44 protein-coding genes and 2 pseudogenes are annotated in these 52,140 nt (G+C 49.8%); 30 read left to right on the top strand and 16 right to left on the bottom strand.

Annotated elements, in window-relative coordinates:
• Positions 1–55 precede the first annotated feature (55 nt).
• On the top strand, positions 56–1,696 hold the full coding sequence (locus KDK13_RS05040) for an RING finger domain-containing protein (RefSeq protein WP_257283847.1): 1,641 nt from the start codon (positions 56–58) through the stop codon (positions 1,694–1,696).
• A 78-nt stretch (positions 1,697–1,774) separates the two neighbouring features.
• Here KDK13_RS05040 and KDK13_RS05035 read toward each other — a convergent pair whose 3' ends face one another.
• The 6 genes from KDK13_RS05035 to KDK13_RS05010 form a co-directional block, all read right to left on the bottom strand.
• Positions 1,775–5,818 (bottom strand): YhdP family protein, encoded by a 4,044-nt coding sequence (locus tag KDK13_RS05035; protein WP_257283846.1) that lies wholly within the window; start codon positions 5,816–5,818, stop codon positions 1,775–1,777.
• 201 nt (positions 5,819–6,019) lie between these two features.
• Positions 6,020–7,507 (bottom strand): ribonuclease G, encoded by a 1,488-nt coding sequence (rng, locus tag KDK13_RS05030; RefSeq protein ID WP_257283845.1) that lies wholly within the window; start codon positions 7,505–7,507, stop codon positions 6,020–6,022.
• A 270-nt stretch (positions 7,508–7,777) separates the two neighbouring features.
• The gene (locus KDK13_RS05025; protein WP_306671001.1) at positions 7,778–8,365 is read right to left on the bottom strand and encodes a nucleoside triphosphate pyrophosphatase; all 588 of its coding nucleotides are present in this window, start codon (positions 8,363–8,365) and stop codon (positions 7,778–7,780) included.
• Positions 8,366–8,603: 238 nt separating this feature from the next.
• Positions 8,604–9,089: a rod shape-determining protein MreD gene (mreD, locus tag KDK13_RS05020; RefSeq protein WP_257283844.1), complete on the bottom strand. Its 486-nt coding sequence runs from the start codon at positions 9,087–9,089 to the stop codon at positions 8,604–8,606.
• Positions 9,089–9,985, bottom strand: coding sequence for a rod shape-determining protein MreC (mreC, locus tag KDK13_RS05015; RefSeq protein ID WP_257283851.1), 897 nt, complete (start codon positions 9,983–9,985; stop codon positions 9,089–9,091). Before mreC ends, mreD begins: the two co-directional genes overlap by 1 nt.
• 139 nt (positions 9,986–10,124) lie before the next feature.
• Complete coding sequence (locus tag KDK13_RS05010) at positions 10,125–11,162, bottom strand: rod shape-determining protein (RefSeq protein ID WP_020585121.1); 1,038 nt, start codon at positions 11,160–11,162, stop codon at positions 10,125–10,127.
• Between the two features lie 399 nt (positions 11,163–11,561).
• On the opposite strand from KDK13_RS05010, the gene gatC reads away from it, so the two are divergent.
• The 4 genes from gatC to KDK13_RS04990 all read left to right on the top strand — a co-directional run bounded on the left by gatC (position 11,562) and on the right by KDK13_RS04990 (position 15,763).
• Positions 11,562–11,849 carry an Asp-tRNA(Asn)/Glu-tRNA(Gln) amidotransferase subunit GatC gene (gene gatC, locus KDK13_RS05005; protein ID WP_257283842.1) on the top strand — a complete coding sequence of 96 codons (288 nt, stop codon included), beginning with the start codon at positions 11,562–11,564 and terminating at the stop codon, positions 11,847–11,849.
• Positions 11,850–11,980: 131 nt separating this feature from the next.
• Positions 11,981–13,432: an Asp-tRNA(Asn)/Glu-tRNA(Gln) amidotransferase subunit GatA gene (gatA, locus tag KDK13_RS05000; protein ID WP_257283841.1), complete on the top strand. Its 1,452-nt coding sequence runs from the start codon at positions 11,981–11,983 to the stop codon at positions 13,430–13,432.
• 11 nt (positions 13,433–13,443) lie between these two features.
• Complete coding sequence (gene gatB, locus KDK13_RS04995) at positions 13,444–14,904, top strand: Asp-tRNA(Asn)/Glu-tRNA(Gln) amidotransferase subunit GatB (RefSeq protein WP_257283840.1); 1,461 nt, start codon at positions 13,444–13,446, stop codon at positions 14,902–14,904.
• Between the two features lie 259 nt (positions 14,905–15,163).
• Positions 15,164–15,763 carry an acyloxyacyl hydrolase gene (locus KDK13_RS04990; protein WP_257283839.1) on the top strand — a complete coding sequence of 200 codons (600 nt, stop codon included), beginning with the start codon at positions 15,164–15,166 and terminating at the stop codon, positions 15,761–15,763.
• Positions 15,764–15,798: 35 nt separating this feature from the next.
• Here the strand turns inward: KDK13_RS04990 and nhaD are convergent, their stop codons facing one another.
• Entirely contained in the window at positions 15,799–17,193 is a 1,395-nt protein-coding gene (nhaD, locus tag KDK13_RS04985) for a sodium:proton antiporter NhaD (RefSeq protein WP_257283838.1), read from the bottom strand.
• Between the two features lie 326 nt (positions 17,194–17,519).
• On the opposite strand from nhaD, the gene KDK13_RS04980 reads away from it, so the two are divergent.
• Entirely contained in the window at positions 17,520–18,020 is a 501-nt protein-coding gene (locus tag KDK13_RS04980; protein WP_257283837.1) for an aminoacyl-tRNA deacylase, read from the top strand.
• A 20-nt stretch (positions 18,021–18,040) separates the two neighbouring features.
• Here the strand turns inward: KDK13_RS04980 and KDK13_RS04975 are convergent, their stop codons facing one another.
• On the bottom strand, positions 18,041–19,018 hold the full coding sequence (locus KDK13_RS04975; protein ID WP_257283836.1) for a pentapeptide repeat-containing protein: 978 nt from the start codon (positions 19,016–19,018) through the stop codon (positions 18,041–18,043).
• A gap of 206 nt (positions 19,019–19,224) precedes the next feature.
• Between KDK13_RS04975 and KDK13_RS04970 the strand changes: the two genes are divergently transcribed.
• From KDK13_RS04970 to dapD, 3 genes are read left to right on the top strand one after another with little or no spacing between them, the layout of a single operon-like run.
• Positions 19,225–19,665, top strand: coding sequence for a DUF1499 domain-containing protein (locus KDK13_RS04970; RefSeq protein ID WP_257283834.1), 441 nt, complete (start codon positions 19,225–19,227; stop codon positions 19,663–19,665).
• A 45-nt stretch (positions 19,666–19,710) separates the two neighbouring features.
• The gene (locus KDK13_RS04965; RefSeq protein ID WP_306671000.1) at positions 19,711–20,157 is read left to right on the top strand and encodes an ArsC family reductase; all 447 of its coding nucleotides are present in this window, start codon (positions 19,711–19,713) and stop codon (positions 20,155–20,157) included.
• Between the two features lie 30 nt (positions 20,158–20,187).
• The gene (dapD, locus tag KDK13_RS04960) at positions 20,188–21,225 is read left to right on the top strand and encodes a 2,3,4,5-tetrahydropyridine-2,6-dicarboxylate N-succinyltransferase (RefSeq protein WP_257283833.1); all 1,038 of its coding nucleotides are present in this window, start codon (positions 20,188–20,190) and stop codon (positions 21,223–21,225) included.
• Positions 21,226–21,407: 182 nt separating this feature from the next.
• On the opposite strand, the gene KDK13_RS04955 is transcribed toward dapD, so the two are convergent.
• On the bottom strand, positions 21,408–21,545 hold the full coding sequence (locus tag KDK13_RS04955; RefSeq protein WP_257283832.1) for a hypothetical protein: 138 nt from the start codon (positions 21,543–21,545) through the stop codon (positions 21,408–21,410).
• A 330-nt stretch (positions 21,546–21,875) separates the two neighbouring features.
• Between KDK13_RS04955 and KDK13_RS04950 the strand changes: the two genes are divergently transcribed.
• The 3 genes from KDK13_RS04950 (at position 21,876) to KDK13_RS04940 (ending at position 26,111) form a co-directional block, all read left to right on the top strand.
• Entirely contained in the window at positions 21,876–23,840 is a 1,965-nt protein-coding gene (locus KDK13_RS04950) for a hypothetical protein (protein ID WP_257283831.1), read from the top strand.
• A 206-nt stretch (positions 23,841–24,046) separates the two neighbouring features.
• Positions 24,047–25,210 (top strand): hypothetical protein, encoded by a 1,164-nt coding sequence (locus tag KDK13_RS04945; protein ID WP_257283830.1) that lies wholly within the window; start codon positions 24,047–24,049, stop codon positions 25,208–25,210.
• 154 nt (positions 25,211–25,364) lie between these two features.
• Entirely contained in the window at positions 25,365–26,111 is a 747-nt protein-coding gene (locus tag KDK13_RS04940) for an NYN domain-containing protein (RefSeq protein WP_257283829.1), read from the top strand.
• An 87-nt stretch (positions 26,112–26,198) separates the two neighbouring features.
• Here KDK13_RS04940 and KDK13_RS04935 read toward each other — a convergent pair whose 3' ends face one another.
• Positions 26,199–27,584, bottom strand: a complete 1,386-nt coding sequence (locus KDK13_RS04935; RefSeq protein WP_257283828.1) for a DEAD/DEAH box helicase — start codon at positions 27,582–27,584, stop codon at positions 26,199–26,201.
• A gap of 380 nt (positions 27,585–27,964) precedes the next feature.
• Here KDK13_RS04935 and KDK13_RS04930 point away from each other — a divergent pair, with 380 nt between their 5' ends.
• The 3 genes from KDK13_RS04930 to cutA all read left to right on the top strand — a co-directional run bounded on the left by KDK13_RS04930 (position 27,965) and on the right by cutA (position 30,358).
• Complete coding sequence (locus KDK13_RS04930; protein WP_257283827.1) at positions 27,965–28,852, top strand: MIP/aquaporin family protein; 888 nt, start codon at positions 27,965–27,967, stop codon at positions 28,850–28,852.
• Positions 28,845–29,906, top strand: coding sequence for a methyltransferase domain-containing protein (locus KDK13_RS04925; RefSeq protein ID WP_257283826.1), 1,062 nt, complete (start codon positions 28,845–28,847; stop codon positions 29,904–29,906). Before KDK13_RS04930 ends, KDK13_RS04925 begins: the two co-directional genes overlap by 8 nt.
• A 110-nt stretch (positions 29,907–30,016) precedes the next feature.
• Complete coding sequence (gene cutA, locus KDK13_RS04920; protein WP_257283825.1) at positions 30,017–30,358, top strand: divalent-cation tolerance protein CutA; 342 nt, start codon at positions 30,017–30,019, stop codon at positions 30,356–30,358.
• A gap of 63 nt (positions 30,359–30,421) precedes the next feature.
• On the opposite strand, the gene KDK13_RS04915 is transcribed toward cutA, so the two are convergent.
• Positions 30,422–31,720 carry an FAD-binding oxidoreductase gene (locus tag KDK13_RS04915; RefSeq protein WP_257283824.1) on the bottom strand — a complete coding sequence of 433 codons (1,299 nt, stop codon included), beginning with the start codon at positions 31,718–31,720 and terminating at the stop codon, positions 30,422–30,424.
• A 147-nt stretch (positions 31,721–31,867) separates the two neighbouring features.
• Between KDK13_RS04915 and KDK13_RS04910 the strand changes: the two genes are divergently transcribed.
• Entirely contained in the window at positions 31,868–33,046 is a 1,179-nt protein-coding gene (locus KDK13_RS04910) for a serine/threonine-protein kinase (RefSeq protein WP_257283823.1), read from the top strand.
• On the opposite strand, the gene KDK13_RS04905 is transcribed toward KDK13_RS04910, so the two are convergent.
• Positions 33,035–34,531: an aldehyde dehydrogenase gene (locus KDK13_RS04905; RefSeq protein ID WP_257283822.1), complete on the bottom strand. Its 1,497-nt coding sequence runs from the start codon at positions 34,529–34,531 to the stop codon at positions 33,035–33,037. The two genes, KDK13_RS04910 and KDK13_RS04905, sit on opposite strands and share 12 nt — an antisense overlap.
• Before the next feature lie 94 nt (positions 34,532–34,625).
• On the opposite strand from KDK13_RS04905, the gene KDK13_RS04900 reads away from it, so the two are divergent.
• On the top strand, positions 34,626–34,904 hold the full coding sequence (locus KDK13_RS04900) for a hypothetical protein (protein ID WP_257283821.1): 279 nt from the start codon (positions 34,626–34,628) through the stop codon (positions 34,902–34,904).
• 60 nt (positions 34,905–34,964) lie between these two features.
• Here KDK13_RS04900 and KDK13_RS04895 read toward each other — a convergent pair whose 3' ends face one another.
• Positions 34,965–35,135 (bottom strand): XapX domain-containing protein, encoded by a 171-nt coding sequence (locus KDK13_RS04895; RefSeq protein WP_257283820.1) that lies wholly within the window; start codon positions 35,133–35,135, stop codon positions 34,965–34,967.
• A gap of 120 nt (positions 35,136–35,255) precedes the next feature.
• Here KDK13_RS04895 and KDK13_RS04890 point away from each other — a divergent pair, with 120 nt between their 5' ends.
• From KDK13_RS04890 to KDK13_RS04845, 11 genes and pseudogenes are all read left to right on the top strand, one after another.
• A complete protein-coding gene (locus KDK13_RS04890) occupies positions 35,256–36,053 on the top strand; it encodes a gamma-glutamyl-gamma-aminobutyrate hydrolase family protein (RefSeq protein WP_257283819.1) in 798 nt (265 codons plus the stop codon).
• A 24-nt stretch (positions 36,054–36,077) separates the two neighbouring features.
• Positions 36,078–37,424 carry a glutamine synthetase family protein gene (locus KDK13_RS04885; protein ID WP_257283818.1) on the top strand — a complete coding sequence of 449 codons (1,347 nt, stop codon included), beginning with the start codon at positions 36,078–36,080 and terminating at the stop codon, positions 37,422–37,424.
• Positions 37,425–37,515: 91 nt separating this feature from the next.
• On the top strand, positions 37,516–38,892 hold the full coding sequence (locus KDK13_RS04880; protein WP_257283849.1) for an aspartate aminotransferase family protein: 1,377 nt from the start codon (positions 37,516–37,518) through the stop codon (positions 38,890–38,892).
• A gap of 84 nt (positions 38,893–38,976) precedes the next feature.
• Positions 38,977–39,099, top strand: coding sequence for a hypothetical protein (locus KDK13_RS19140; protein WP_257283817.1), 123 nt, complete (start codon positions 38,977–38,979; stop codon positions 39,097–39,099).
• Between the two features lie 3 nt (positions 39,100–39,102).
• Positions 39,103–39,204 (top strand): annotated as a pseudogene (locus tag KDK13_RS18970) (ATP-binding cassette domain-containing protein); the annotation flags it as partial.
• Positions 39,203–39,370: pseudogene (locus KDK13_RS18965) on the top strand (ABC transporter permease subunit); the annotation flags it as partial. The pseudogenes KDK13_RS18970 and KDK13_RS18965, both read left to right, overlap by 2 nt.
• A 312-nt stretch (positions 39,371–39,682) precedes the next feature.
• Positions 39,683–40,129 (top strand): hypothetical protein, encoded by a 447-nt coding sequence (locus KDK13_RS04865; protein WP_257283816.1) that lies wholly within the window; start codon positions 39,683–39,685, stop codon positions 40,127–40,129.
• Positions 40,075–40,470, top strand: a complete 396-nt coding sequence (locus tag KDK13_RS04860; protein ID WP_257283815.1) for a hypothetical protein — start codon at positions 40,075–40,077, stop codon at positions 40,468–40,470. The genes KDK13_RS04865 and KDK13_RS04860 overlap by 55 nt, the downstream gene beginning before the upstream one ends.
• Before the next feature lie 73 nt (positions 40,471–40,543).
• Positions 40,544–41,911 carry an LDL receptor domain-containing protein gene (locus KDK13_RS04855; RefSeq protein WP_257283814.1) on the top strand — a complete coding sequence of 456 codons (1,368 nt, stop codon included), beginning with the start codon at positions 40,544–40,546 and terminating at the stop codon, positions 41,909–41,911.
• Positions 41,912–42,145: 234 nt separating this feature from the next.
• Positions 42,146–44,200 carry a hypothetical protein gene (locus tag KDK13_RS04850; RefSeq protein ID WP_257283812.1) on the top strand — a complete coding sequence of 685 codons (2,055 nt, stop codon included), beginning with the start codon at positions 42,146–42,148 and terminating at the stop codon, positions 44,198–44,200.
• 93 nt (positions 44,201–44,293) lie between these two features.
• On the top strand, positions 44,294–46,600 hold the full coding sequence (locus KDK13_RS04845) for a heavy metal translocating P-type ATPase (protein ID WP_257283811.1): 2,307 nt from the start codon (positions 44,294–44,296) through the stop codon (positions 46,598–46,600).
• A gap of 164 nt (positions 46,601–46,764) precedes the next feature.
• On the opposite strand, the gene KDK13_RS04840 is transcribed toward KDK13_RS04845, so the two are convergent.
• The 3 genes from KDK13_RS04840 to KDK13_RS04830 all read right to left on the bottom strand — a co-directional run bounded on the left by KDK13_RS04840 (position 46,765) and on the right by KDK13_RS04830 (position 49,703).
• Entirely contained in the window at positions 46,765–47,535 is a 771-nt protein-coding gene (locus tag KDK13_RS04840) for a sporulation protein (RefSeq protein ID WP_257283810.1), read from the bottom strand.
• A 71-nt stretch (positions 47,536–47,606) separates the two neighbouring features.
• Complete coding sequence (locus KDK13_RS04835) at positions 47,607–48,200, bottom strand: HAD family phosphatase (protein ID WP_257283809.1); 594 nt, start codon at positions 48,198–48,200, stop codon at positions 47,607–47,609.
• A gap of 144 nt (positions 48,201–48,344) precedes the next feature.
• Positions 48,345–49,703 carry a glutamine synthetase family protein gene (locus KDK13_RS04830; RefSeq protein WP_257283808.1) on the bottom strand — a complete coding sequence of 453 codons (1,359 nt, stop codon included), beginning with the start codon at positions 49,701–49,703 and terminating at the stop codon, positions 48,345–48,347.
• A gap of 359 nt (positions 49,704–50,062) precedes the next feature.
• Here KDK13_RS04830 and ald point away from each other — a divergent pair, with 359 nt between their 5' ends.
• A complete protein-coding gene (gene ald / locus KDK13_RS04825; RefSeq protein WP_257283848.1) occupies positions 50,063–51,184 on the top strand; it encodes an alanine dehydrogenase in 1,122 nt (373 codons plus the stop codon).
• A gap of 408 nt (positions 51,185–51,592) precedes the next feature.
• The gene (locus KDK13_RS04820) at positions 51,593–52,012 is read left to right on the top strand and encodes an OmpA family protein (protein ID WP_257283807.1); all 420 of its coding nucleotides are present in this window, start codon (positions 51,593–51,595) and stop codon (positions 52,010–52,012) included.
• Positions 52,013–52,140: the final 128 nt, after the last annotated feature.

Below are 52,140 nucleotides of genomic sequence, written 5' to 3'. Positions count from 1 at the left end.
GGTACAAGGGAAAACGCCTGTTGCTCAGGGCGGCTGAGTTGAGGAGAGACCTGGCATGAACAGCATTCCCTCCAGTGCCGCAGTTGCCGTACCCGCCGAGTCCCCAATCTGCCCGATCTGCCATGATGACCTCTACCCATCTGAACGTACGAAATTTGCGGGCAGGCACGTCGCTATTGCCAGGCCCTGCAGGCATAAGTTCCACTATAAGTGCCTTGTCCGCTGGACAAAAAACGATCTGAAGTGCCCCTACGGGCGGAGAGTCATTAAAGATATAGTGGTGAAAAACATGCCCCTGCCCCGGGGCTGGCGGCGTCAGATGGTCAACGCGGCAAAGGAGGGTGATATCCAGATCATCCGCGCCCTGCTGCAACGGGGGGCGATCGTGGATGCGGGCCGGACTGCAGGAAAAACCCCCCTGGCCTGGGCCTCTATCAATAAGCACCTCGATGTTGCCCTGCTGCTGGCCAGAAGGGGAGGATCTGACCCGATCGGTCTGAACAACCTGGGGGCGATCTTCGATCACGGTGACGGGGGCATCCCGGTAAATCTGCGCAAAGCAAAGTACTGGTACCTGAAGGCGGCTGAGCTGGGGTATGTTACAGCCATGCGGAACCTGGGCCACCTGTATCAGCATGGTGGCAAGGGCTTTGGGATAGATCTGCGCAAAGCGGAGCGATGGTACCTTAAGGCAGCTGAGCTGGGGGATGCTTCCGCCATGTGCGGCCTGGGCATCATGTATGAAGACGGTGGTGAGGGCTTTCCAGCAGATCTGCACAAAGCCGAAAGCTGGTACCTGAAGGCGGCTGAACTGGGGGATACCTGCGCCATGAATAACCTGGGCCACCTGTATGGTCAAGGTGGCAAGGACTTTACGGTAGATCTGCGCAAAGAGGAGCGATGGTACCTGGAGGCGGCTGGGCTGGGGGATGCCGCCGCCATGGGCAACCTGGGCCTGCTGTATCTGGATGGTGGCGAGGGCTTACCGGCAGATCCGGATCAGGGGAAGTTCCTGTTGTTCAAAGCGGCTGGGCTGGGGGATGCAGCAGCCATGTTCAACCTGGGTTGCCTGTATTTCGAAGGTAACAAGGCCTTTCCGGAAGATCTGCACCAGTCGAAATACTGGTGGCTCAAGGCGATTGAGCTGGAATATGCTCCAGCCATGCTCCACCTGGGCCACCTGTATTTGCATGGTGGCGAGAGCTTTCCGGCAGATCTGCACCAGGCGAAAATCTGGCTGCTCAAGGCGGTCGAGCTGGGGGAAGATTCAGCCAGTATAGCTTCAGCCATGTACCACCTGGGCTACCTTTATCACTATGCTGGCGAGGGCTTTGGTGTAGATCTGCATGAAGCAGAGCGATGGTACCTGAAGGCGGCTGAGCTGGGGAATGATTCAGCCATGAACAACCTGGGTTGCCTTTATCTGTATGGCGACGAGGGCTTTCCGATAGATCTTCCCCAGGCGAAGCCCTGGTTGCTCAAGGCTGCTGAACTGGGTAATGCTTCAGCCATGAACGAACTGGGCACCCTGTATGAACTTGGTGGCGAGGACTTTGAGGCAGATCTGCGTGAAGCGGAGCGCTGGTACCGTAAGGCGGCCAGGCTGGGGAATGCCAGGGCTATGAAAAATCTGGAGAACCTCAGTAAACGTTTAGTAGAGAAGGCTTCCCGTGTGACGGAGGAAGCTTACCGATAGATCCGCTAAAAGCTTTTATCGCAAAGGTTCAGAGTACATTCAGGCCGAGAATGAACCAGGAGGATGATTTCAGTCAGGTTATTTTTTCGGCTTATTCGAGAACAGCCTGTCCAGGGTCATTTCAGGATCATCAAAGGAGCCATGAATCCGGTAACGAATGCTGGCCAGCTGATCCACCTGTTTGCCCACCAGCTTATCCGCAATATAAATGATACCTGCCACCTGGGGAGCCGTTCCCAGCAGCACGCTGAGAATCGGCAGATTGGATGACACTGGCAGGGTAACCACCAGACTCAGGTCCAGCTGTTCGGTGTTGGTATCGATAGAGCCATCCAGTTTAAAGTCAGAAGACGGCCCTTCGATCTCCATGGGTGAATTGAACGTAATCAGTCCACTGTTAAAATTCAGGCTGCCCTTGATTTGATCGAAGCTGATACCGGATGAGTACAGATCTGAAAAGTCCAGTTTCATCCTTCTCGCCAGCGCCTCAGTATTAAAAACACCAAATAACCTGAGCGCTTCCGACGAACCATTATCGACTTTATGCAACCGCCCATTTTTCAACAGCAAATCAACCCGGCCTTTCATGATTGCCATCGAGCCTGCGACAGGGGATCCATCCCAGTTGAGGCTGGCATTGATATGGCTTTCCTCGGCGCCAAGAAAACCGGAAAAACCCAGGGCTTTCTGCAACTCCCGGATACCGGTCCCCTTAAGTCCTCCCTGAACCCAGCTACGCTGTTCTCCTTCCATCTGCACCCAGTCTGCCAGGCCATTCAACGACATACCCGACAGTTCACCGGTAATATTATCGATTTTGACGCCGTTGGGCGCATGACGAAGTGTAAAGCCTATACTCGCTGGTGTTCGGTTGCCAAGCTGAATATGGTTGATGTTCACATCGAGATTGGGCAACGTTGCTGGATTAATGTTTGCCAGGCTGTCTTCAGCTGCCAAGGGACTTTTTCCGGCAGACGCTTCAGAAAAAGCTTCATAAACAGGCTCTGGCAGATATACCCGGTCAATATTCAGTTTCCATGGTGTTGTTCGTTGTTCAGGAACCCACAAATTACCTTTCAGTGTCGAGCCATCAACGGCCAGCTTCATTCCTGTCCTGTCAGACTGAGCACCCTGCTTTTGAACAGCCTGCTGAAGAGAAACAGCGATATCCGGCCAGAGATAGTCCCCATACTTCAGAGAACCAAGGCGAACCTTGTCAAGCTCGATGCGTGAGGCCAGTTGCTGTTCATCAGGCTTACCGGGCTGTCCTTCAAAGCGCGCCTTCCAGAGACCAAGATCCAGCTCCGGTAAGCTACCGGTCACGATAAACTGATTCCCTGAAGGCCATGCAGGAGACAATGAACCAGGTAGGAGAGCATCGCTTCCCAGGGTAATCAGGGCAGACTCCGGGGAAAACGCTGGCGTCATTCTCATGTCCAGCCGCCCCAGTGTCGCCAGCGTGACACTCAGCAGCTGGTGACCTTCTTTTTCCGTCAGGGAAAGCGCCAGGGGGAGCGGTGTATCCGCTGTTTTGCCCACCGGCGCTGGCAGCTCAACGTCAACGCCAAGCAGTTCGCTGTCAACCCTGAGTTCAGTGTTATTGTCTGCCCCCCCCAGGGATAAACTGGCGCGATAATCCGTTTCGCCCTCCAGTAAGCTGAGCCAGTCCAGCTTCAGCCAGTCCTGAAGTGAAGACACAGAGATGCTGCCTGACCAATCAATATTGGTGGAAACGGGTTGTTGATTCTGCACCGTTGAACGTATTTGGAATTGAGCTGGCTGACCAAACAGCTGGCCAGATAACTGTTGTGCACTAAGCCCCCGGTCAGTGCTGTAGGAGAGATCACCCGCAAGCTTTTTTGCTTCAACCCCCACCCCGGGAATCGCAAACGTAAACGAGTTCACAGCCCCACGGATATCCACTTCAGAATGGTCAAGGTCATCAAGAGGAAGCGTCAAATCAAGTCCGGCATCAAGCTGTCCCTGTAACGTCCATTGCCTTGCTTCACCCTTCATCCAGTCATTAATGGGTGTCCGGGTAAGAAAATGTTTCAGAGTCTCGCCATTGGCATTCAGGTGACTACTGATCCTGAGTATCGATTCCCCTTCCAGCGGCACCCGTGCGACAATATTATCCAGCTTGCCACCCGCTGATTCACCGCGCTGGCCAAGTACTTCCACCCGGTCATCGTTGACATAAACCTGCCCGGCCAGGCCGGTAATTTCAGGCCAGTCAGGCGCATAGTCCAGCACTCCATTATCGATATCAAAAAACAGTCCCCAGCGGGAGTCCCGGGGACCGATGTCTCCCTCTTCACTACCAACAAGAGCACCGTTATAAATAAACCCACCCCCCGAGATATCCGCTTTTTGAATGGCGGTATCCAGCCAGTGAACCAGGTCGCTGTCCATCGGCATAAAGGCTGGAAGGTACTTACCCGTATAACTGGCATCACCATTACTCATCCCGACCGTCAATGCCATATCAAGGGTATCACCTTCATCCCATGTTAACGGGATATCGAGCCTCAACTTGCCTTTCAGGTCACCTTCTGGCCCAACCAGGGCAAGGTCGTCCGACTTCAAAATATAAAAGTCATCGATAACATCCCAGTAAAGGCGTGCCCTGGCCGTATCAAACGTCCAGGTCTCCCGGAACAGTTTGGGAAAACCCAACTGGAAATTACGGGTGTCCAGATCAAGATAGCCCTGCAGAAGGTTCATCCTTAACTGACCACTGACATTGCCACCTGAAGGAGCCCCCTGCCAGGCATCCACAGAAACATTGTCAAGCCGGGCACTCAAGTCGAAATCAAACGGTTTGCGCGATGGATAAAAACGGAAGGCCAGGTCATTCAACTGTCCTGTAGGGTTCAGGGTATTGACCAGATCAGCGGCGGATTCCGGGAGCGTATCCGTATCCAGTAGCCACCGTTTGAGCAGATCCAGATCCAGGTTTTCACTAGCCACCGTTACCGTATATTCTTCGGTACGGCTTTCATCACGGCCACCGGTCAGATACCAGCTGTTTTCCCATTGATAAACCGTACCGTTATGCAGGCGGTTTTCCAGCATAAGTTCATCCAGCCAGATCTGCCAGCGGGACTCACTGTTCTGTAAAGGCGCCTGGGGCAACACGCCCTGCATAAATAAACGGGTCTGCCCGGAAAGATGGTTCATTGCTCCAGAGTTATCCAGATACGTTACATCAGGAGAAGCGACCTCTCCCTGCACCTGCCAGAAACCACGGTCATAACGCCATCGGGTTTCCAGCTGTATCTGTGCTGCCAGCACATCATCATGACAGCCGGACCACAGGGCACAGAGTTGTTCCGCATTAAGATCTCTGGCGACGGCCACTCCCTGCCACCGGGAAAACTGACCATGACTGACTATTCCGGAACCACCGATTTCGAGATAACCCGTACCTGCCTCAAGGCGGGCTGACAGGTCTTTCTGGTCACCATCCGTCAATACTGTCAAATACTGGCCGGTAATATTGCTGCTTTCACCATTGGCCTTGCGCATATTCAGGCGGATGTTACTGATATCGACCATCTCCTGCAGGGCAAGCCACTCCAGTGCAGAACCCTTGCGATATTCGGGCGTTTGCAATGATGACCCGGCAACTTGCTCAATACCGGACAGCGCCCACCGGGCACCATCCCCCTGAACCAGGTCAACATTAACGCCCCTGATCTCCAGTGAAGAAAATACTGGCGTCCAGTGTAATAGTGACTCCCTCAGGCTCAGTTCCATATCCAGCCGGGCAATACTGAACCCGGTCACATCTGAATCTTTTCCCTGAAGCGTCAACCCCCGCATTGATAACCATGGCTCGCCATCATTCCATTTGGCAGACATGGACTCAATTTCCAGGTCAGCATCTAAACGGTCGCTGAGAAAACGTGAAAGTTCAGGCTGCAGAACCGGTAAAGCAGTGAACATCAGTCGTGCGAATCCCAACAGGATGACCAGAATGGTTAACCCGGCCAGCAGAAGCCGCCAGCTCCATTTCATCAAACTGCCAAACAGACAGGAAACGGCAGATGGTACTTTTTCACCACCAGCACCGTCTGCCGCCTGATCACACGGAGTACTCCGATTGAGGCCGTTTACCATCCGCTTCAAATACCGTGCTCCCAACCTGACCGACAATTGGGCTGCTGAGCCTGCCCCATGACAAAAGTGACAATTAACAAAATATCAATCCAGACCAGACAGAACGAAATGCCAAAAAGAGACTACCCGCTCCCGTTAAACACTCCCTGAGAAGCGACAGGGCTTTTCGGGCAACGGGCAACGGGCAACGGGAAGCGTTCGTTACACCAGAACCACATCAAACTGCTCCTGGGTATAGATAGGCTCTACCTGGAAACGAATAGGCTTCTGGATAAACTCTTCAAGATCGGCAACATTATTGGACTCCTCATCCAGCAGGCGATCTATCACTGACTCAGATGCCAGCACCATGTAACTGTCGCCATCATATGCCCGGACAGCCCGGAGGATTTCCCGGAAAATCTCATAACATACCGTCTCTGCCGTTTTCAGCGAGCCTCGGCCTTCACAGGTTGGGCAGGGTTCACACAGAACATTCTCCAGTGACTCACGGGTTCGCTTGCGGGTCATCTCTACCAGGCCCAGTTCACTGACACCGGTAAAATTGGTCTTGGCATGATCCTGCTCCATCGCCTTTTCAAAAGCACGCTGAACCTGCCGCTGATGCTCGGGATCTTCCATATCAATAAAGTCAATAATGATTATCCCCCCCAGGTTCCGTAAACGGAGCTGGCGGGCGATGGCAACGGCTGCTTCGAGGTTGGTTTTAAAGATAGTCTCTTCAAGATTACGATGACCAACAAATGCACCGGTGTTGACATCGATGGTCGTCATGGCTTCAGTCTGATCAATAATCAGATAGCCACCGGACTTAAGTTGAACTTTACGGCTAAGGGCCTTGTTGATCTCATCCTCAACTCCAAACAGATCAAAAATCGGGCGTTCGCCGGGGTAATATTCCACGCGGCCATCAATCTCAGGCACCAGCTTCTTGACGAACTTGGACACTTTTTCAAAAGTTTCCCGGGAGTCAATGCGGATCTTTTCAATATTGGGATTGACCAGGTCCCGCATGGTTCTCAAATGCAGCGGCAAGTCTTCATAGACATTGGCAGGCGCCTTACTCTCCTTGATATTTTCTTCAATGGTTTCCCATAGCCTGCGCAGAAACAGAATATCCGCACGCACCTCATCCTCTCCAATCCCTTCTGCAGCCGTTCTGAGAATAAACCCACCGGCTCCGGCACCTCCAGAAGAATCCCCCCCCAGGCAAGACTCAACCAATTGCCGCAGACGTTCCCGTTCCTCAACATCTTCGATACGAAGCGAAATACCGACGTGGTTGTTTTTTGGCATGTGGACCAGGTAGCGGGCCGGAATGGAGATATGGGTCGTCAGCCGGGCACCTTTGGTACCCAGTGGATCTTTCGTTACCTGGACAACCAGGGACTGGCCTTCATGCACCAGCTCATAAATGGGACGCTCCTGGGTCTCTTCGTTTTTTTCATGGCGGCTCTCCTGCCGTGGCGCAATTTCACTGGCATGAATAAACGCCGCCCGCTCAAGGCCAATATCAACAAAGGCGGCCTGCATTCCCGGCAGGACACGGACCACTTTTCCTTTATAAATATTGCCGACAATCCCGCGACTTCGAGCACGTTCTACATAGATCTCCTGGAGCACCCCATTTTCAACCAGAGCCACCCGTGATTCCATGGGCGTGATATTCATGAGAATTTCTTCACTCATCCCAGTCCCTCAATTCCTTTAATGCATTGACCTGTGATGCCTCTTATACTGCCGATGAGTTTCAGGACTCAGGCACCACAGGTCAATACACTTCCCGCCAATCCTTTAGATGCGCTAACGCACTGCTGGAAACCCGGTAAATCCTTTGATCATACCAGCAATTTGCATCCGGTTTTTGCTTCCTGACAAACTTTATACCAAAAACCGTTCCATTCCTGCTGCAATTCCATGGTGTTGGATATGGCACCTTATTCGAAGTTATGCCACAGATCAGCACGTTTTCCAGAATGGCACATTAAAATGTGACAGAAGTCGCGCAGTCTCCATAAGCGGCAACCCGACAACGCCAGAATAGCTGCCAGAGATACCCGCCACCAAAACAGCACCATAACCCTGAATTCCGTAGGCACCGGCTTTATCTACCGGCTCCCCGGATGCAATATATTCTTCAATCAACTGATCAGAAAGGTCATTAAACACCACCTCCGTGACTGACAACTCAGATTGGAGCTGCCTGCCATCGGTTACCGCGACAGCGGTCATCACCTGATGAGTCCTTGCGGACAACATGCCAAGCATACGACGGGCATCGTTTGAATCCTGTGGCTTGCCAAGAATCTGACTATTGCAGACAACTGTCGTGTCAGCAGCCAGCAAAGGCATTTTGGGAGAATCCCGGGTCAGTAATTCCTGCCAGCCTGCCGTTGCCTTTTCCCGGGCCATGCGCAGCACATACTCAGAAGGAGCCTCACCGGGAACAGGGGTTTCATCAATTTCACAGGCCAGTTTATTAAAAGAAACACCGATTTGCTGTAACAGCTCTGCCCGACGCGGGGACTGTGATGCCAGATAGATCATATTCAACCTTTTTTGAACCATAACTGCCTTTACCGATGGTAATCTGCCCGTTTGTTATTCTCAAACCACTCTTCTTTTTTCGAACTTCTGACAAAAGACAAAAAAGCGGCTCAAGCCCTTAATACCAGATGGCCAGGGCTGATGCTGAATGCAGTGCTCGCAGGCGGATAAAAAACTGCTGAAGATGAGAAAAAACACAGAGATCCTGGTGCATGGCAGTCTATTCTCGGACAGGCTCCTAGACCACCCGAAAATAGCGCCTCAGAAACCGCAGCCCGGACATAACCCAGGGCCAGACAAGCGCACTGGATATTGACGGTAGCAGATACCAGACTGAGGGAATCGAGTCCCCTGCAGCGCTGCGAACCCAGAGCAGCAACAGCTGATAAAAACCAATCATCAGGAATACCATGAAGGCCTGTTGCCAGACAGGAAATAACCGGAGCCGTCGATGAAGGCTGAGTACAATAAATGCGACCACCACCATACCCAGGGAGTTCAGACCAAACAGACTTCCCTGAAAAACATCCAGCAGCAAACCAGTGATAAAGGCGAACAACAGACCAAAGCGTTCCGGCAATGCCAGCACCCAGTAGATAACCACCAGCGGAACCCATGCCGGGCGAACCAGTGATAACCACTCAGGCAATGGCATAATACTGAACATTGCCCCCACCAGCAGGGTCATCCACACCACCCAGTGGGCATTAGCCTGCTGAACCATTACTGCTGTACCTCATTTGTTTTCTTCTCCGCCCCTGTCTCTGAAGCACCTGGCTCTAAAACATCAGTCGGCTCAATCAGGTCGGTAACTTCCCGAAAAACCAGAAGCACCACACGACTTCTGTTCACTTCAGCAAGCGGCTGAACTTCAATAGAGGCAAAGGCATCGCCAGGATTATGGATAACCCCGGTAACCACCCCCACCGGGTACCCTTCAGGATAGGTTCCCCCAAGGCCCGAACTGGTCAGCAGATCCCCCTCCTGAAAATCTTCAGTAACAGGAATATGCAGCAGCTCAAGGCGATCCGGACGACCGGTCCCTGCAGCAATAGTACGATATTTGGTTCGATGATTTTGTACAGGAATTCGTGCCGCCATATCGGTCAGCATCAACACCCGGCTGCTGACCGGACTGACTTCAATGACCTGGCCCATCACACCATGAGCATCGAGAATGGCCTGCCCCTGGTAGACCTTATCAATGGCTCCCTTATTAATGATCACCCGGTGCCGGAAAGGATCAGGATCAACGCCAGCCACCTCTGCAACCAGCACTTGCTCATCCACCAGTTCAGAAGAGTTCAGCAACTCCCGCAGGCGGATATTCTGGGCGGTTAGTGAAGCAAGCTTTTGAACTTTCTGTTCAAGAATAAGGTTTCGCGCTTTGAAACGGGCGTTTTCCTGAAGCAAGTCGTTATGGGACATCACCACCTGTGAAGCAGTTCCCCAGATACGCCCGGGCAGATCAGCAAGAAACAGAACAGGCGTAGCAGCAACGGTGAGCCACTGGCGCACCTGTGACAGGGCACGATAACTATGATCAAAATACAAAATCGCCAATGACAGGATGATCAGCAAAACAAAACGTGTGACCAATGACTGGCGCTGACTGAAAATCGGTTTAATAACCTGCTCCTTACCAGGCCTCGGAACTTAATTGCCTTGAAAACGGCAGACCAAAATAGCAAATCAGCAATACCTCCTGAGGAAATATTGCTGATCATATGCCAAAACAGCCGCTTGATTAACAGAGCCGTTAATCCGTGGATAATAGATCCATACGGTGCTTATCCATCATCTCGATTGCCCTGCCGCCGCCACGGGCCACACAGGTGAGCGGATCTTCAGCGACCAGAACCGGCAGGCCGGTTTCTTCACTGATCAGTTTATCCAGATCCCGCAGCAATGCGCCGCCGCCGGTCAGCACCAGGCCACGCTCGGCAATATCAGAAGCCAGTTCTGGCGGAGATTGTTCCAGGGCACTTTTGACAGCCTGGACAATCGCCGTCAGCGACTCCTGGAGCGCTTCCAGAATCTCACCACTGTTCAGGGTAAAGCTCCGTGGGATACCTTCCGCCAGGTTGCGCCCGCGCACATCAATTTCCAGCAGTTCATCACTGGGGTAGGCGATGGCAATTTCCTGCTTGATACGCTCAGCAGTTGCATCACCAATCAGGCTGCCGTAGTTGCGTCGCACATAAGTCACAATCGCATCATCAAAACGGTCACCGCCGATACGCACAGACTCAGAGTAGACAACACCACTGAGGGAAATAATGGCAATCTCCGTGGTACCACCACCGATATCCACCACCATGGAGCCACTGGCTTCTTCAACCGGAAGGCCGGCACCAATAGCGGCCGCCATGGGCTCTTCGATCAAATACACTTCCCGGGCACCAGCACCGAGGACCGATTCACGGATCGCCCGCTTTTCGACTTTGGTTGATTTGCAGGGCACGCAGACCAGCACACGAGGGCTGGGCTGAATAAAACTGTTCTCATGCACTTTGTTAATAAAGTGCTGCAGCATACGCTCGCAGACATCAAAGTCTGCTATCACACCATCCTTCATTGGACGGATGGCGGTGATATTGCCGGGGGTTCGGCCCAGCATCCGCTTGGCATCGGCACCAACAGCCACTACGCTCTTCTGGGTACCGAGATTGCGGATAGCAACCACAGAGGGTTCATTTAACACTATGCCCTTTTCGCGGACATAGACCAGTGTGTTGGCTGTTCCAAGGTCGATCGATAGATCGCTGGAAAACAGGCCACGTAACCTTTTCAGCATGTTATGGTGTACCTTGATTCAAGGCTTGGGTAATTCCAGAAACTCTAACAATGCTGCCTCCTGAGGGCAAGCAGCAATTGTGTACTGTGGGAACTGTGCCTGAATTATTTACCTCAGGAAAAGTATTCAAACAGCGGCTTTTTTACTGGTATTTACCGAAAACCCGGGTGACTGTCCATGTGTTTTTGAAACTTCAATACTCTACTTTTACACCAACCAGCACTCCATTTACCATTCCTGTAGAGATGTTTCAGGGAAACATCCCGTAGATCACCCTATAACCTCTTGAGAAATATGTGGCCAGCCCATACATTAGGGTCTTATTTATTTTACTGCGAAAATGTCCCCTTCCGGAATAAGTCCGTCATTTTCATTGTTATTTATGGAGAACCCCTGCCAATGGCCATCGACGCCTCTGGAGTCAAAAAGGTTGCTAAACTTGCTCGTCTGTCCATTGACGACGATGCCGTGGAAGCAACCGCTGCCACTATCAGCAGCATACTGGAACTGGTCGATCGGATGCAGGCCGTTGATACACAGGGCGTGGAACCCCTGGCACACCCTCTGGACGCCATCCAGCGCCTGCGCCCTGACGAAGTCACCGAAGAAAACCAGCGGGAGCAATTACAGAGCTGCGCACCTGCCGTTGAAGAAGGCCTGTTCCTGGTTCCCCGTGTTATCGAGTAACACGTCAGACAACAGGGCAGCCGTGATCATGACAGAAAAACCGAAGTGGCATTATTTTCACAGGAACTGCGCTGAGTCCGGTAGAAGCGGAGCCTCTTCTATACATTACAACTTCCAACCGACCGAATCCCATGTACGATAAAACCATTGCAGAACAAAGCCGGGCATTAGCCAGTGGCGAAATATCCAGTGTCGAGTTGACACAAACCTACCTTGACCGAATCAGGCAATTCGATGGCGACATTAACAGCTTTATTACGGTGACTGAAGCGTTAGCCCTGGAACAGGCAGAAGCAGCGGATAAACGTCGATCGGCAGGTAATGCCAACACCATGACCGGAATTCCCATTGCCCATAAAGACCTGTTCTGCACAGAAGGCGTGAAAACCTCCTGCGGTTCAAAAATGCTGGACAACTTTATTGCGCCCTATGAGTCCACCGTCACCGGCAAATTCAGGGATGCGGGTGCCGTCATGCTGGGCAAAACCAATATGGATGAGTTTGCCATGGGCTCTTCCAATGAAAACAGCCATTATGGCCCGGTCAAAAACCCATGGGACAAATCCGCTATCCCCGGCGGCTCCTCCGGCGGTTCAGCGGCAGCTGTAGCCGCCCAGCTGGCCTCTGGCGCTACCGGCACGGATACCGGCGGGTCCATTCGCCAGCCTGCCTCACACTGTGGCATTACCGGACTCAAGCCGACCTATGGCCGGGTCTCCCGCTGGGGCATGGTGGCCTACGCATCAAGCCTTGATCAGGCTGGCCCGATGACCCGTTCTGCTGAAGATGCCGCCATTATGCTGAACACCATGGCAGGCTTTGATAACTGCGACTCCACCTGTCTTGACCGTGAAGTACCGGACTACACGGCAACACTGAATGACTCCCTGGAAGGCCTGACCATTGGGTTGCCAAAAGAGTACTTCACCGCCGGACTGGACAGTGAAGTGGAGCAGCAGGTTCGCAATGCCATTACAGAATATGAAAAGCTCGGTGCAAACGTTAAGGAAGTCAGCCTGCCCAATGCCGAGCTGTGCATTCCTGCCTACTACGTCATTGCCCCGGCGGAAGCGTCTTCCAACCTGTCCCGCTTTGACGGTGTTCGTTTCGGCTATCGCTGCGAAGATCCAAAAGACTTGATGGATCTCTACATGCGCAGCCGCAGTGAGGGTTTTGGTGAAGAAGTCAAACGTCGTATTATTGTGGGTACCTACGCCCTCTCGGCTGGTTACTACGACGCCTATTACCGCAAGGCCCAGCAGATTCGCCGCCTGATCCGTGACGACTTCCTCAATGCCTTCAAAGAGTGTGATGTGATCATGGGTCCTAACGCCCCGACATCCGCCTTCGATATTGGCTCCATGAGCAATGATCCGGTGGCCATGTACCTCTCGGATATCTATACACTGTCGGTTAACCTGGCAGGCCTGCCCGGATTATCCATACCGGCAGGCATGGCAAACCAGCGCCCTGTTGGCCTGCAGGTCATTGGCCAGCACTTTGATGAAGCCCGTCTGCTGAATATTGGCCACCGCTTCCAGCAGGCTACCGACTGGCATAAGCAATCTCCGGCACAGGCATAGGACACAGTAATATGCAATGGGAAACCGTTATCGGACTGGAGATTCACGTCCAGCTCGCCACTAACACCAAGATATTCTCCGGGGCATCCACCGCTTTTGGTGCCGCACCCAACACCCAGGCCTGTGCGGTAGACCTTGGCCTGCCCGGCGTTCTTCCCGTGGTCAACGAAGAGGCCATCAATATGGCCATCAAGTTCGGCCTGGGCATCGATGCCGAAATAAACAAGGTGAATGTTTTCGAGCGGAAAAACTACTTCTACCCGGATCTGCCAAAAGGCTATCAAACCACCCAGCTGGAGAAGCCGATAGTAGGCGCTGGTCATGTGGATATCACATTGGCGGATGGCTCCACTAAAAGCATTCGCATCCACCACGCTCACCTTGAGGAAGATGCGGGCAAAAGTCTTCACGAAGGTTCTTTTAATGGAGAGCATGGCATGTCAGGGATTGACCTGAACCGTGCTGGCACACCGCTGATTGAGATTGTCACCGAGCCGGATATCCGCAATGCAGAGGAAGCCGTCGCCTTTGCCAAAAAGCTGCACTCCATTGTCACTACGCTGGGCATCTGCGATGGCGATATGTCCCAGGGTTCCATGCGGTTTGATGTCAACGTCTCCGTTCGCCCTAAAGGACAAAAAGAGTTCGGCACCCGCACAGAAACCAAAAACCTGAACTCCTTCAAGTTTATGGAGGCTGCCATCCTCAAAGAGGTAGAGCGCCAGATCGACCTGATTGAAGATGGCGGAACCGTTATCCAGGAGACCCGTCTCTATAACGGTGATACCGGCGAAGCCCGCTCCATGCGCAGCAAGGAAGAAGCGAACGATTACCGTTACTTCCCCTGCCCTGATCTGCTGCCGGTTATCATTGACGACAATCGTCTTGAAAAACTGAAGGCTGAAATGCCTGAAATGCCAGATGCCAAAAAAGCGCGGTTTATCGCTGACTTTGGCCTGAGCGATTACGATGCCGAAATGCTTTGTGCTGACCAGGCGACGGCGAACTACTTTGAAGCCACCGTTCGTGCCAGCGATGATGCCAAACTCTCTGCCAACTGGATTATGGGAGAACTGTCCAGATCCCTGAATCAGAACAGCATGGCCATCAGCGAAAGTCCGGTGACTGCCGAGATGCTCGGCGGCCTGATCCAGCGCATCAAAGACAACACCATCTCCGGCAAAATCGCCAAAGAGGTCTTTGAAGTACTCTGGCAGGGTGAGTGCAGTACGGCCGATGAAGTGATCGAGAAAAAAGGACTCAAGCAGGTGACCGATACCGGCGCTATTGAAGCCATGATCGATGAAGTGCTGGCCAGCAATGCCTTGCAGGTTGAGAATTACCGTGCTGCAGAAGAAGACAAGCGCGGAAAAATGATCGGCTTCTTTGTGGGTCAGTGCATGAAGGCCTCCAAAGGCAAGGCCAACCCCGGCATGGTTAACCAGATTCTGAAACAGAAACTGGACGGCTAACCGAAGCACTCTGGGTAGACATTAGCACCAGGAGAAGTCGCTAATGTCTACCCATAACAAGGCAACATCCAGCAAAACAGCCCTTCTCACCTCCGTCTGTCATTGATCACCTGCTAACCAGAATACGACAAATGACCAGCATTTTATAAAAAAAAGTAGGCATATAAGGCCACGTGAAATATATTGATGAAAAACAAAAATAACTAATTTGAGCTGTATTGCTTGATTTCAAGCCAACACAGCCAGAAAGGACTTCGGTATGAAACAGGCATTTTCTCTTGCAGTTCTTGCCCTGATGCCCACGGTCACCCATGCTGACTGGCAGCCCGATAGAATAACGCTGGCTTTTGGTCAGTTTATAGCTCCCTTTAATGATCGACAGGCTGATATCAATCAATATCGCCTGGCTCTTGCCTGGGACCTTTCAGACTCACTGTGGACATCAGAATCACTTAAGTTACAGAGTTACGCAGAACTGGCTCTGGGCAATTGGAAAAGCACTTTAAACCCAATGGAAGACAGCTATCGAATGGGGGCTGACAGTGTCAAACAGATCAGCCTTAGCCCTGTTTTTCGCATCACAGGCAATGGCCTGTTAATGGGTGAAACCTCACCGTTTCTTGATCTTGGTGTGGGCGTCAGCTATCAGAGTGAGAAAGATATTGAACAACAACACTTTTCCGGAATCAATATGGGCGGCCGCTGGCAGTTTGAAATCCGGGCCATGGTTGGCCTGACCCTGGGAGAGGGGAATCCATTTGAAGTCAGCTATGGTTGGATGCACTATTCAAATGCCAACCTGGAAGACGAAAATGAAGGACTCGATTTCCAAACCCTTCAGCTGGCCTACCACTTTTAACTGGCAGCTCTTCTTCAGGCACTGACGGCAAGTGATCAGCCGTTAACCAGGAAGTGAGCCCAGATACTGGCAGCAAACCCCAGGGCAATGGCCCAACTCCAGCGGAGATGGGTCATAAAGGTGTAGCTACCTTTTGAGGCCCCCATCAAGGCAACGCCAGCCGCCGAGCCTATGGATAACAGGCTGCCACCCACACCTGCCGTCAGCGTTATCAATAGCCACTGGAAGGTGTTCATTTCAGGATCCATCCCGAGAATGGCAAACATGACTGGGATGTTATCGACAATGGCAGAGATCAGGCCGGCGATGATATTAGTCCACGTTGCCCCAAGGTCGGCATACATCGTTTCTGAGGCAAGATCGAGGTAACCGAGATAGCGCAGGCCACCCACCGAGAAGATAACACCAAAGAAGAACAGCAGTGTATCCCATTCGGCATGGGCCACTTCCTGGAATATATCTATTTTCTCATCTTTAGCCCGTGGGCGTGCAGTCAACCTTCGGTTACTGGTCAGCCCCCGGATACCCAGGATGTAGGTACAGAACATCAACAGGGCAAGACCGGTCATCATACCCATAAATGGCGGCAAACCCAGACCCTTTTCAAAACTGACAGCCAGGACAATGGTCACCAGGAAAAGAAAGCAGATGGTAATACCTCCACGACGAATGGTGCTATCAACCTGCACACCGGCCGGACGACCTTGCTCAATAAAAAAGCTCATGATGATGGCCGGTACCAGCCAATTGACCACCGACGGTATAAAAAGGCTGAAAAAGTTAAAGAACTCCACCTTACCTGCCTGCCACACCATCAAAGTGGTGATATCACCAAAGGGGCTGAAAGCACCACCGGCATTGGCAGCAACCACCACATTGATCATGGACAGGGTAATAAACGTCGGCCTGCCTTCACCCACGGCCGTGATCACAGCGCCCATTAGCAGCGCCGTGGTAAGATTGTCGGCCACCGGGGAAATAAAAAATGCCATGGTACCCGTTATCCAGAAGAGGCCCCGGTAATTAAAACCCTTGCTGATCAGCCAGCTGCGTAACGTGGCAAACACCTGCCGGTCTTCCATGGCATTAATGTAGGTCATGGCCACCAGAAGAAAGAGGAACATCGCCGCATACTCTTCCAGATCATGCATGACGGCTTGTTTTAGTTCTTCGTGGGAAACACCCTTCTGTAGAGCAATAAAAGCAATCAGTGCCCAGATGATTCCCGCCGCCATAATAACCGGTTTGGACTTACGCAGATGAAGCTGCTCTTCGGCCATCACCAGACCATAGGCAATCACAAAAATGGCAATACAGGCCCACGCCAGCGGGCTGGATGTCGCCGCCAGCACATTATCTCCAGCCAGCGCAGTTGTTGGCAGGTAGGTTAACGCTCCCACCGACAGGAGCCTGTTCATTATTGCTTTCATGAATTCAATCCCACAGGCTTAATCTGAAGCCAGTGATAAATGGATAAATTGTAAAGTGCTGAAGAATATCTGTGCCGGGAGCAGAGTGCAAAAAAGCAGCAATCAAAGGCAGTTATTATGTAATAGCCGGTTAGACAGGTAAGTCAATACACAATACAAAATCGGTAAGCAAAAGGTGATATGAAAAAAAAGTTATTCATACTTTTTTAGCTTAAAAACCATTTTATATTGAACATTATTTCAACCCGTTTACGTATAAACTTTATAAAACAGCTGTTCAATATTTACGAGCATGTTTTTTGAATGATTTTTTGAGAGAGTGTCTGATGTCAATCGCTGCAAAACTCCAGGCTTTTTTAAATCATAACCGGGTAGATTATGAAGTGGTTAGTCACCCTTATTCAGACCGCGCACTCAACACTGCCCATATAGCCTGCGTTCCCGTTAAAAACATGGCTAAATCCATCGTTCTTCAGGATGAGGAAGGTTACGTAATGGCCATCGTTCCCTCCATGAACAAATTAATGCTGCGCTGGATAAACACAAAACTGAATCGTCACCTTCACCTGGTCAGCGAACACAGCCTTGAGGAGCTTTTCCCGGACTGCGAGATGGGAGCCGTACCGGCAATGGGCCTGGCTTATGGTATGAAAACCTGCTGGGATGATGAACTCAATGCCGTCCAGGACCTTTACTTCCAGGGAGGTAATCACCGGGAACTGGTGCACATTCAGAGAGAACAGTTTAAAAAATTATTACAGGGCCAGCCACATGCTGCCATCAGCTGTGATCCGGATGAAGCAGAAGCTTATGCAACAAACAACTAAGTACATATAATTGAGCACACTTAGCGAATCATCTTTTTCACAAACAAGACAACGAAGAGCGCCAGGGAAAAGCTACCGGTGAAGGCTTCACAGGCAGCAACAATCCGGGACAGCCCCAGCGGGGTCAAGTCACCATAGCCAAGCGTGGTAAACGTCACTACGCTGAAATAAAGACAATCAAGCCAATACCGGAAATTCTGGAACAGATCCTGATTCTGGCTGAACCGGACAACCGTATCACCACCCTGAACGCCGGTGAACAGATAGATAAAAGAGCAGAACACAATCAAGGCCATGGAAAAAAGCACCACCCGAAGTGGGGATTCTCCATAGCCACTGACCCTGTCAACCAGATAGGAAAACACACGTTGCCGTGAGTATTTTGGCATCTGCAGCCGATGGAAGACTCTTTCCTGATAATAAAAATGGCCAGCAGTCCTCATCATTCCAAGGTTTTCGCAATGACGGCGAATATTTCTGGCAGACTCTTCCGCTTCTTCAAATAAAGCCATGGCATTTTCAGGATTGGCTGCTGCTTCTCTTTCCTGGTAAAGCCTATCCCCCCACTGCACATGATCCAGCAGACTGTTCTTGAGATTCACACCCAGCAGGTTACAGCCATCAAGATTTGCCCTGTGCAGATTGGCGTTGGAAAGATTGGCCTTTAACAGTCGTGAACCCGACAAATCCACACGATAAAAATGCCCATTACAAAGGCTGGCCCTGCTCAAATCACAGTTAACCAGTTGATAGGGCTTGCCGCTGCCGTGGTTTACCAGATTAACGTTATCCAGATTAGCCTTACGCAGAATAAAACCTTCCATGGGCAGCCCTTTCCCTGCCCTCTCTTCCAGCCTCGTTTTTACATCATCGCCGGTTTTATCCGCTTCAGGATCATGCCAGAAGCAAAGCTGGCTTCCTGACTCGGCCGCCTCTTTACAACGACCATATTTTCCGAAAAAAGAGCACTGATGCCCTGACTTCTGAACCTGATTCAAACCCTGGACCCTGTATTTTTTTGACAGCTTCTGCTGAAAACCATCATCTTCCCTGCTCTGTTGACTATATCGGCTTGCTGATTATGGTATTTATATTGCCAGTGACTTTACAGAAAGCGAACTTTTCAACACACTCAACACTTCCCTGTTCAAAGAGGGACCCATCGTGAATATAGCCAACCAACACCTGCAAGGAACCAAGAACAGTGAATAAATTCGCGCACTGCATCCTGCCTTTACTTTTATTATTTTCCAGCCATTGGCTACACGCTGACGTCCCGGAACTTACCTGCCCACAAAGCCCAAACTGTGTCAGCAGCCTCGCTTCTGGCAAACAGAATATTGCTCCCCTCTCCTTTCATCAGTCGGATACCTCACAGATCAAGGAAAAACTGATGGCCACTTTGCAGAACTGGCCCAATGCAGAGATTATCAGCAGCAATGACCAGATCATTATTACCGTGTTCACCACCCCCTGGCTGAAATTCAAGGACGACCTGATACTGATTATTCGTGCGGGTGGCTCTGTCGATGTCCGCTCATCCTCTCGCGTTGGCTATTATGATTTTGGTACCAATCGCCGTCGTATCGAACGGTTAAGAACAGTACTTGCTGATGAAATCGGCAGGGATGGAGAGTCAAGGTAAGAGCCGTTATCCGACTAGGCAAACACCTCCAGAAACGTGTAAGCTTTGCTCACTTTTCGCGACTATTACTGGGCGTCTCAGCCTCATTTCGTTCAGCGCATCGTAATTGCTTATGGCATCAAGATTTATTTTACAACAGGAGGCAAGGTGGTCACCTTATACGGCATACCAAACTGCGACACAATAAAGAAAGCACGCCGCTGGCTGGAAGGTGCTGGTATTGAATACCACTTTCATGACTACAGGAAAGATGGCCTGCAGAAAAAATTGCTTGAACAGTGGGCTGATGAACTGGGCTGGGAGGCTCTGTTAAACCGTCGTGGAACCACCTGGCGGAAGCTTCCTGAAGCCGAAAAGTCAGCCATTAATGCCGAGCGGGCCATTACCCTGATGCTGGAGCAACCCGCCATGATCAAGCGCCCTTTACTGGATGCGGGTAGCCATAGGTTGCTGGGCTTTTGTGAAGAACAATACAGCAACTTGCTTTTATAACAGACGCTTTAATTAATTGAAGGAATGATAATGAGTAAGCCGCATTTCAGCCTGGCCATTGGTGTTGGCAGCAAAAACCGGAAAGACCAGTGGCTGGAAGTCTTCTACCCAAAGCCTATCCTCAACCCGGCACCAGAACTGCTGGAGAGTATTGCCAAACTGGTTGGTTACGATGGTGGCAATACGTTTATTGAGCTTGACAGCAAAACCCTGCACGCATTGGAAGACCTGTTTGTCGATATCGAGCAAACGGAACTGGCCACCATCACCCGCAGCCTGGAAGAAAGTGAACAGCCCCGTGTCATCACTATTCTGGAAACCGACGAGGCTCCCACCAGCACACCCGAGGCTTATCTCAAGCTGCACCTGCTGTCACATCGTCTGGTAAAACCACACGGCACTGACCTCCAGGGCATTTTCCCACTGTTACCTAATGTCGCCTGGACCAGTGACGGCGCAATTGACCTGGAAGAACTGCCAGCCCGCCAGCTGAAGGCCCGTACAGAAGGCCGGGCTCTGAGTGTCAACTCCGTGGATAAATTCCCGAAAATGACCGACTACGTTGTGCCTGCCGGTGTCCGTATTGCCCATACTGCCCGGGTGCGTCTGGGCGCTTATGTTGGTGAGGGCACCACCGTCATGCATGAAGGCTTTATCAACTTCAACGCCGGTACTGAAGGCAAGAGCATGGTTGAAGGCCGTGTTTCTGCTGGCGTCATGGTTGGCGAAGGCTCGGATCTTGGTGGTGGCTGCAGCACCATGGGGACCCTTTCCGGCGGCAATAACATTGTTATCTCCGTCGGTGAAAACTGCCTCATCGGCGCCAATGCCGGCCTGGGCATTCCACTGGGTGACCGCTGCATTATCGAAGCCGGCCTTTATCTGACGGCTGCCAGCAAGGTTCAGGTTCTGGATGATCAGAAAAATGTCGTTGACGTGGTTAAGGCAGGAGAACTCTCCGGCAAGTCCGATCTGCTGTTCCGCAGAAACTCCCTGACCGGAGCTCTGGAGTGCCTCACCAACAAATCAGCTATTGAGCTGAATGATGAGCTGCACTCTCACAATTAAGCCCACAACTCAGCCCACATTAATTGTGTATTGAAAAAAAGCGCGCTGACGAAAGGGTAGCGCATCACGATAGCCCCGGTGCATAATAGCGGGGCTATTTATATAGATCAGGTTTCAATAATAATAATGCGTCATACGATTTTTGATACGCCTATCGTTAACGGCTGTTTTCGCCTCTTATCTCACCTTGGCCTGAAGCTGTTCGGCTGGAAGCTTGAAGGCCAGCGGCCAAATGCCCGGAAGTACGTTATTATCGCGGCTCCCCATACCAGTAACTGGGACTTTTTTCTGACCATTGCCTTTGCCTTCTGTTTTCGCATGAAAATCTCCTGGATTATAAAAAAAAGGTTGGCGGCTTTGGCCCCATGTTCTTTACTACAGGGAACTATGAGTCAGACTTGGAAAAAATACAGGAATTTTATCAACATATGACGGGTAAAAACCCAAAGCAGTTTGCCTGAGAGGCTGACCGAGAATAGACTGCCGATAGTATTGATAGCTACATACTGAATCTATTCAGCATGTAGCTATCACTTATTAGATTACTGAATTTCACTGTTTTTTATAGAACCATGGAACTATTTATAAACGAAAGCATCTAATTTCATACAAAACTCATATAATAAACCGGATAATCTCTTAATTAAACCATGACATTACCATCAATACCACCATCGCCTGCAACAAATTATTCAACATCTGAAATAATTCAAATCAATACAAAACAAGAAGAAATCAAACAATATTTACCAGAAACCGAAAGAAAATATAATAGAAAAGCCATTACTGAATTCAAAACAATCAAAAAACACCACAATCATAATAAATCAATTGCAGAATTATATTTAAACAACTTACCAAAAAATCTAAAATACGAATTAAAAAAAATTCAAAAACACTGTACCATCAATAACAACATTGTCAAAATACTTAATGGCCAGGGAGTTTTCTACAACAGATTGATTGTATTTTTAAAAAACATTGATCACAATATGACTGAAAATGGTTTTTCAGATCGAGATAGAATCAAGGTTGAAAAAACGATAAACCTGATATTGACTGGGGGAAAGTTTGATTTATTAAATGATATCGGAAGAGAGCTTAATCATATAGAACAAAGTTATCAATCCGGTTACTGGATTCCCAGCCCTGAAAACAGCTCCTTATTTGATCAAGACCATGAAAACCGCGATGCACAGAATTATTCTGGTGATTTTTGCCCAAAATGGATGAAAGAAGCTGAAATAATTCCTGACATTCCAGCATCAACAGCAACACTGGCTTATTGGAACTTCCGGCATTCAGAAATAAACATCGATAGAGGGCAACTTAACGACAATCTTATCAACGATAAAGATCCGGTTCTTTACCGCTGGATTTGTGAGCTTAGAAAATTAAAAACAGCCTTTCACAACCCGGATACAGATGCTCCTTCCTCACCATTGAATTTAACCCGGTTTCATATTGAGGCCATCGCTGCACGTCTTGATTATGCGGATAAAATAGCCAACGCAGAAGCAAAGATAAATTCTGACTACATGTATTATCGTTGGTATGGTGATACACCCTGCCCTCAAAAGTGGATAAAACAGAAGCATAATCCAAAAGATCAGGAACTTGCTGATAATGATGAAGTGGTAATTCCACCCAGAAGGAGTAAGAGAAAGAGTACATCTTTATCTTCTTCTGTAGACAGTAAACTCTCCAGGATGGATAAGGGAAATTTATTTAAAAAAACAGGCATCCCGGAACTCGAAGAAGTCATCAAATCAGTGCTTGAGGAAGAGGAACAAAGGCTGGTTCCAGGTTCAGGGTTTACAATTATTCTCGAAGACAATAGTGAAACCAGCTATCATAAAAGGCGCGCTGAAGTAATCGCAGCTCAAGACGAACTCAGCCGACTATATGACGCATGTCGTCGCCACTGTGGAATACAGAAATCATGCTTCAAGGACAACATAAGTAATTCTGGCAGCAAGCCAAAATTCTCTGATGCTCAAAATGCCTTGATTATCTTGATAGAAAAGGCCAGGGAGCTATCATTAAAATCTGCAATGAAATCAAAAAAAATGCAAGGCCACCCTGAAGACGTTGGGGACGCTCCTGCCTGGCAGCCCTTAACCTCTGTTTTGAAATTCCCCATGCCTTTTTTGACAAGGCTCTTTGCAATAAAAGGCAATACATATTCCGGAACCACCGTAAAAGAGAGAGTACCGGTATTAGTTAAAGAAATTCAAAATACCATACGTAAATACAGGTATAAATCAGACGTCTGGAGTCCAGATATTGCCAGAGAAGCTTTAAGTCCATCAATACAAAAAGTCCGGGAATTTCAGATTTTTCTCGCAGAAAAACTAAATGATTGTGAAAGGAAACAACAAGATCCATTTATATCAAGTCATCACACAAAAGACGATATCAGGACAGCTGAAGAGCAGCGGAAACAGATTCGAGAAGCTCTCGAAAAAACAGCTATCGCATTAGCTTCACTTGAAGCCTTCAGTGCATATTTAAAGAGTGATAAACATCAGGAACTCTACAAGCATCTGTTAAAAGCCGTTGAGGAATGGCGCTCCTGTATATCAGATACTTCTGAAAGGTTATTATTTTGTTAAACTGGTAGCATACTGCCGATTCGTCCAAAGTGGGTATAAGGCTGATTCATGGAAACCGAGATGGGATCCAACAGGAAGCCTTCAAATCTGTTTATGGGTCTGACGCCAAAACAGCTGTGATAACAATGCAGTTCTCCCAATGCAGGAACATGGTCTCATAACCTGATTGAGATGTATTTTCATAGTAAATCAACAAGAAGGTGGACATGAACGCCGCTCAATTCTTACTGTTACCGAAGACAGATTACTCCGGCGCCCTGGAAAAGAGCGAGTATCCGGAAATTTCCAAATTTATAGGCATGCATGTTAAGGCAGTCGATTCAGCCAGAATCAAAACGACTGTCGACCCGGGTGAAAATATCCGATGGTTGAAGATAATGGCTCGTCAGGCACAGTGTACCCTTTATAATCAGTTACACCATGAGTATGGCCGTGTACAAGGCAACACATACCTGAAATTCAGATCTTTTCCTGACAGGCTTTACAAATTTAATGAATCCTTTCAGAGAGAGTTTGAAAATAAAAAAGGGCAGAGCCTGCCAAGAAAGCCGTGTGCATTGTGCAATAACAATATCAGGCTACTGAATATCCACTTTAAGAGCTTTACCATCATCTCTAATTTCAGACCTTACAGCCCCGAATGCTGGCTGATAAAACCGACAGATCATCTGGGTCAGGGTAAGATATTTGAAAAAAGTTCAGAGCTCTTTGATTTGGCAAAAGGCATGGGTCCGGCCTACACGTTTGCCCATAGTGGCTTCCGGGGGAATTCACAGCAGCACCTGCATATCCATGGAATGCGGGAGAGATTGCCCCTGCGAAAAGCGCTGGATGATGGAAAACTATCTTTGGATGCGGAGTTGCCGGAAATACAGCATGGTAAGACCATAGCCCGCTGGATGACAGGTGACCAGGCCAATAATACTGAACATTTTTCTGGAATACATATCACCGGTGAGAATCCTGCTGAATTTGAACACACCTTTAATAAGATTCTGAAATACCTGAGCAACAGTAATGTCTGCGGAGAAGGCGGCTACAATGTGGCTTATTGGGTGGACAATAATAACGATCTGCATTCCTTTATTTTCCCCAGAAATCAACATGCCAATGCACATCCTCGTTATGTGCCTGAAAAACAGAGATACGGCATTCTTGAAATGTGTGGATTGTTAATCATGGCTCCGGTGGATGATAAAAAAGTTGGAGAACCGGCAGAAGAGGATCTTGTCTCAATGAAGAAGAGGCCCTACGAGGATTTTGTAACCAGAGCCAGAAACGAGCTTACCCGACTTACCCCGGAGCAATGGCAAGAGCTGGCAACCAGTTCCCAAACACCGGCCAGTGCCCTGCCAGTGCTTACCCGGTAGGGAGGCTGCACGACAATATAATCGACATCGTTCATATTGCCGGTGTCATGCAGGTTCCTGCACCATTGATACGACCGAGTATTTTTGCAAATTTTAGAAAATCAGAGGACACTGTTTATACAAAGAAAAGAATACTATGTAACAGGTAATCCCAATGGCAGAGCACCACCAGCAGAAGATCGCACTTTTTATTGATGCAGATAATGCTCCCGCCAGGAAAATTGAGAAGATCCTCTCGGAAATGGCCAAGTATGGTGTCGTCAGCATCCGAAGAGCCTACGGCAACTGGAAGAGTCACACGGTCAAAGGGTGGGAGGAACAGCTTCACGAATACGCGATTCAGCCAATCCAGCAGTTTGATTTAACCAAAGGCAAGAACGCCACTGACATGGCCATGACCATCGATGCCATGGATACGCTCTACACCAGGAACATGGACGCTTTTTGCATTGTCTCTTCTGACAGTGACTTCACGCCGCTGATCATGCGGCTTCTATCAGCCGGTAAAGTGGTGTACGGCTTTGGTGAACGAAAAGCCCCATCCCCTTTCGTTAATGCCTGCTCCCGCTTTCTATACCTGGATGAACCCGGTGATGATCCTGAGAAGGTTGCTGCAAACGACAGGAAAAGTGGCCATGAATTGAAAGCCGATACCAAACTGATGAACCTGATCCGCAATGCCATCGATACAGAGCAGGACGACGATGGCTGGGCGTACCTTGGAAGGATCGGTGCCGTTATCGCTAACCAGGCTTCCTTTGATCCACGAAATTACGGTTATAAAAAACTGGGCGATCTGATCAGGGCTGTAGACCTGTTTGAAACTCAGGTGATGGATAATAATCAGATGTGTGTTCGTGATAAACGACGTGGTAACCATATCCAGAATGGTGGTCATTAGGACTTGATTAAGAGAGTACAGAAGCCACAGGCTAAACCTGATGGCTTCCAAACCAGGGATTGAAACGTCGAATAACCCCTGATTGATTTATACAGAAACAGGAGTGCTTTGTGGGTTGTTCACCTTTCGCCTTCGTGGCCTGCGCTGGTTTTCAGTAAACACACGCCCTGAGTCCATTCCCCCGGATCTTCTTCTTTCCTTACTCGGCCCTGCCTGCTGCTTACCTTCAGGTGCCTTACCACCCCTGGCATTATCCTGCCCGGGCCTGCCAGACGATTTTGCTTTTTTAGGTTTTTTAGGCTTCGGTGGCTTACCGGACAACTGAGTCACCGGAACCTCATTAACCGGCTCAAACCCGCCGATCATCTCCCTGGGTAACTGCTGATTGATCAACCGTTCAATGTCCCGGAGTTGCTTGCTCTCATCCGCACAGACCAGTGAAACTGCATGGCCATCCGCCCCTGCACGCCCGGTTCGCCCGATACGATGTACATAATCTTCCGGAACATTGGGCAGGTCGAAGTTCACCACCTGAGGCAGCTGGTCAATATCCAGCCCCCGGGCAGCGATATCCGTTGCCACCAGGGCCGTAATGTCGTTGCTTTTGAAATCAGCCAGGGCCCTGGTTCGGGCGCCCTGGCTCTTATTGCCATGAATCGCCGCTGCCAGAATCCCTTTACCTTCCAGATGACGGGTTAACCGGTTGGCACCGTGCTTGGTTCGGGTAAAAACCAGCACCTGTTTCCAGTTATTCTCTGTAATCAACCGGGTCAGCAGTGCCGGTTTTTTACTTTTATCCACCGGGTACACACATTGCCTTACCGTTCTGGCGGTTGTATTACGGGGAGAAACATCAATCTCTACCGGATGGTGAACAATGGTTTTTGCCAGCTGTCGTATGTCATCGGAAAACGTTGCCGAAAACATCAGATTCTGTCTTCGCTGGGGCAACAGCGCCAGAATACGACGAATATCGTGAATAAACCCCATATCCAGCATCCGGTCTGCTTCATCCAGAACCAGCACTTCCAGGTGTTTGAACTTCACCGCATTCTGGTTGTAAAGATCCAGAAGTCGCCCGGGTGTGGCCACAAGGATATCCGCACCACGTCTCAGATTCATCATTTGCGGGTTGATTTTGACCCCGCCAAAAACCACAGAAGAACGTACTGGCAAATGCCGACCGTAGGTGGCAACACTCTCTGCCACCTGGGCTGCCAGCTCACGGGTCGGCGTCAGAACCAGCGCACGAACCTGGTTGGGCCTTGCCCGCTCGCCACGACTGAGCAGCTCCAGTATCGGCAAGGTAAAACCGGCGGTTTTACCCGTGCCGGTCTGAGCCGCTGCCATGACATCCTGCCCAGCCAGAACCGCCGGTATGGCTTCTGCCTGGATAGGAGAAGGCTGCTCATAGCCCTGTTCGGTAACGGCTTGCAGAATCGGAAGAGAAAGCCCGAGGTTGGCAAAGGTCATGGAAATGTCTCATTAAGGGCCATACAAGTAAAACGACGGCCTGACTGGAGGGGGTGTGTAGCATACAGGCTGCAAGATAACAGGGCAAAATTGTTTTACCGCCAGTTACTGACGGCAGTTGTCGGGAGTTACTGAACAAGAAGTCAGAATGATTTCATATCGTCAGCTAATTATGTCTTTTATTTCAAATCAATCATCCGGGTGGGCAATAAGTAAACTAGCATGTTGGACATTCGGTCGTGACTTATGAGCAATGTTCGGGATTCTTTCAGTGCTACTGTCATCACGATGATAGCGTCCGGCAGATTGGCTCAGAGATGCTACATCTATTTGCTCGCTTAACATACGGCCAGATATGAATCATCAGGAGTATGACCGGAATGAATTATCTGAATGGCTTTGCCGGAGAATTTATAGGTACTTTTATTCTTGTTTTATTTGGCTGCGGTTCAGTGGCCGTGACGGTGTTATTTTCTGCCCATGCCGGACTCTTTCAGGTGGCCATGGTCTGGGGGCTGGCAGTCACACTGGCGATTTACGCTACCCGACGTCTTTCCTGTGCCCACCTTAATCCGGCAGTGAGCATTGCCATGGTGGTCAGTCGACGGATGTCCATGACACTGCTGCCCTGCTATCTGGTTGCCCAGTTTGCCGGTGCCTTTGTGGCAGCCGCTGTGCTTTACCTGCTCTTCTCCGGCTCAATCCTGCAGTATGAATTAACCCATGACATTGTCCGTGGCAGTGAGTCATCCATAGTCAGTGCCATGATGTTTGGTGAGTATTACCCCAACCCGATGGCCGGACAGGTCGCCTCCGTTTCCACAGTCAATGCCTTTTTTGCTGAATGTACCGGTACCTTTGCCCTGGTTTTTATGATTCTCGTCCTGACCGAAAGCTGCAACACTGGTCGACCTGACCAGGCCCTGGCTCCTCTGTTTATCGGTTTAACCGTAGCCGCCATTATCTCAATTATTGCGCCACTGACCCAGGCAGGACTCAACCCGGCCAGGGATTTATCACCCCGACTGCTGGCCTCACTGTTTGGCTGGGCTAGCGCCGCGTTTCCCGATCAGCATTATGGGTTTTTGACGGTATATGTCGTGGGTCCGATTACCGGGGGAGTCATGGCCGCTTTGTGTTTCATGGGCATTGTTGAGCCGCTGATGAAGAACACGGCAGTCGAGGAACATGGCAAAAGTGACATAACACAGTCCCGGACAAATAACGCCCCTATCGTGTACAGTAAACAAGGTGATAACAATGAATAGTCAGTCCACTAATCATCAGACCCTTAAAGAGTACTATGGCCATATTCTTGGCGGAACAAAGGATCTTAAAACCAACGCCTGCTGTTCCGATCCCTTTTCGATGCCAACCCACGTCCGCGCGATCCTGAACCAGATCGACCCGGCCATTACCGACCGGTTTTATGGCTGCGGATCGCCGATTCCATCGGCCCTAGAAGGATGCCGGGTGCTGGATCTTGGCTGCGGTACCGGCAGGGACAGTTATATTCTTGCCAGCCTGGTAGGGGAACAGGGCCAGGTTATCGGTATTGATATGACCGATGAACAATTGATGGTGGCCACCGGGCATATTCCCTCGATGATGGAGAAGTTTGGCTTTCACCAACCGAATATCGACTTCAGGCAGGGTTATATTGAAGATCTGCAAACCCCGGGGATAGAAGACAATTCCATGGATGTGGTGATTTCCAACTGCGTGATAAACCTTTCGCCCCATAAGGAAGAGGTATTCAGGGAGATTTTCCGGGTACTGAAACCCGGTGGTGAACTGCTTTTCAGTGACGTATTTGCCGGTCAGCGAATACCGGCCCCGTTAAAAGACGACCCGGTGCTAATGGGGGAATGCCTTAGTGGTGCTCTTTATATTGAAGACTTTCGTCGTCTGTTAACCGGGCTGGGTTACCCGGACTACCGGTTGCTTTCTGCCAGCCCGATCACCATTGCCAACCAGCAAATCGAGGAGAAAATTGGCAATATCGATTTTCAATCCCTGACTGTCCGGTTGTTCAAGCTGGATAACCTTGAAGATATCTGTGAAGACTATGGGCAGGTGGCCATTTACAACGGTACCGTAGCGGAATTCCCTCACTTTTTCCAACTGGACGACCATCACCGGTTTATCAATGGCAAACCGATGCTGGTCTGTGGCAATACCGCAGCCATGGTGCAGGATACCCGCTATGGCAGACACTTTACCGTGCATGGCGATCGAAAAACCCATTATGGCCCTTTTAACTGTCTGCCGACAGCCACTGATAACGGGCCTGATTGCACGACGACTGGTGGTTGCTGTTAAGGGCAAGCCCTACCCACTGCTCCATGAACCTGATAGATTACCAGGCTGGTAAGCTCGTTACTTACACTGTTTTCCTTCCGCTATTAGCAATGTTGTTAACCGGTTGCCAAATGCCCATAAAACCATCCACCGGGTTCTGCATGGTGCTGACCACCTGCCCCAATCAACAGGAAGCCGACACCCATGCCAGGGCCATCATCGAAAAGCGTCTGGCAGCCTGCGTTCAGAGCAGTCCAATTCACAGCTATTACCGATGGGACGGTGAAGTCCAATCAGACCCGGAAGTACTGCTTCGAATTAAAACCACTGATGAGCATTATCAGGCACTGGAGCAATACCTGAAAGCTGAACACAGCTATGATATGCCGCAGGTTATTCAGATACCCATAGAAAACGGCCTGACTGAGTACCTTGAATGGCTAAGGGACGAAACGACTGTCAATGGCCAGTAAAGATGGTCGGATAGCATCAAGGTTTTTGAAAATTTCACTTAGTGGGCAATGTTTTTATAGGTTCTAGACAACCTCTTTCAGCCGATACCACAGCATTCCAAGAGCCAGTAGCGGCGAACGGAAATAACGCCCACCAGGAAAGGTCATATGGCGAATATTGGCAAACACATCAAACCGTTCTGCCTGACCGGAAATAGCCTCAGCCAGCACCCTCCCTGCCATATGGGTGGCATTAACCCCGTGACCGGAATAAGCCTGGGCAAAGTAAATGTTTGACCCCAGTCGACCAATCTGGGGCATTCGGTTGGCACCGATCCCGATCATGCCTCCCCACTGATAGTCGATAGCGGTGCTTTCCAGCTGAGGAAAGACCTGCAACATCTTCGGACGGAGCGATGCGACAATATCTTTTGGATCGCGCCCGGAGTAATTGCACATACCACCAAACAACAGTCGTTTATCTGCAGAAAGCCGGAAGTAATCCAGCGCAAGGCTGACATCACAGATCGCCGTGTCTTGTGGTATCAGGTTTTGCCAGACCCTTTCCTCCAGTTTTTCCGTGGCTATGATATAACTGCCTGCGGGTAACACTTTCCTGCCAATCTCTGGTTCCAGGTTTCCCAGGTAGGCATTCCCTGCCAATACCAGTAACTGGCAGGTTACCGAGCCTTTAGCGGTTTCAACCCCGGGCAGGTTACCCTTATGGATTTTCACCACCGGCGAATGTTCGAAAAACTGCACCCCCAAACCCTCGGCTACACGTGCCTCACCCAGACAGAGATTCAGCGGATGCAGATGACCACTGCCCAAGTCCAGCATTCCGCCAATATACCGGTCAGTGTTGACATATTGTTTGATATCATCTTTTGATAACAGCCGAAGCTCATGGGGATAATGACGTGTTTTCAGAGACTCATAATCTTCCGTAATACCGGCCATCTGTTTTGGCTTGATGGCCGCATCCACATAGCCCATTTTCAAGTCACACAGAATGCCGTATTTCCGAATCCGCTCGCGCACCAGCTCAACAGCCTCGAACCCCATCCGGTGGATGGCCTCAACCCCGTCAGTTCCGATCTGGTGGCGAAACTGCTCCGGCTCTTCTCCAATCCCCCGAATCAGCTGACCACCATTTCGCCCCGTTGCCCCCCAACCGATTTTCCGGGCCTCCAGAACCGCTACGCGAAAGCCACGCTCAGCCAGCTCCAGGGCGGTGGCAACGCCAGAGAAACCGCCGCCCACCACACAGACATCAACGGACAGGCTGCCTTCCAGTACCGGGTATTCGGTTTCAACATTCCGTGAAGCGGCATAGTATGAGTCCGCATGTGCGTCGGTGTGGACAGGTGCTTTGGGTTTCATGGGTCATTGCCTGTTTTTATATTGCCACTTTTTCAAGAAGGGGCTTCCCCGTGAACTATTCCCCAGGATCCCGGATATATCAAGGGAATTTTCAGGCTGTACCAGGGTCAAATGAGTACTAACGTGAACCAATGACGAGCTTTTTTTATGTCAACTCCCATCAGACTGGAATCAGGCCTGCAACCTTCACCATTGGGCACCAATACGCTACCGGATATCGGTGGAGCAACAATCAGTCCTGCGACATATCATCATTATTCGGTTAAACCGGGAAGTGGAGATAGTGGTGATAGTGGAAATAGTGGAGTAGCCATCGCCGGTAGATCAGTGGACCTTACGGCACCTGAAAGGACACCTATCAATAAAAGAGCCAGTTGCCACTCCCCTTCACTGAGTACAACCGAAAAGGCGATAGTACAACTCTTGCCAATGGCTGAACCGGTGGAAAGTACAAAAATCAACGAAGGTGAGTGTGCCCGGGTAAAAAAATTATCGGATGGACAGCAAACCGTCGCAGTGAAGTTGTTAAAGGATGAGATAATCAATATGGAACGGAAACACCTTCGAGAAAAAAAGGGAGAAGTGTTGGGGCTGAATTTGCCCAATCACCCCAATATTGTGGAAACGCTGGCTATTTTGATACAGCACGAAGCTAACAACGAATATCGTTTGATTAAACAGAGCGTTCCTGATTTTTCACTGTCTTGCTACAAGATCCTGGCCTGTGTTCTCGAATATGTTGATGCCTCTGATCTATGTGACAGCATTTCGGATGAAAAAGCCCAACCAGGTTTCCAACTTGCTGTTGATGTTGGCAGAAAAATCTGTGACGCATTAATGTGTATTCATGAACAAGATATGGTTCATCGGGACATCAAGCCTGAGAATATACTATACGCCCCCCCGGAAGCCCCCGGCGAGGAAAGCACGGTAAAACTCACCGATATGGGGTTCACCAAACAACTGAAACAGGGCGATTATACCAGAACCAGCTGTGGCACTCCTGATTATACTGCCCCCGAAATCATCTTTGATAAAAAACATGATCACACCGCAGACGCCTGGTCACTCGGCGTTCTTCTCTTTGTCTTATACACAGGCGGCCGATTATACGACTCAGATGATGAGTTTTCAGTTTTGAAGGAAATTAACAGGTTCAGCCAAAAAAATGAGGCAGAGAAAAGGTTATACATGCTGTCAAAAGACAGATCTATCAGTCCTGAATTGTTGAACATCATACTTTCGCTGTTTCAAAAACCGAAACAGCGAATGACAGTGAAAGCAGCAAAAGAAGCGTTGGACAGGTTGCAGGTTTCAAAGCAGTGAAATCCAGGTGGATTTCAGCTCCGTGTATTTATCAAAGGCATGGAGCGACTTATCCCGGCCATTACCGGACTGCTTGAATCCACCAAAAGGCACCGTCATGTCGCCACCATGATAGTTATTGATAAACACTGAACCGGCCCTGAGTCGCCTGGATACCCGGTGCGCCTTGCCAAGGTTACCGGTCCATAGCGCTGCTGCCAGGCCATAGTCAGTATCATTGGCGATGCGGATTGCCTCTTCCTCATCTTTAAAGGAAATAACGGACAGCACCGGACCAAAGATTTCTTCCCGGGCAATGGTCATCTGATTATCAACCTGGTCGAAAACCGTGGGTTCGATATAGTACCCCCCCGTTTCCTCCATAATCCGGCGTCCCCCCATCACCAGCTTTGCGCCTTCCTGCTTTCCGGTCTCGATATAGCGGAGCACATTATCAGTCTGGGTATCATCGACGATGGCACCTGAGGTGGTTTCAGGGTCCAGGGGGTGCCCGGGTCGCCAGGTTGCCATGTGTTTTCCCAGCAATGATATAAATTCGTCGTGTATTGAGGCTTCAACCAGCAGTCGCGACCCGGCAGTACACACTTCGCCCTGGTTATAGCCAATGGCCATGGCGGCATAGCTGGCCGCTTTTTCAAGATCGGGTGCATCAGCAAAAATAATATGCGGGCTTTTACCACCAGCCTCCAGCCATACCCGCTTCATATTCGACTCACCGGCATAGATCATCAGTTGCCGGGCAACTTTGGTAGAACCGGTAAACGCAAGACAATCCACATCAGGATGCAGTGCCAGCGCTCTTCCTGCAGTGTGGCCAAAACCGGGCAGCACCTGTAAAATGCCTTTGGGCAGACCGGCCTCTTCGGCCAGCTGGGCAACTCTGATCGCCGTCAGTGGTGACTTTTCTGAAGGCTTGAGAATCACACTGTTACCGGTTGCCAGTGCGGGCCCCAGTTTCCAGCAGGCCATGCTTAACGGGAAGTTCCAGGGAACAATGGCCGCAACGACTCCGACCGCCTCCCTGGTAACCAGGGCCAGGCTATCCTCACCAACTGGTGCCACTTCGTCGTATATTTTATCGATGGCCTCGGCACACCAGCGAATACAGTTGGCGCTGCCGGGAATATCATCGCCAAGCGCATCGTTGATGGGCTTACCCATATCAATAGATTCCAGCAGGGCCAACTCGTCCAGGTGCTCGTCAATTTTGCTGGCAAAGGCATGAAGGACTTTTTTGCGGCCAACCGGAGATTTGCGGGACCACACGCCAGAGTCAAATGTTGAACGGGCCAAAGAAACCGCACGATTTACATCGGCTTCATCACAGCTGGCGACACAGGTCAGAAGTTTCCCATCCACAGGTGAGATGCAACCAAAGGTGTCGCCACTGACTGCATCGGTGTACTCACCGTTGATCCAGGCCTGATTGCGGATCTCAAGCCCATCGGCCATCGCCTGCCATTGCGCGCGCGTTCTGGTCGCCATAACGGCTCCTGTTGTTATTGTTTGAGGGCATTGTTTGAGGGCATGCGGTAAATAATCGCACATTAACGAAATGCAGTGCTTGATTCAATATAGAATGTTTGAAATATTGTGCACTCTGTTTGAAATGATGTACGCCTCTGATAACACTGACTTCACCGGACTGGTTGCAGCTATTGAGCTTGCACCGGAACAGGGCAAGCCCGGAGAGCGAGGCTACAAAACGTTTATACACGCCTATGAAAATGGCGTGCTCGTGCGCTGGACCGGTGATATTCTGGCCATCTCACCTCCGCTGATTATTGAGCCTGACCATATCGACCAGCTGGTATCAGCACTACGGGAAGGCATCCTGTTTTACCGTCGGGTGGGGTGAACAACTTTCCTGCTATTTTTAACTCTTACGAACAACAGTGAACAACAGAAGAACAACGGATTAACTGAAAAAACGGGTCAGCAATAATTGAAAGCAGACATGCCCCAGATAGACACCAACAATTCCCATAACCCCCGACAGCACCGGGGGCGCCGGTATTGGTAAGCGGAAAAAACTGAAGAGCATGCCTACGGCAAAACCAGTGATAGTAGCAAGGAGGGCTTCGTTCATCAGGTGGCACCAGAAAAACACTAAGGCCGTCTTATAGTAGTCCATGAACATCTACTCTGATGCCTTGATCATAAAGAAGATAAGCCTTGAACCACCAGGACACAGAGGCACCAGGAAAAAATGTCGAGTATAAAAACAGATATCCGCCCGCTGGTCGGCGTTACTGCAGATACCACAATGGATGGCCTGCACCGGGTGCATCAGGCTGGAGAAAAGTATCTTGCCTCGGTTGTCCATGGTGCAAATGCCATTCCGGTGATTATCCCCTCTTTACCGGTAGCCCTGAATAGTCAGGACATTCTTGAACAGCTGGATGGCCTGCTGGTTACCGGAGGTTATTCCAATATAGAGCCATGGCGCTATGGTGGTGCAACGGCTAGCGCCGATGCTTCAACAGAAAGTACACATGAAGATGCCCAAAGAGATAACACAACACTGCAACTGATCCCTGATGCCATAACACTGGGTATTCCTTTACTGGGCATTTGTCGTGGGCTTCAGGAACTGAATGTGGCGTTCGGTGGAACACTGCACCAGAAGTTGCATGAAACCGGCCAATTTCAGGAACACCGTGAAAATAAAAAAGCACCTTTAGATGTGCAATATGGGCCTGCACACCCTGTCATCATAGAATCCGGCGGCATTCTTGCTGCCATTGCCGGTACTGGTGAACAAATGGTGAATACGGTTCATATGCAGGGTATTGACCGCCTGGGAAAAGGACTGAAAGTGGAAGCCCGGGCACCCGATGGGCTTATCGAAGCCATTTCCGTGCAAAACAGCAAAAACTTTGCACTTGCCGTTCAGTGGCACCCTGAATACCGGGTTTCCGATAATCTGCTTTCCATGACGATCTATCAGGCATTTGCCGAAGCCTGTCGCACACGCCATTTCCATCGATTAAATCGTCATCACTAAGTACTAACAACAAGCAAAGATACTATGAAAAAGCTGGCCAGCTGGTTAAAGGAACAGAGAATCACCGAGGTTGAAGCGGTTATATCCGACTTTACCGGTATCGCCCGTGGCAAGATTATGCCCAGCAGTAAATTTATTGCTGAAAAAGGCATACGCCTGCCGGAAAGTGTGCTCATTCAAGGCGTTACCGGGGATTACGTCGATGATGAAATCTACTATGAACTGATGAACGCGGCTGAAATCGATATGATTCTCAAACCCGATGAGTCTGCAGTCCATATGGTACCCTGGGCACTGGAGCCAACAGCGCTGGTTATCCATGACTGTTACGACAAGCAGGGTAACCTGATCAGCATGGCACCCAGGGCGGTGCTGAAAAACGTTCTGGCGCTTTATCAAGCCAAAGGCTGGAAGCCCGTCGTGGCACCTGAACTGGAATTTTACCTGACTAAACGCACCGCCAATCCGGACCACCCTTTGCAGCCACCGGTTGGGCGATCCGGGCGTCCTGAGTCCGGCCGCCAATCCTATAGCATTGACGCTGCCAATGAATATGACCCTCTCTTTGAAGATGTTTACGACTGGTGTGAAGAACAGGGGCTGGATGTGGACACCCTGATCCATGAAGAAGGTGCGGCCCAGATGGAGATCAACTTCCGTCACGGTGATGCCCTGTCCCTGGCAGACCAGGTGTTTATCTTTAAACGCACCGTGCGGGAAGCGGCATTAAAGCACGATATCAATGCCACTTTTATGGCAAAACCCATCAGTGGTGAGCCGGGCAGCTCCATGCACCTGCACCAGAGTATCCTGGATAAAAAAGGCAACAACATCTTCAGCAACGAAGATGGTTCTCCCAACAAGAAGATCTTCCACTATATTGGCGGACTTCAGAAGTATGTCTCTGAAGCCATGCCGCTGTTTGCGCCGAATGTAAACTCCTACCGTCGTTTTCTCAGGGATACCTCTGCGCCGGTAAACCTGGCCTGGGGTATTGATAACCGTACCGTCAGCCTGAGAATTCCTGACTCATCAGCAGCCAACCGCCGTGTTGAAAACAGGCTGGCAGGCGCTGACGCCAACCCATACCTGGCCTTTGCTGCATCGCTGCTCTGTGGTTACCTGGGCATGATTAATGAGGAAAAACCAACCGAAGCCGTCACCGGAAATGCCTCTGACGACTCTAACGACAAAAGACTTCCACTCAACCTTGAGGAGGCCCTTGAGCTGATGGAACAAAGTGACATTCTCAAAGAGACCCTGGGCAGACGGTTTGTTCGTTCCTATGTTGAAGTCAAGCGTGCTGAATACCAGCACTTCAAAGAGATTATCAGCTCCTGGGAGCGTGAATATCTGCAGATGACCGTTTAAAAAAACCAATAATAATAAATGCAGGAAGAACAATATGAGCTACACCATCTCTGAGCCAACAAGGGTCGAGTCGGTAAAGAGCGCGGAAACTATGGCAAAGCCAGAGCAGTCAACAGCGGAAAGACAGCATATAAATCACAACCATCACCTGCACCCATTTGCTGATAACGGTGCCCTGAAAAAAGAAGGGGCAAGGATTATTGAGAGTGCCAGGGGAGTTTACCTGTACGACAGTGAACACAATAAAATTCTTGATGGTATGGCCGGGCTCTGGTGCGTCAATATTGGTTACGGCCGACAGGAACTGGTAGCAGCAGCCTGCAATCAGATGAAGGAGTTGCCTTACTACAACACCTTTTTTAAAACCACCCATAACCCGGCCATTCAACTGGCTGAGAAACTGGCAGAGATCACCCCCGGGCATATGAACCATGTATTCTTCACCGGATCGGGATCAGAGTGTAACGATACTGTGCTGCGCATGGTTCGTCATTACTGGGCCAGCAAAGGCCAGCCAGATAAACAGGTGATTATCAGCCGGGAAAATGCCTACCACGGCTCTACCGTTGCCGGTGCCAGCCTGGGTGGCATGAAACCCATGCACAAACAGGGCGGACTGCCTATTCCCGGTATCGTCCATATCCAGCAGCCTTACTGGTATGGTGAGGGAGGTGATCTCACCTCTGAAGCCTTTGGAGTAAAAGCAGCACAGGCTCTGGAAGAAAAAATTCTTGAACTGGGTGAAGACAAGGTAGCGGCATTTATTGCTGAGCCTATCCAGGGAGCCGGTGGCGTTATTGTTCCTCCAGACACCTACTGGCCAGAGATCAGGCGCATTCTGGATAAATACGACATTCTTCTTGTGGTCGATGAAGTGATCTGTGGTTTTGGTCGTACTGGCGAATGGTTTGGCAGTGATTACTATGGCCTCAGGCCAGATCTCATGCCCATGGCCAAAGGCATGTCCTCCGGCTACCTGCCTATTGGTGGGGTTATGGTGAGTGACCGGGTTGCAGAAGTGGTTCAATCCAGTGGCGACTTTAACCACGGTTTCACCTATTCAGGTCACCCGACGGCTGCTGCGGTTGCCCTGGAAAACATTAGAATTCTGCAAAACGAAAAGATCATTGAAAAAGTGAAAGCGGAAACCGGCCCTTACTTGCAGAAACGCTGGGCTGAACTGGCAGACCATCCACTGGTGGGTGAAACCCGTGGTGTTGGTATGGTTGCTGCGCTGGAGATAACCAATAACAGGGAGGCAAGAACCCGTTTTGATGATGAAGGCTCTGCAGGCACTGTCTGCCGTGATTTCTGTTTTAAAAATGGTCTGGTGATGCGGGCAGTTGGCGATACCATGATCATCTCACCGCCACTGATTATCAGCCATGCTGAAATTGATGAATTAGTGACCAAAGCCCGTAAATGCCTTGATTTAACCCTGGAGTACTTCAACAACGGGAAGCAATAAATTATTTGGACGTACTTATCAACAAAGGCGCCCACAGTAAAAATACAATAGCGCAACACAACAATAAGAGAGAAAGGCATAACCATGATCAGACATCTGGGAAAGTCTCTGGTTTCAGCAGCCATCGGCTGTGCCTTTATTGGCTCTGCTTTTATCGGCACAGAATATCACCAAAACCTGGTTCATATGACACAGTTTGTACGATGAAAGCCTCACCAACTGTCCGGAGGTCAGCGTCAGCGTGTCGCGCTGGCCAGAAGCCTGGCGAAACAGCCTCAACTCCTGCTTCTTGATGAACCTATGGGAGCCCTATGCGACGGTGGTCATCTCATCCCGCCTGCAGGAAGTGGATCGTTCCATAGAGGAAGCCGCCATGGACCTGGGAGCAACCCCATTCAAAGCGTTCTTTCAGATCACCCTGCCCGGTATTGCCCCCGCTCTGGTAGCTGGCTGGCTACTGTCTTTTACTCTTTGCTTAAAAAAACAATATTAATTAAACCTGAAAAAGGTAGTTTCAATAATCAATTCAAAAACCGATAAATTAAGGTGCTTTCGCAGGCAGTTGCCCGTTTATTAATCTACACTGACATGTGGTTGTTAAATCCGTTGCCCTTCAAGTTGCTACTACTTTGCTGAGCGTATCAGCTCGCTCCAGTAGCACGGTTTTTCTGTGCTACCGGTGCCATCGTTATTTTCCGCCGCAAAGCTAAAAGCTAGTTGAACCCCTTCGGGTTTACCCTTTTACGTCGTAAGTTTGTATCCACTTCCCCCTCTCACATCGTGCGTTGCCATGAAAAAAATACATCTGTTTCCTGCCTGCTCCTTTTGGATTATGGCGGCGCTTGCAGAAACCACCAGCCAAAGCAATGACTTTAAACATTGGGCCAGAGACAACTGTCGTGATACGGTAGGTGATGTGTTTATCTACCATAACAATTACACAGGGAAGACCAATTATTTCCAGCTGGCTACCCTGGGCCCGAACGGCGGACTTTGCCCTTACTTCCCAACCAATGAAACCAGTAGTTTCTACTGGCAATACTTGCCAGATGAAGCCGCTGCAGAGGCAGCCGCTGCGGCAAACGCAACTTTGCAGAAACGGCCGCCCATCACGCTGGCGCAAATTGATCACCCTCCCTCTGTCACTCCGCCAAAAACACCGGCTACGACTTTATGGTGGCCATGGCAGAAACCAGTGAAGAGGGAACAACCTGGGAGGCTCACGTCTATGATGTGAAGAGCAAGGAGACAACGTTAATTGGTCGTGTAACAGTGCCATCGTCCACTGGGATTGAACAGGGGCCTGCTGTAGCGTTTGACGAATATTTTGCCTGGCTGTCGCATCGATGCCCTACCCAGCCATTTTCAGAAATCCTGTTCTTCACACCCACTTATTACTACAAGGGCCAGCCTCACAACGGTCATATTACATCGCTTAATCTGAATAACAATTGTAATGCCAGGTTCTTCTCTGACCACAGTAGCTACGTCTATATTGAAGCTGGGTATAAAGAAAAGCCAGAAACGGACCAGATCAATAAGCCGAATTCAAAAGAAACGGGGGAAGGTAAACAGTGATTTGAAATGCCTGTTTTAAAGTTCTCCTTCATACGTGCATGGATGTATTGGACATATTCTCTGAGGTCATCAAATGCAAATTACAACATCCACCTTGCCAAATACTTTCCCTTCTCAGGTAACTTCTTCACACTCCCGGGAAAACACAAAAACGTCAGGTATCGCTGTCAGCCATGAGCAGAGGGATGCCAGTTGCCGCCATAGCCCAACTCAAAAGCCAGAACACAAAGTGATTTCTGACTACAGTGTAAAGCAGCTTGCCGATAGTGCCCTGCAGGCCGGAACGGGGCTGATGCGTGGTGCAGCGGGTTTTGCGTTTAACCAGGTGATGGCCTCACCGTATATTGATGGTGTTGCCCCCGGGCTTAAAACACTGCTCAGGCTTGCTGTTTTTTATCATCAATTGCAACCGGCCGGGGCGGCATGCGCTCCTGACCGATTCAACTGTGCCAACGAAGAATGTATCCCTATCGATTATTCCTGCAATGGGCATGATGATTGTGGCGATAACTCGGATGAGCGGGCGGATTTATGCACTCAGGACAAATGTGAAGAGCTAGGTCGGTTTTACTGCGACAACAAAAAGTGTATTGACCTCCGTTGGGCCTGTGATGGGGTTTATGATTGTGATGATAATTCGGATGAGGGGGGGGATTTCTGCACTCAGGACAAATGTGAAGAGTTAAAGCGTGATTTCCAATGCGACAACAGATGTATTTCTCGCAATTTCGTGTGCGATGGGGATATTAATTGTTTTGATCATTCTGATGATCGGGCAGATTTATGCACCCGGGACAAATGTGAGGAGTTAGGCCGTGATTTCCTCTGCGGCGACAGCACCAGATGTATTCCTCGCCATTTCGTGTGCGATGGGGATATTGATTGTAGTGACAACTCTGATGACCGGGCGGATTTATGCACCCGGGACAGATGTGAAGAGTTAGGACGTGATTTCCTTTGCGGCAACAGCACATGCCTTCCTCGCGCTAAGTTGTGCGATGGGTATATTGATTGTAGTGACAACTCTGATGAACGGGCGGATTTATGCACCCGGGACAGATGTGAAGAGTTAGGACGTGATTTCCAATGCGACAACAGCAAATGCATTCCTCGCAATTGGCTGTGCGATGGGCATAAGGATTGTTTTGATCTCTCGGATGAGCGGGCGGAATTATGTGATACCGACTCCTCAGTTTATGCCTGGTTTGCTTTACCCGCTGTTTTGACAGCAGGAGCCATCTATGGAATCTGTACCTATGCAAGCTATAAGACTCTCAGGCAGGCAAATCCGGACTCATCGACAACACCTTTATTGTTGAACGCACTCAGGCATCCGTTGCAATTCCGGCAGCCTCATCAACCCGCAGCTACAGCGGAGACATCGACAAGTTCCGGGAGAGTTAATAATCCGGTAGAACTGCTGGAGCTACAGAACCTCTGATAGCATAGATCAGAAGCCCAACCCACTGTGGCTGATTAGCCACAGTGGGCGGTAAATGACAAAAACCCAATTTTCGTTGTCTACACTCGATTTGCACATCTTTTATGCCTGGTCATTATGCCTGGCCATGGTCAGTTTTCTTGCACTCCAATTCATAACTAAAATGCAAATATCCCGTTAACCCAAGCCATTGACCTCATAATAACCAACTACAATTCAATACAGGATTCATCAATGTATTTACCATCCAACATTTCTCTCAATCCCGGCCTCCAGGGTTTTAGTCCGGATCACTCATCCAATGCCGGAATCACTGATATTTTACCGTCGGGGAATGATTCAGCAGCTGGTGTAAACAATGTGCTGGCTTCAGAGACTGTCGGGTTAGTTTCCACAGGAACAGATAATAAAGTTAATCGCCTGTCGTTACAGGATAGAGTCATTTCTATTCCATCAGTTGATAATGTTAAACAGGGTTCTAATGGTTTTCGAAAAAGGCTTAAGAAGAATGAAGAACCGCCATCCCCCACCACCCTTGAAATATTACAACAGGCTAATAAAATCCAATCCATCCTGGCCAATGAACTTGATAAATATTTATTCATTCAGCAGTTAACCAGCCGGACTGGACTATCAATATCAGAAGCTGAAAAAGAAATGAACCGCTTTTCAAAAAAACTGGGGAATACCCAGTACCATTGGGATTATATAAAATCAAACATTGAACATATAGCGAACGACCATAAACATATTTTCAGCACTTTACACGCTATTGAAGTCAATACCAATCTGGCAGAAAGGCGTGTTGACAGCATTGAAACAAGACACGATAAAACCGCAGCCATCCTGGAACATATCAACAGGGAAGAAAACAAAGCCATTATCATGGAAAAACTTTGTGAAGCACTCAAGAAGCCACGACATGACGTTGAAATTCTTTTTCAACGCTTTATCTGCGAAGCAGAAAAACCGAAATCAACGTTTCATGCGGTAATGACAGGACTTTGTCTTTTCAGTGCTTTTGGCAGATACAGCAGTTTTATTCTGGATAGGCAATCCACTGCCAGTGAAATTATTGTGACGTTGATTGGTTCTTTCAGTACTGCGGCATTAACATTAGATGGGGTTTCAGCCGCTCCTGCCAACTGGGAAGAGTATTCAACAAAACTTTCCCAGGCACAGAAAACCTTCAATAAATGTTATTTCCCTGCATTATTCCTGGCCACGGCCAGTGACATGGCAAGAGTTGGCATTGCTGCCCATAAAGAATTTGGGCTTACTATTGCCATTCTGGGTACGGCATCAGAAGGTATTACCATGCTGGCAATTGGCTGTGAAGCGCTCAATCTGCTCTACAAAGCCGGAGAAATAATGAGCAAGGCAGAGCAATGTCATCTTGCTGCTGAAAATATTCTGACCACTGACCTCGTTCAAGCCGCTGCCATTGCTTCTCTGGTTTCGGCCTATGCTTTACCGCTGGGCGTTGAACAATGGACCAATGATCTCCCGGAACTCATTCTGCCAGAATCATGGGCCTTTTCTTATGCTGCTCAAGTGGCAAAAATTGTCATAATGTCTCCTCACGCCCTGGTTAATACCATTATTGAAACGTATATGACGGCGACATTTTTAGTGTCAATCAAAAGGGTAATATTTGAAACCGCTCGCTTAATGTCTGCTTTTGGCAAGAAAAAAGCGGGCAAAGAAAACCAGCTGACCGACTCAGAAAAACGTATCTCTGATAAAATCGATAAAATTCTGAAAACACTTGAGACTGTACCAAACTCAAGACCGGGCAAGGTCGCTCTTGCCAAGGCACTCCTGGGCCTGGCAGGTAGCTTAACCGTTGGCAGTTTTGCGTTTTACAGTGTATTTGTCTATCAAATGGGCCTCAGTGCTGATACTCGGGAAAGGGCTGAGTCATTCAGGGTGATGGCCAGCGAAACCCGTTTAAACGGCACTTTGCATCCGGGCGTATCCCCTGTCCAACTCGATGGGTTGGCAAGATGGGCTGACAGTGATGCCACTGTCAATGAATTTGCTGCCGGGACAACCATGATAACGCAGTTTATGGAAGCGTTTAGCCTGATAAAAGGGGCGGGGATGGTTTTGGGCGTTGGTAAGGCACTTTATCAGGTATGCCGTGGAACTCAACCTGTGAAGCCAGATCAGCTTCGCAGGGCACTGGAAGTGTCTTCTGAAGAAAAGCTGGATGAAATTTTAGCCATTTTTCAACAACAGGGTTCTCTTTCCAGGGAGTTGGTAGAATACAAAATTACAACGGTTTGATCCGCCAGGCCTTTACCTTCCTGTAAGGGGAAGGGTTATGCTTACCCCATGATTGAATCAGCCAATATCAGAATTGCCACAGGAGCATAACCCATGACTGCCAGAGAAACCGAGCTGCGATTGAGTGGTCTTCGCTGTGCCGGCTGTGTTGGCAAGGTAGAAAAGGCCCTGCTTGCGGTTACCGGTGTTACTGAAGCCAGTGTTAATCTTGCTGACCGTACTGCAAGGGTTGTCGGAACCGCTTCTTCAGATGAATTAGTAAGTGCCGTAGAAAATGCTGGGTTCAAAGCAAGGTTTCCCGGCACAGTTCAGAGCCTTGAGGATGATTCATTCGAGCAACAACAGGCGCAGCAGGAAGCAGACGACAGGCGACGTTATCACTATCTGCTGAAACATAGCGCCATAGCCCTGGGTCTTGGGATACCGCTGATGATCTGGGGAATGGTCACCAAACAGATGGGCGTCAACAACCTTCAGGAGCAGATGGCCTGGGGCGTGGTTGGCGTGGTTACCGGATTGATTCTGTACTTCTCGGGTGGACACTTTTTCACTGGCCTGTGGCAATCCCTGAAACATCGTAATGCCAATATGGACACGCTGGTAGCCCTGGGCACCGGCGCGGCCTGGCTGTTTTCCATGATTGTTGTACTGTTTCCAGAGTGGCTGCCGGCCAATGCACGACATGTCTATTTTGAAGCTTCCGCAATGATTATCGGCCTGATCAATCTGGGCCACGCCCTTGAACTGAGAGCCAGGGGCAAAACCAGTGAAGCGGTCAAACGCCTGCTTGGGCTTCAGACTAAAACAGCGCGGGTGATTCGTGACGGAAAAGAGCTGGATATCCCTGTGCAACAGGTGCATAAAGGCGATACGCTGCGGGTGCGCCCTGGAGAGAAGATTCCGGTGGATGGGCGCATTGTTGGCGGTAACAGCTTTGTGGATGAATCCATGCTGACGGGTGAGCCTGTCCCCGTGGAAAAGCGTGCAGGTGATGCCATTACCGCCGGTACCCTGAATAAAAATGGCTCACTACTGTTTACCGCAGAAAAAATAGGCAGTGAAACGACACTCGCCCAGATTATTGCCCTGGTAAAAAAAGCCCAGAGTTCAAAGATGCCAATAGCCCGACTGGCCGACAAAATCTCCGGCATCTTTGTTCCTTCAGTTATTTTGATTGCCATGATAGCTGCAGCTGTCTGGTTTTTTGCAGGGCCAGAGCCCAGGGTTGCCCATGTGCTGGTGGTCACCACCACAGTTCTGATCATTGCCTGCCCCTGTGCTCTGGGCCTTGCCACCCCCATGTCAGTCATGGTCGGCGTGGGCAAAGCCGCGGAACTGGGCATTCTGATCCGCAAGGGTGATGCATTGCAACAGGCCAGCAAGCTGACGACGCTGGTCCTGGATAAAACGGGCACCATCACAGAAGGCCGCCCTACTGTTACCAGGATTGCCACTCTTGAGCCGTACACCGAAGTCGAACTGTTAACCCTGGCAGCCAGTCTGGAACAAGGCTCTGAACATCCCCTTGCTGAAGCGATTGTGGCATCCGCCAAGTCAAGGCAGATAGCACTGAAAGCCATTGAAGGTTTTCAGGCCATTCCCGGTCACGGTGTATCAGGAAAAGTCGATGGTCAGGTATTGCTGCTGGGTAATAAAAAGCTGATGATCGACCATGGCTTCAATGTTGAAAGTCTGGTCGATAAAGCTGAACAACTGGCAGAACAGGGGCAAACCCCGATATTTATGGCCATTGATCACCACCTGGCTGGCATTATCTCGGTTTCCGACCCCATCCGCTGCGACTCGCAGGCCGCGATCAAACGGCTTCATAAACTGGGCATTAAAGTGGTTATGCTCACCGGTGATAACCGGTTAACGGCACAGGCCATTGCCAGGCAGGCTGGCATTGATGAATTCCATGCTGAAGTTCTGCCTGAAGATAAAGCCGCGCATGTGCAACAGCTGCAGCAACGGCTATCCGGGAAGGGTCATAAGGTAGGGATGGCAGGTGACGGCATCAATGATGCCCCGGCCCTGGCCCAGTCCGATGTTGGCTTTGCCATTGGCACAGGGACTGATGTTGCCATTGAATCTGCGGATGTGACCCTGATGGGCGCTTCCCTTCACGGTGTGGCAGATGCCATTGAGCTATCAAAAGCCACACTGAGAAACATCAAACAGAACCTGTTCGGTGCATTTATCTACAACTCACTGGGAATCCCCATCGCTGCCGGTATTCTGTTCCCCTTCACGGGCATGCTGCTCAATCCGGTCATTGCCGGGGGTGCCATGGCACTGTCATCGGTCACCGTGGTGTCCAATGCCAACCGGTTAAGGTGGTTCAAACCGTCAGCCCATAAACAATCGCATTGCCAATCAGGTTCCCCAGGCACCGTTTAAGCGCCAGCGGCCTGGCGGTGATTTTAACGCCTGTCACCTTCAGGATGATTCAGGAATGTGTATGCAGCCAGGCTCTCTGTCCAATCGATTGGACAGCCAGGGTAATGTCATTAAGCATTCTTTCCAGATCGAATAGGAAGTTTGCAAGGGCAAAAAATTGCAGATCACGTTGTCTGATCAAGAAGGTCGATCACACGTTCACCCAGTGTTTCAGGCATTGTATCGGTCGACACTTCCAGATGTCGCCTCAGCTCCCCTCTTCCCAACAGCCCTGATAACATGCCTTGCAAACCCCGTTGCCGACGATCAACTTCAAACCAGAGTTTCAGCTGTTGCCCATCCCGCCAGGCAACGATTTCAAGCTCTCGCCAGCGCCCAAGAAACTTCCCGGATACCGGTACAAACTCAAACTCCTGAACAAACGGCAGTTCAAAGCCCACGGCTGCCTCGCATTCAGCCTGGCGCAGCTGCAAACCTGCCCTGGTGAGAGCATCAAACAGACCGGCCATCAATGCATCCGGCCTGACTACCAGCAGGTCAGTATCTGAAGGGTCAATGGCAAACTGGATATCCAGTCCGGTTTCCAGCCATACCTTACCCTCGCCAAGGGTAATGGGTGTGTTATAGGGCAAAATAAAGCTGGCATTGAATATTCGCTCTTCATCCGGAGCAATCATAAAAGTTTCTGGCAATGACCAATGGCTCAAAGAGCAGGTTTGTTTAACCTTTTCAGTAACGGTCCCTTCATCGCCTCCTTTACGCTTTTCCAGCTCTGCAAAATACTGGCAGCAGATATTCAGGTAGATATTATCAATCTGTTGTTCAGCCGCGCCCCCTTTAACCCGAATGGTGAAATCCACCTGTTTACCGGGAATCAGCTCTGGCTGCTCGAGTACGGCATCCACTTTTGCGGCACCTATAGACAGCGACGCCATTGCTTTTTTCAGTAGAGACATAGATATACGACGACTACACGATAACTGTACAAGAACAAAAAAACAGGAAATCAGTTTGGCCAGTGCAACTGACCATTGATGACCAGAACACAATCCATACCTGCGGCAGCAGCGGCCTCCCGGCCAAGTTCGGTATCTTCAAAAACCAGGCATTTCTCCGGCTCAACACCCAGCTGGACAGCAGCCTTGAGAAAGGTTTCCGGGTGTGGCTTGCCATGGGCAACATCGGAAGCCGTAACCAGGGCGTCCAGGCGTTCCAACAGTCCAACACCAGCCAGCAGTTCCTCGGCATGAGGACGGATAGCGCCAGTACCTACCGCTAATTTCTTATTGCCTTCACAGTGGGCAAAAACAGCGTAGGTCTCATCAATCAGGACCGGCCCGCTGTAAATCTCTGTCCAGATAAGACATTTGGTTTCAGCAATAACGCTGGAGTCCTGCGGCAAATTATAACGCTGCCTGACCAGTTCCGCCGTCCGCTCAGTAGAGACACCACCCAGAGAGTGATGCCACTGGCGGTCAAAAGGAAATTCATATTTCTCGGACACCCTGCGCCATGCCTCAAGATGAGTGGGCATAGAGTCAATGAGTGTGCCATCCATATCAAAAATAATGGCATCGTAACTGGCAAGTTTATCTGGCATGGAGCGCTATTTTCCGTTGATAGTGGCCGATTTTTCACATGAGAAGCTGCACATGATAAACCGCATTTCCTTTCCGTCAAACTGACTTCGCCGACTCGGCAGGACTTTATCTATTCTTGCGCATTAAATATTCACGAGATCAAATCAGGCCGTTTTCAACATCCACTCTGTTTCCAGTGCAGTCACATGACGCTCAAAACGCTGCAGTTCTTCACGCTTGCACAGGGCATAGAGATCAATGTATTGCTGGCTGATATATTCACAAAGCAGCTCTCCTTCAGCCAGCCTGGACAATGCCTCTGCAGGACGGTGGGGCAACAATGGGAATTCGTTATCAAGCCCCGGGGCTGCTTCCCCGGGTGGCGTCAGCTTATTTTCAATACCATACAAGATTCCGGAAAGCACAGAAGCCAATGTCAGGTAAGGGTTGGCATCTGCCCCGGCAAGACGGTGTTCAATACGGCGGTCGGCTTTTCCACTGGCCGGTATCCTTAACGATACGGTGCGGTTATTGTGTCCCCAGGATGCGTGCAACGGCACATACATATCAGGCACAAGACGACGATAGGAGTTTACATTAGGGCAGAGTAATGCCACGGTTTCCGGCATCATATCAATGGAGCCGGCAATGGCGTACTGAAGAATCTTACTGTCTTCCCCTTCTGCATTGGCAAATACATTACCACCGGCATCATCCAGAAGGCTGACATGAATATGCAGTCCGTTGCCCGGCTGCTGCTCATACGGTTTAGCCATAAAGGTGGCTTCATAGTTATAGCGCCCAGCCAGTTCACGGATCAATCGCTTCAGCATAATCGCATGATCGCAGGCTGCAACCGCATCTTCGCCATGCTTGAGATTAATCTCAAACTGCCCTGGTGCGGCTTCTGCCACCGCAGAGTCAGCAGGAACTCCCTGGGCCTTGGCCAGCTGATTAACATCGTTCAGAAAACCGGCAAAATCCACCAATCCATCAACGGAATAGACCTGGCTCATGGTTTCACGGGTGCCAGTCACAAAACCGACTGGCGGCTGTATTTTCCCTTCTGCCGAGCGCTGCGGGTCAACCAGGTAAAACTCCAGTTCCAGGGCCACTACCGGCTGGTAGCCACGTGTTTTTAATCGCTGAACAATCTTGGTGAGGACATTCCGCGGTTCATAGGGAAAACCGCTGCCATCCTCTTCCTGCATCGTTAAAAGTACCTGGGCAATTTTTTCCGGATCCGCAGCAGATGGGGCAAGCGTTCCGGGTAATGGCACACACAGGCGATCAGGCTCTCCAATGGTCATTCCCAGTCCGGCTTCTTCTATGGTAACGCCGGTAATGTCCAGGGAAAATACGGAACAAGGCAGGTAGCACCCTTTTGCCAGTTTTTTGAAGCCGGATGCAGGAATACGTTTTCCCCGGATAATGCCATTAATATCAGGCAGTAAGGTATCGATGTACTCTGTATTCGGGTAGCGCTCAAGATAATCAGCGAGTTCTGTTTTGAAATCCGGCATTTACAGTCCCCTTTTTTTGGGAGCAAGCACTGCTTTCAGCCTTGATGTACCTGAGGCAGGATTCCCGCTCGGACAATATGCCCACTGATAACCAGCCTGCTCTTTCTGTTATTGTTGATGCCTTTTTTTGTCAATACTGCCCAGTCACAAGGAGATGTTCAATATGTTCAACAAAAATCCATTCTCAGGCAGGTATTTGGCTTTATCTGTGACCTTTCCCTGAACACAGGGCAAAAAAATAAATTGAAAATATTTTTCAGAAAGAAAAATTAAATAAAATAAATATTCATGAAAAAATCCTGTGAAAATTCATGTTAAATACTGTTATTGCCCACGTTAATACGATCATGGAGTTGAATATGCGGATAGGTATTCCCAGGGAAATCAAGAATCACGAGTACCGCGTAGGCCTCACACCAGCTGCTGTCAAAGAGCTGGTTGATAACGGACACGAGGTTTTGGTTGAGGACCAGGCTGGTCATGGCGTCGGCTTTTTCAATGAGGATTATCAGGCCTCAGGTGCCACGATTCTGGAAACGGCTGAAGCGGTGTTCGAGGCAGCTGAACTCATCGTTAAAGTAAAAGAGCCTCAGGCAGCTGAGCGTTCCAGACTGAAACCCCACCACACGCTGTTCACCTATCTGCATCTGGCACCCGATGTGCCACAGACCACAGACCTTATCAATTCCGGAGCAACCTGCATCGCTTACGAAACCGTCACTGATGCCCGGGGCCGACTGCCACTGCTGGCCCCAATGTCTGAAGTTGCCGGGCGTATGTCTATCCAGGCAGGGGCACGTTGCCTGGAAAAATCCATGGCTGGACGCGGTATGCTGCTCGGCGGAGTTCCTGGCGTTGAACCCGCCAGGGTCGTCATTATTGGTGCCGGGGTGGTTGGCCAGAATGCAACCGCCATGGCGGTCGGCATGGGTGCGGAGGTAGTGGTACTTGACCGTTCAGTGGATGCCCTGCGCCAACTGGATGCACAGTATGGCAACCGTGTTCGTACCGTATACTCCACTTCCCAGTCTATCGAACAGCATGTGGTATCCGCTGACCTGGTCATCGGCGGTGTTCTGCTGCCCGGTGCCGCAGCACCCAAACTCATCACCCGGGAACTGGTTAGCTCGATGAAACCAGGCTCTGTTATCGTCGATGTCGCCATTGATCAGGGCGGCTGCGCAGAAACGTCCGTGGCGACCACTCATGCCGAACCGACCTTTATCGTTGATGAAGTGGTTCATTACTGTGTTGCCAACATGCCCGGAGCGGTTGCCCGTACTTCTACCCTGGCACTGAACAATGCAACACTGCCTTATGTTCTGCAAATTGCCAACAAGGGCACTCGCAAGGCTTTGGAAGACAATCCATACCTGTTGGAAGGACTGAATGTTTGTAAGGGTGTTGTTACCTGTGAGAGTGTTGCCCAGGCACAAAATCTGCCTTACAAAGCCGCCGCCCAGATGCTGGCTGAAATTTAGCCGATTCTGATAACTCATAGCTGCTGATAGCGTCATATCATGCAGTTACCACAACTCAGTGGTAGCTGCATTTTTAGCGTTAACTCACCTGAAATGACAGTATTGGCAGGCCTGGAACAAAGGCACAAAACCTTGACTTACCCTCGTCTCATACAAGTAGCTCCCTGAGCACTACCGTTCATCCCTGAAACCCGGAACGTCCTGTCAAAAATAAGTCTTATTGCCCCTTCCCAAAAGAATTCCCAACCTACTGCTGCAGTAGGAAAACACAACACTATACTCAGTAGAAATTCCCATAAAAGGGAATCAGAAATCATTAAACACCATGGATGGAGAAGTACCATGATAAGGCAACTCAAAATAACCTCCCTTCTTACAGCAGCCCTTCTGATAACCGGCTGCGGCATAATGAAAACCAGCAGTGAAATGGCCGCCAGTGATTACCAGCCAGCCAATAGTAGTTCCAATTGTGCTGTGAGCTCTGACTGTGCTGTTGCGGAAAAAATACCCGAGGCCATTTATTTTGACTTTGGAACTGCTGATCTGGATATGAATGACCGTGAGCTACTGGATACTGTTGTAGAACAGATGGGTAGCTCCAGGCGTATCGAACTGACTGGCTACACCTGCAACATTGGTGATGACCAGGTAAACCAGTATCTTTCTGAGAGGCGGGCCCTTGCTGTAAAAGCATACCTTACGCAGAAAGGTATAGAAGAAGACCGCATTACAACTTTGGGTAAAGGCAAGCGGCACTCTGTAACCACCAACGGCAAAGAAGAGAACCGTCCGAACAGTCGTCGAGTTGAGTTGAAGATCCTCCGTTGACCATCTCTGATTCGATTGTGCGGCACGGTTAGCACGCTGCAAAATAAGGTACCGATCAACCGGTACCTTTTTTATGTACAGGGATGTACTGTATCCTGGAAATGCAGGAGCAATTTCCAGGGAATGTA

The organism is Endozoicomonas sp. SESOKO1 (assembly GCF_024606265.1).
GTDB lineage: Bacteria > Pseudomonadota > Gammaproteobacteria > Pseudomonadales > Endozoicomonadaceae > Endozoicomonas.
Note: the sequence above shows the minus strand (reverse complement) of the source record. Positions and strands in the feature narration are given on the sequence as shown.

Excerpts from the sequence above, each read along its gene's own strand:
- KDK13_RS05040 (WP_257283847.1), top strand. The coding sequence starts at position 56 with ATGAACAGCATTCCCTCCAGTGCCGCAGTTGCCGTACCCGCCGAGTCC.
- KDK13_RS05035 (WP_257283846.1), bottom strand. The coding sequence starts at position 5,818 with ATGGTAAACGGCCTCAATCGGAGTACTCCGTGTGATCAGGCGGCAGAC.
- rng (WP_257283845.1), bottom strand. The coding sequence starts at position 7,507 with ATGAGTGAAGAAATTCTCATGAATATCACGCCCATGGAATCACGGGTG.
- KDK13_RS05025 (WP_306671001.1), bottom strand. The coding sequence starts at position 8,365 with ATGATCTATCTGGCATCACAGTCCCCGCGTCGGGCAGAGCTGTTACAG.
- mreD (WP_257283844.1), bottom strand. The coding sequence starts at position 9,089 with ATGGTTCAGCAGGCTAATGCCCACTGGGTGGTGTGGATGACCCTGCTG.
- KDK13_RS05010 (WP_020585121.1), bottom strand. The coding sequence starts at position 11,162 with ATGCTGAAAAGGTTACGTGGCCTGTTTTCCAGCGATCTATCGATCGAC.
- gatC (WP_257283842.1), top strand. The coding sequence starts at position 11,562 with ATGGCCATCGACGCCTCTGGAGTCAAAAAGGTTGCTAAACTTGCTCGT.
- gatA (WP_257283841.1), top strand. The coding sequence starts at position 11,981 with ATGTACGATAAAACCATTGCAGAACAAAGCCGGGCATTAGCCAGTGGC.
- gatB (WP_257283840.1), top strand. The coding sequence starts at position 13,444 with ATGCAATGGGAAACCGTTATCGGACTGGAGATTCACGTCCAGCTCGCC.
- KDK13_RS04990 (WP_257283839.1), top strand. The coding sequence starts at position 15,164 with ATGAAACAGGCATTTTCTCTTGCAGTTCTTGCCCTGATGCCCACGGTC.
- nhaD (WP_257283838.1), bottom strand. The coding sequence starts at position 17,193 with ATGAAAGCAATAATGAACAGGCTCCTGTCGGTGGGAGCGTTAACCTAC.
- KDK13_RS04980 (WP_257283837.1), top strand. The coding sequence starts at position 17,520 with ATGTCAATCGCTGCAAAACTCCAGGCTTTTTTAAATCATAACCGGGTA.
- dapD (WP_257283833.1), top strand. The coding sequence starts at position 20,188 with ATGAGTAAGCCGCATTTCAGCCTGGCCATTGGTGTTGGCAGCAAAAAC.
- KDK13_RS04955 (WP_257283832.1), bottom strand. The coding sequence starts at position 21,545 with ATGCGAAAACAGAAGGCAAAGGCAATGGTCAGAAAAAAGTCCCAGTTA.
- KDK13_RS04950 (WP_257283831.1), top strand. The coding sequence starts at position 21,876 with ATGACATTACCATCAATACCACCATCGCCTGCAACAAATTATTCAACA.
- KDK13_RS04945 (WP_257283830.1), top strand. The coding sequence starts at position 24,047 with ATGAACGCCGCTCAATTCTTACTGTTACCGAAGACAGATTACTCCGGC.
- KDK13_RS04940 (WP_257283829.1), top strand. The coding sequence starts at position 25,365 with ATGGCAGAGCACCACCAGCAGAAGATCGCACTTTTTATTGATGCAGAT.
- KDK13_RS04935 (WP_257283828.1), bottom strand. The coding sequence starts at position 27,584 with ATGACCTTTGCCAACCTCGGGCTTTCTCTTCCGATTCTGCAAGCCGTT.
- KDK13_RS04930 (WP_257283827.1), top strand. The coding sequence starts at position 27,965 with ATGAATTATCTGAATGGCTTTGCCGGAGAATTTATAGGTACTTTTATT.
- KDK13_RS04925 (WP_257283826.1), top strand. The coding sequence starts at position 28,845 with ATGAATAGTCAGTCCACTAATCATCAGACCCTTAAAGAGTACTATGGC.
- cutA (WP_257283825.1), top strand. The coding sequence starts at position 30,017 with ATGCCCATAAAACCATCCACCGGGTTCTGCATGGTGCTGACCACCTGC.
- KDK13_RS04915 (WP_257283824.1), bottom strand. The coding sequence starts at position 31,720 with ATGAAACCCAAAGCACCTGTCCACACCGACGCACATGCGGACTCATAC.
- KDK13_RS04910 (WP_257283823.1), top strand. The coding sequence starts at position 31,868 with ATGTCAACTCCCATCAGACTGGAATCAGGCCTGCAACCTTCACCATTG.
- KDK13_RS04905 (WP_257283822.1), bottom strand. The coding sequence starts at position 34,531 with ATGGCGACCAGAACGCGCGCGCAATGGCAGGCGATGGCCGATGGGCTT.
- KDK13_RS04900 (WP_257283821.1), top strand. The coding sequence starts at position 34,626 with ATGTTTGAAATATTGTGCACTCTGTTTGAAATGATGTACGCCTCTGAT.
- KDK13_RS04895 (WP_257283820.1), bottom strand. The coding sequence starts at position 35,135 with ATGAACGAAGCCCTCCTTGCTACTATCACTGGTTTTGCCGTAGGCATG.
- KDK13_RS04890 (WP_257283819.1), top strand. The coding sequence starts at position 35,256 with ATGTCGAGTATAAAAACAGATATCCGCCCGCTGGTCGGCGTTACTGCA.
- KDK13_RS04885 (WP_257283818.1), top strand. The coding sequence starts at position 36,078 with ATGAAAAAGCTGGCCAGCTGGTTAAAGGAACAGAGAATCACCGAGGTT.
- KDK13_RS04880 (WP_257283849.1), top strand. The coding sequence starts at position 37,516 with ATGGCAAAGCCAGAGCAGTCAACAGCGGAAAGACAGCATATAAATCAC.
- KDK13_RS19140 (WP_257283817.1), top strand. The coding sequence starts at position 38,977 with ATGATCAGACATCTGGGAAAGTCTCTGGTTTCAGCAGCCATCGGCTGT.
- KDK13_RS04865 (WP_257283816.1), top strand. The coding sequence starts at position 39,683 with ATGAAAAAAATACATCTGTTTCCTGCCTGCTCCTTTTGGATTATGGCG.
- KDK13_RS04860 (WP_257283815.1), top strand. The coding sequence starts at position 40,075 with ATGGCAGAAACCAGTGAAGAGGGAACAACCTGGGAGGCTCACGTCTAT.
- KDK13_RS04855 (WP_257283814.1), top strand. The coding sequence starts at position 40,544 with ATGCAAATTACAACATCCACCTTGCCAAATACTTTCCCTTCTCAGGTA.
- KDK13_RS04850 (WP_257283812.1), top strand. The coding sequence starts at position 42,146 with ATGTATTTACCATCCAACATTTCTCTCAATCCCGGCCTCCAGGGTTTT.
- KDK13_RS04845 (WP_257283811.1), top strand. The coding sequence starts at position 44,294 with ATGACTGCCAGAGAAACCGAGCTGCGATTGAGTGGTCTTCGCTGTGCC.
- KDK13_RS04840 (WP_257283810.1), bottom strand. The coding sequence starts at position 47,535 with ATGGCGTCGCTGTCTATAGGTGCCGCAAAAGTGGATGCCGTACTCGAG.
- KDK13_RS04835 (WP_257283809.1), bottom strand. The coding sequence starts at position 48,200 with ATGCCAGATAAACTTGCCAGTTACGATGCCATTATTTTTGATATGGAT.
- KDK13_RS04830 (WP_257283808.1), bottom strand. The coding sequence starts at position 49,703 with ATGCCGGATTTCAAAACAGAACTCGCTGATTATCTTGAGCGCTACCCG.
- ald (WP_257283848.1), top strand. The coding sequence starts at position 50,063 with ATGCGGATAGGTATTCCCAGGGAAATCAAGAATCACGAGTACCGCGTA.
- KDK13_RS04820 (WP_257283807.1), top strand. The coding sequence starts at position 51,593 with ATGAAAACCAGCAGTGAAATGGCCGCCAGTGATTACCAGCCAGCCAAT.